The sequence below is a fragment of the Amycolatopsis jejuensis genome (assembly GCF_000717335.1).
Lineage (GTDB): Bacteria > Actinomycetota > Actinomycetes > Mycobacteriales > Pseudonocardiaceae > Amycolatopsis > Amycolatopsis jejuensis.
In genome coordinates this window covers 57,672-115,342 of record NZ_JNYZ01000002.1, presented here as the reverse complement: position 1 = coordinate 115,342, position 57,671 = coordinate 57,672, and the positions used below count along the sequence as shown (strand labels likewise).

General features: G+C 70.1%; 43 protein-coding genes and 1 riboswitch (2 of these 44 cut by a window edge). Of the genes, 15 read left to right on the top strand and 28 right to left on the bottom strand.

Translation table 11 applies throughout. The features are described from left to right. On the bottom strand, window positions 1-405 hold the 5' portion of the coding sequence (locus OO71_RS02020; RefSeq protein WP_033287858.1) for a nitroreductase family protein. It extends 285 nt beyond the left edge of the window; only the first 405 of its 690 coding nucleotides appear in the window; it begins with the start codon at window positions 403-405; its stop codon lies beyond the left edge, outside the window. Window positions 406-475: 70 nt separating this feature from the next. On the opposite strand from OO71_RS02020, the gene OO71_RS02015 reads away from it, so the two are divergent. Together OO71_RS02015 and OO71_RS02010 are read left to right on the top strand one after the other, a co-directional pair. After that, on the top strand, window positions 476-1,390 hold the full coding sequence (locus OO71_RS02015; RefSeq protein ID WP_033288030.1) for a LysR family transcriptional regulator: 915 nt from the start codon (window positions 476-478) through the stop codon (window positions 1,388-1,390). 65 nt (window positions 1,391-1,455) lie between these two features. Continuing rightward, window positions 1,456-1,827 (top strand): nuclear transport factor 2 family protein, encoded by a 372-nt coding sequence (locus OO71_RS02010; RefSeq protein WP_033287857.1) that lies wholly within the window; start codon window positions 1,456-1,458, stop codon window positions 1,825-1,827. A gap of 191 nt (window positions 1,828-2,018) precedes the next feature. After that, a riboswitch (glycine riboswitch) is annotated at window positions 2,019-2,118 on the bottom strand. Window positions 2,119-2,151: 33 nt separating this feature from the next. Here OO71_RS02010 and OO71_RS02005 read toward each other — a convergent pair. Next, complete coding sequence (locus OO71_RS02005; RefSeq protein ID WP_156096121.1) at window positions 2,152-2,709, bottom strand: MerR family transcriptional regulator; 558 nt, start codon at window positions 2,707-2,709, stop codon at window positions 2,152-2,154. 290 nt (window positions 2,710-2,999) lie between these two features. Between OO71_RS02005 and OO71_RS02000 the strand changes: the two genes are divergently transcribed. Beyond that, the gene (locus tag OO71_RS02000) at window positions 3,000-3,632 is read left to right on the top strand and encodes a TetR/AcrR family transcriptional regulator (protein ID WP_033287855.1); all 633 of its coding nucleotides are present in this window, start codon (window positions 3,000-3,002) and stop codon (window positions 3,630-3,632) included. 5 nt (window positions 3,633-3,637) lie between these two features. Here the strand turns inward: OO71_RS02000 and OO71_RS01995 are convergent, their stop codons facing one another. The 5 genes from OO71_RS01995 to clsA form a co-directional block, all read right to left on the bottom strand. Further along, window positions 3,638-4,111, bottom strand: a complete 474-nt coding sequence (locus OO71_RS01995; protein WP_009078856.1) for a bifunctional nuclease family protein — start codon at window positions 4,109-4,111, stop codon at window positions 3,638-3,640. Window positions 4,112-4,330: 219 nt separating this feature from the next. Beyond that, window positions 4,331-5,101, bottom strand: coding sequence for a transcriptional regulator FtsR (gene ftsR / locus OO71_RS01990; protein ID WP_033287854.1), 771 nt, complete (start codon window positions 5,099-5,101; stop codon window positions 4,331-4,333). Further along, complete coding sequence (gene garA, locus OO71_RS01985; RefSeq protein WP_033287853.1) at window positions 5,098-5,565, bottom strand: glycogen accumulation regulator GarA; 468 nt, start codon at window positions 5,563-5,565, stop codon at window positions 5,098-5,100. The genes ftsR and garA overlap by 4 nt, the downstream gene beginning before the upstream one ends. 125 nt (window positions 5,566-5,690) lie before the next feature. Beyond that, complete coding sequence (gene gcvH / locus OO71_RS01980; RefSeq protein WP_033287852.1) at window positions 5,691-6,074, bottom strand: glycine cleavage system protein GcvH; 384 nt, start codon at window positions 6,072-6,074, stop codon at window positions 5,691-5,693. Between the two features lie 45 nt (window positions 6,075-6,119). Next, entirely contained in the window at window positions 6,120-6,659 is a 540-nt protein-coding gene (gene clsA, locus OO71_RS01975) for a cardiolipin synthase ClsA (protein ID WP_245633549.1), read from the bottom strand. 171 nt (window positions 6,660-6,830) lie between these two features. Between clsA and OO71_RS01970 the strand changes: the two genes are divergently transcribed. Next, window positions 6,831-7,052 carry a hypothetical protein gene (locus OO71_RS01970; RefSeq protein ID WP_033287850.1) on the top strand — a complete coding sequence of 74 codons (222 nt, stop codon included), beginning with the start codon at window positions 6,831-6,833 and terminating at the stop codon, window positions 7,050-7,052. Window positions 7,053-7,310: 258 nt separating this feature from the next. Here OO71_RS01970 and OO71_RS01965 read toward each other — a convergent pair whose 3' ends face one another. Next, the gene (locus OO71_RS01965) at window positions 7,311-7,538 is read right to left on the bottom strand and encodes a hypothetical protein (protein ID WP_033287849.1); all 228 of its coding nucleotides are present in this window, start codon (window positions 7,536-7,538) and stop codon (window positions 7,311-7,313) included. A 280-nt stretch (window positions 7,539-7,818) separates the two neighbouring features. Here OO71_RS01965 and OO71_RS51460 point away from each other — a divergent pair, with 280 nt between their 5' ends. Next, window positions 7,819-8,340 carry a hypothetical protein gene (locus tag OO71_RS51460; protein WP_211260421.1) on the top strand — a complete coding sequence of 174 codons (522 nt, stop codon included), beginning with the start codon at window positions 7,819-7,821 and terminating at the stop codon, window positions 8,338-8,340. A 1-nt stretch (window position 8,341) separates the two neighbouring features. Here the strand turns inward: OO71_RS51460 and OO71_RS01955 are convergent, their stop codons facing one another. Further along, window positions 8,342-10,015, bottom strand: a complete 1,674-nt coding sequence (locus OO71_RS01955; RefSeq protein ID WP_033287848.1) for an AMP-binding protein — start codon at window positions 10,013-10,015, stop codon at window positions 8,342-8,344. A gap of 34 nt (window positions 10,016-10,049) precedes the next feature. Further along, window positions 10,050-10,901 carry a crotonase/enoyl-CoA hydratase family protein gene (locus tag OO71_RS01950; protein WP_211260420.1) on the bottom strand — a complete coding sequence of 284 codons (852 nt, stop codon included), beginning with the start codon at window positions 10,899-10,901 and terminating at the stop codon, window positions 10,050-10,052. Window positions 10,902-10,984: 83 nt separating this feature from the next. Between OO71_RS01950 and OO71_RS01945 the strand changes: the two genes are divergently transcribed. Continuing rightward, window positions 10,985-11,860, top strand: coding sequence for an alpha/beta fold hydrolase (locus OO71_RS01945; RefSeq protein WP_033287847.1), 876 nt, complete (start codon window positions 10,985-10,987; stop codon window positions 11,858-11,860). Here the strand turns inward: OO71_RS01945 and cobA are convergent. The 5 genes from cobA to rpmB form a co-directional block, all read right to left on the bottom strand. Beyond that, on the bottom strand, window positions 11,848-13,065 hold the full coding sequence (cobA, locus tag OO71_RS01940; RefSeq protein WP_033287846.1) for a uroporphyrinogen-III C-methyltransferase: 1,218 nt from the start codon (window positions 13,063-13,065) through the stop codon (window positions 11,848-11,850). The genes OO71_RS01945 and cobA overlap by 13 nt on opposite strands. Before the next feature lie 175 nt (window positions 13,066-13,240). Beyond that, window positions 13,241-13,477, bottom strand: a complete 237-nt coding sequence (gene rpsR, locus OO71_RS01935; protein ID WP_033288027.1) for a 30S ribosomal protein S18 — start codon at window positions 13,475-13,477, stop codon at window positions 13,241-13,243. 5 nt (window positions 13,478-13,482) lie between these two features. Then, window positions 13,483-13,788, bottom strand: coding sequence for a 30S ribosomal protein S14 (gene rpsN / locus OO71_RS01930; RefSeq protein ID WP_033287845.1), 306 nt, complete (start codon window positions 13,786-13,788; stop codon window positions 13,483-13,485). After that, on the bottom strand, window positions 13,788-13,955 hold the full coding sequence (rpmG, locus tag OO71_RS01925) for a 50S ribosomal protein L33 (RefSeq protein WP_005149953.1): 168 nt from the start codon (window positions 13,953-13,955) through the stop codon (window positions 13,788-13,790). Before rpmG ends, rpsN begins: the two co-directional genes overlap by 1 nt. Next, a complete protein-coding gene (gene rpmB / locus OO71_RS01920) occupies window positions 13,956-14,192 on the bottom strand; it encodes a 50S ribosomal protein L28 (RefSeq protein ID WP_033287844.1) in 237 nt (78 codons plus the stop codon). Between the two features lie 77 nt (window positions 14,193-14,269). On the opposite strand from rpmB, the gene mrf reads away from it, so the two are divergent. The 3 genes from mrf to OO71_RS01905 all read left to right on the top strand — a co-directional run bounded on the left by mrf (window position 14,270) and on the right by OO71_RS01905 (window position 17,364). Beyond that, window positions 14,270-15,517, top strand: coding sequence for a ribosome hibernation factor-recruiting GTPase MRF (gene mrf / locus OO71_RS01915; RefSeq protein ID WP_033287843.1), 1,248 nt, complete (start codon window positions 14,270-14,272; stop codon window positions 15,515-15,517). A 64-nt stretch (window positions 15,518-15,581) separates the two neighbouring features. Further along, entirely contained in the window at window positions 15,582-15,737 is a 156-nt protein-coding gene (rpmF, locus tag OO71_RS01910) for a 50S ribosomal protein L32 (protein ID WP_033287842.1), read from the top strand. Window positions 15,738-15,792: 55 nt separating this feature from the next. Next, window positions 15,793-17,364 (top strand): hypothetical protein, encoded by a 1,572-nt coding sequence (locus tag OO71_RS01905; protein ID WP_033287841.1) that lies wholly within the window; start codon window positions 15,793-15,795, stop codon window positions 17,362-17,364. Here the strand turns inward: OO71_RS01905 and OO71_RS01900 are convergent, their stop codons facing one another. From OO71_RS01900 to OO71_RS01885, 4 genes are all read right to left on the bottom strand, one after another. Next, window positions 17,365-18,768 carry a pyridoxal phosphate-dependent decarboxylase family protein gene (locus OO71_RS01900; RefSeq protein WP_033287840.1) on the bottom strand — a complete coding sequence of 468 codons (1,404 nt, stop codon included), beginning with the start codon at window positions 18,766-18,768 and terminating at the stop codon, window positions 17,365-17,367. After that, a complete protein-coding gene (locus OO71_RS01895) occupies window positions 18,765-20,072 on the bottom strand; it encodes an MFS transporter (protein WP_033287839.1) in 1,308 nt (435 codons plus the stop codon). Before OO71_RS01895 ends, OO71_RS01900 begins: the two co-directional genes overlap by 4 nt. 116 nt (window positions 20,073-20,188) lie before the next feature. Then, the gene (locus OO71_RS01890) at window positions 20,189-21,217 is read right to left on the bottom strand and encodes an LLM class F420-dependent oxidoreductase (RefSeq protein ID WP_033287838.1); all 1,029 of its coding nucleotides are present in this window, start codon (window positions 21,215-21,217) and stop codon (window positions 20,189-20,191) included. Between the two features lie 106 nt (window positions 21,218-21,323). Beyond that, entirely contained in the window at window positions 21,324-22,253 is a 930-nt protein-coding gene (locus OO71_RS01885; protein ID WP_033287837.1) for an oxygenase MpaB family protein, read from the bottom strand. Between the two features lie 82 nt (window positions 22,254-22,335). Here OO71_RS01885 and OO71_RS01880 point away from each other — a divergent pair, with 82 nt between their 5' ends. Further along, a complete protein-coding gene (locus tag OO71_RS01880; RefSeq protein ID WP_033287836.1) occupies window positions 22,336-22,935 on the top strand; it encodes a TetR/AcrR family transcriptional regulator in 600 nt (199 codons plus the stop codon). A 3-nt stretch (window positions 22,936-22,938) separates the two neighbouring features. Here OO71_RS01880 and dmpG read toward each other — a convergent pair whose 3' ends face one another. Then, window positions 22,939-23,961 (bottom strand): 4-hydroxy-2-oxovalerate aldolase, encoded by a 1,023-nt coding sequence (dmpG, locus tag OO71_RS01875; RefSeq protein WP_033287835.1) that lies wholly within the window; start codon window positions 23,959-23,961, stop codon window positions 22,939-22,941. Beyond that, window positions 23,958-24,860 (bottom strand): acetaldehyde dehydrogenase (acetylating), encoded by a 903-nt coding sequence (locus tag OO71_RS01870; protein ID WP_033288026.1) that lies wholly within the window; start codon window positions 24,858-24,860, stop codon window positions 23,958-23,960. Before OO71_RS01870 ends, dmpG begins: the two co-directional genes overlap by 4 nt. A 39-nt stretch (window positions 24,861-24,899) precedes the next feature. Between OO71_RS01870 and OO71_RS01865 the strand changes: the two genes are divergently transcribed. After that, entirely contained in the window at window positions 24,900-25,655 is a 756-nt protein-coding gene (locus OO71_RS01865) for an IclR family transcriptional regulator (RefSeq protein ID WP_033287834.1), read from the top strand. Here the strand turns inward: OO71_RS01865 and OO71_RS01860 are convergent. The 3 genes from OO71_RS01860 to OO71_RS01850 are packed head-to-tail and all read right to left on the bottom strand — an operon-like array spanning window position 25,640 to window position 28,023. Continuing rightward, on the bottom strand, window positions 25,640-26,740 hold the full coding sequence (locus tag OO71_RS01860) for an LLM class flavin-dependent oxidoreductase (RefSeq protein WP_033287833.1): 1,101 nt from the start codon (window positions 26,738-26,740) through the stop codon (window positions 25,640-25,642). The genes OO71_RS01865 and OO71_RS01860 overlap by 16 nt on opposite strands. Window positions 26,741-26,796: 56 nt before the next feature. Next, window positions 26,797-27,507 (bottom strand): MBL fold metallo-hydrolase, encoded by a 711-nt coding sequence (locus OO71_RS01855; protein ID WP_033287832.1) that lies wholly within the window; start codon window positions 27,505-27,507, stop codon window positions 26,797-26,799. A 15-nt stretch (window positions 27,508-27,522) separates the two neighbouring features. Continuing rightward, window positions 27,523-28,023, bottom strand: coding sequence for a DinB family protein (locus tag OO71_RS01850; RefSeq protein WP_033287831.1), 501 nt, complete (start codon window positions 28,021-28,023; stop codon window positions 27,523-27,525). A 44-nt stretch (window positions 28,024-28,067) separates the two neighbouring features. On the opposite strand from OO71_RS01850, the gene OO71_RS01845 reads away from it, so the two are divergent. After that, entirely contained in the window at window positions 28,068-28,970 is a 903-nt protein-coding gene (locus tag OO71_RS01845; RefSeq protein ID WP_033287830.1) for a DMT family protein, read from the top strand. Here OO71_RS01845 and OO71_RS01840 read toward each other — a convergent pair. Together OO71_RS01840 and OO71_RS01835 are read right to left on the bottom strand one after the other, a co-directional pair. Continuing rightward, window positions 28,884-29,909 carry a FecCD family ABC transporter permease gene (locus OO71_RS01840; RefSeq protein ID WP_033288025.1) on the bottom strand — a complete coding sequence of 342 codons (1,026 nt, stop codon included), beginning with the start codon at window positions 29,907-29,909 and terminating at the stop codon, window positions 28,884-28,886. The two genes, OO71_RS01845 and OO71_RS01840, sit on opposite strands and share 87 nt — an antisense overlap. Then, window positions 29,906-30,955, bottom strand: coding sequence for a FecCD family ABC transporter permease (locus OO71_RS01835; protein WP_425388644.1), 1,050 nt, complete (start codon window positions 30,953-30,955; stop codon window positions 29,906-29,908). The genes OO71_RS01840 and OO71_RS01835 overlap by 4 nt, the downstream gene beginning before the upstream one ends. A 77-nt stretch (window positions 30,956-31,032) precedes the next feature. Between OO71_RS01835 and OO71_RS01830 the strand changes: the two genes are divergently transcribed. From OO71_RS01830 to OO71_RS01820, 3 genes are all read left to right on the top strand, one after another. Further along, window positions 31,033-32,724: an ABC transporter ATP-binding protein gene (locus tag OO71_RS01830; protein ID WP_033287828.1), complete on the top strand. Its 1,692-nt coding sequence runs from the start codon at window positions 31,033-31,035 to the stop codon at window positions 32,722-32,724. Between the two features lie 320 nt (window positions 32,725-33,044). Continuing rightward, entirely contained in the window at window positions 33,045-34,754 is a 1,710-nt protein-coding gene (locus OO71_RS01825; RefSeq protein ID WP_425388642.1) for an ABC transporter ATP-binding protein, read from the top strand. Between the two features lie 204 nt (window positions 34,755-34,958). Continuing rightward, window positions 34,959-36,035, top strand: a complete 1,077-nt coding sequence (locus tag OO71_RS01820) for an iron-siderophore ABC transporter substrate-binding protein (protein WP_051790920.1) — start codon at window positions 34,959-34,961, stop codon at window positions 36,033-36,035. A gap of 265 nt (window positions 36,036-36,300) precedes the next feature. Here the strand turns inward: OO71_RS01820 and OO71_RS01815 are convergent, their stop codons facing one another. Both OO71_RS01815 and OO71_RS01810 read right to left on the bottom strand, forming a co-directional pair. After that, window positions 36,301-36,510 carry an MbtH family protein gene (locus OO71_RS01815; protein ID WP_033287827.1) on the bottom strand — a complete coding sequence of 70 codons (210 nt, stop codon included), beginning with the start codon at window positions 36,508-36,510 and terminating at the stop codon, window positions 36,301-36,303. A 16-nt stretch (window positions 36,511-36,526) separates the two neighbouring features. Then, window positions 36,527-57,671, bottom strand: partial view of a non-ribosomal peptide synthase/polyketide synthase gene (locus tag OO71_RS01810; RefSeq protein WP_033287826.1) — the 3' portion only. Its footprint extends 881 nt past the window's final position; 21,145 of the gene's 22,026 nt are visible here — the last part of the coding sequence; the start codon falls outside the window, past its right edge — the gene reads right to left on this strand; the stop codon is at window positions 36,527-36,529.

Genomic DNA, 57,671 nt, shown 5'->3' with positions numbered 1-57,671 from the left:
CGTGCTCTTCTGCGCGAACGCGACGACCAGCCACGGCGCGACCTCGAGGAACTCCTTGTGCTCGTCGGTTTCGAGCCGGGCCAGCGCCGCGTGCCAGTCCGGGGCATGCCGGTCGCGGTAGAACTTCCGTTCCTCGATCTCGGCCGCCTCCCGCACCGCGCGTTTGACGCCGGGATCGGCCGTCGCGACGAACGTCCACGGCTGGTGGTGCGCCCCGCTCGGCGCGGTGTTGGCGATCCGCACCGCCGTTTCGATGGCTTCGAGCGGGACCGGGTCCGGGGAGAACCAGCGGACCGAGCGCCGTGCGTCGAGGAGCCGGTAGAGGTCCTGTCCGCGGGCGAGGCTTTCTTCCGCGGACAGGCGCGGCGGCGCGTAGGGGACGAACGGGTGCTGGTGCCGGGTCATGCCCCGACCTTGCCGCGCAACCTGTCATCGGTCCAGTTCGCATTTCTCGTGAAGGACATAAGCTGTGCTGATGTCCCTCTCCCTACGCCAGCTGGAGTACCTGGTCGCCATCGCCGACACCGGTGGCCTCACCTCGGCGGCGCAGAGCTGTCATGTGTCGCAATCGGCGGTGTCGCTGGCGGTTGCGGAGCTGGAGCGGGCGGTCGGCGTGCAGCTGGTCCTGCGCGGCCCGGGCCGGATGACGGCCCTTACCGACGCCGGACGACAGGTCGTCGGCGAGGCTCGTGCGGTGCTCACCGCGGTGTCCGAGCTGGGTACGACTGCGCGCGAATCAGGGCAGGATTTGGCGGGGCGCTTGTGTTTCGGCTGTTACACCCCCCTCGCGCCGTTGCACGTTCCGGCCGCGCTGGCGACCTTCCGTACCCGGCATCCGGAGGTCGAAGTCGGCTTCGTGGAAGGGACTCTGCCCGATCTGCAGCACCTCCTGCGGGAAGGCCGCTGCGACCTCGCCGTGCTGTACCGGCAGGATCTGATGCCGGGGATCGCCGTGGACACGCTGTACGACCAGCCGCCGAGCGTGCTCCTCCCGCCGGAGCACCGGCTGGCCCGCCGGAAGACGGTTTCGTTGCGCGCCTTGGCGGACGAGCCGTTCGTCCTTCTGGACGTGCCGCCGTCGGATCGCTATTTCCGCGACGTATTCGCCGCCGTGGGCCTGCCGATGACGGTGGCGCACCGCACGTCGAGCTTCGAGCTCGCGCGGGCGTTGGTGGCGCGGGGGCTGGGTTATTCGCTGTCGGTGCAGCGGCCGGCCCTGGAGCGGTCGGTGGAGGGGAAGCCGTTCGCGGTCCGGCCGGTGCGCGAACCGGTGCCGACGACTCCGGTCGTGCTGGCCCGCGCGGAAGGTGCCCGGCTGACCCGCCGGGCGGAGACCTTTCGGGCATTCTGCCGGGAGTTCTTCGGGGCGGCGCGGTTACCTGCCGGGTAATCGACCGGCCGCGCGTCTTCGGACAGGCTGGCCGCATCGCACTCACATCCAGAGGGAGAATCCCGATGACCAGCACCGAAACCGCCACCGACGTCGCCCGCCGCTACCTCGCCGTGTGGAACGAAACCGACCCGGTGCGGCGGCGCGAACTCGTGGCCGGGGTGTTCACGCCCGAAGCGACGATGACCGATCCGCTCGGCTCGGTGACCGGGTACGACGCCATCGACGGCTTCATCGCGGGGGCGCAGGCCCAGTTCACCGGGCTGGTCTTCAGCCTGCCCGCGGAACCCGACGCGCACCACGATCTGGCGCGCTTCCAGTGGTACCTGTCGTCCCCGGCCGACCCGGAGCCGGTCGCGATCGGCTTCGACGTGATCGAGCTGGCGAACGGCCGGATCACCAAGGTGCACGGGTTCCTGGACAAGATCCCGGGATAGCCGCCGCCACGCGGAGAGGTTCAGACCGCCCGGGAGGTCTGGACCTCACCCGTTCCCCGCCGAGGCAGGGTCCTCCCCACTCTGTCCGTACCCCGCAGGGCGCCTGAGAGTTTCACCCGCGTGGATACCCGGGTTTGCACCGTCGGCGGCGCCGGCTGGTGGTCTCCTGCCGGCGCACTTTCCAGAGGCGTCTCGTCCGCGCGGTCCGGGGTGCCTGAGAGGTTCCGGGGAGGACTTGCTCCTTCGGCGCCGGGCCGGGGATGCCGGCTCGGTCTCTCCCGCGCGGGTTCGTCGACTGCGCAGCCAGACTAGCGCAGCCCAAGATCACCCGGTGCGGCGGGCGTTGCGGCGCTGGGTCAGCTCGTCCGGCACGACCGCCTCGACGACCCCGCCGTCGGCGCGTTCGGCCGGGAACTCGTGGATCGTGCCGCTGATCTCCTGCATCGCCCCGCTCACCGCGATGCCGAACACGCCCTGCCCGCCCTGCAGCAGGTCGACGATCTCCTCCGGCGACGTGCATTCGTACACCGTGGTGCCGTCGGAGAACAGCGTGACCTTCGCGAGGTCGCGCACCCCCCGCACCCGCAGGTGCTCGACCGCCACGCGGATGTTCTGCAGTGAAACCCCGGTGTCCAGCAGGCGTTTCACGACCTTGAGGACCAGGATGTCCTTGAACGAGTACAGCCGCTGCGACCCCGAACCGTGTGCCGTGCGGATGCTCGGCGCGACGAGCTTGGTGCGCGCCCAGTAGTCCAGCTGCCGGTAGGTGATCCCGGCGATCTGGCAGGCGGCCGGGCCGCGGTAGCCGACCAGTTCGTCCGGCAGCGAGGCGTCGGGGAACAGCTCACCCTGCTCGCCGTCGGCGCCACGTCCGGCAGGCATCTCCGGACTACCAGCCTCGACCACCGCAAGCCTCCCCTCGCCTGACCTCGCGGCAGGCGTTCGACAGGCCGGTCGAGCCCAGGGACGGGATCGGCCGGGGAGAACCGCCGCGACGGCGCCGGCCGTTCGGGCCGGCGAATCACATCGTGGCGATTTACCGCCTTTGACGGTAAGGCTGCGCCGCGAGCCGGTCAACGCGACGCGCGGCGGACCTCAAGCTCGTGTCGAGGCTTTGGCCCGTTCGCCGTACGGATTTGACCGGATTTACTCAGCCGTGTTACTTTTTACTCATGCAAGTAAGAATGGACACGCAAGCGGAACTGGGTCTCACTGTCACCGAGGCCACCACGAGGGCGCAGATCATCTCGGCGACCATCGCGACGATTGCCGACCACGGGTACGCGCGTACGACCTTCGCGCGGATCAAGGAGCGGGCCGGGCTCAGCAGCACCAGGCTGATCTCGTACCACTTCACGAACAAGGCCGGCCTGATGCAGGCGGTGCTGAGCACGGTGTCGGAAACGAAGACGCTGTACCTGCAGCAGCGCAGCGAGGGCATCGACCCGGCCGACCGCCAGGGCAACCTGCGGGCGTACATCGAGACGTCGGTGGCGTTCCTGCGCGACTATCCGCAGTGCGAGCGGGTGCTGCAGGAAATGGCGGCCCATGCCGATGACCGGGACGGCTGGGCGATGGCCGGGGTCATGGTGGGCCAGCTGCGCACGGGTTTCCTGCAGCGGCAGCTGAAGCAGGGCCGTGACGAGGGCGCGTTCGGGGACATTTCACCGGACGTGGTGGCGCTGTCGATCGCGCAGGCCGTGGACGGGGTCGCGGCCGCGTATGCCGCCGATCCGGCCGTGGATCTCGACCGCTACGGCCGGGAACTGGCGGACCTGTTCGCCAGGGCGACCGCACCCGGGTGAGCGGATCAGGTGTCGGCGCCGCGGAAATCCTCGGGGGAGACGGAGTCGAGGAACTCGCGGAACTTCTCGACCTCGTCCTCCTGCTCGTCCGGGATGATGAGACCGGCTTCCTCGAGGACCGCGTCGACCGCGTGGATCGGGACGCCGATCCGCAATGCCAGCGCCACCGAGTCACTGGGGCGCGCGGACACGCGGATGTCGCCGTCGAAGACCAGTTCCGCGAAGAACGTGCCTTCCTTGAGATCGGTGATCACGACCTGCTCGAGCTCGCGGCCGAGTGCGCCGATGACCTCTTTCAGCAGGTCGTGCGTGAGCGGCCGGGCGGGCCGGACTCCTTGCTGTTCCAGGGCGATCGCGGTGGCCTCGACCGAGCCGATCCAGATCGGCAGGTACCGCTCGCCCTCGGTCTCCCGCAGCAACAAGATCGGCTGATTCGCGGGCAGTTCGACCCGCACTCCGACGACGCGCATCTCGCTCATCGGGCTTCGCCTCCCTCTCGTGCACACGGGCCGCAGCGCTGGTGACGGCTCACGACCGTTGTCTCCGACGCTACCCGTCATCCGGGCGCTGTGCTCGCTCGCAGCGGACATTCTCGGCTCGCGCCGCCGCGAACCGTCTCTCACGGTACGGCATCGCGGCGCCGACGTTCAGTCATTGACAAGTGACGGAAAACGCGTCTCACGCCACGGGCTGCCGGTTCAGCCTCCGCCCACGCCGCGGATCCCGGCCTTCACGAGCAGCGTGTGCAACGTGACCGACAGCGCGGCCAGTTCCCGCACGACCTCGTCGGCGCGCCCTTTCGCCTCGGCGTCACGATGCCGGTACACCGGGGTCACGATCTGCTCGAGCAGGCCGACCTCGCGGTCGGCCGCGGCGCGGAAAGCCCGCAGATGCCGCGGTTCGATCCCGAATTCGGTCATCGCCTTGACAGTACGGGCGATCAGCACCGCTTCCGGGCCGAAGAACCCCGCGGCACCGGGCCGCAGCAGGCCGTACTGACGCAGCTCGGCGAGCGCCGTTTCGTCGATTCCGGCTTGTGCCAGCAGGTCTTCCTGGGTGAGCCGGAGGTCCGGCCCGGTCTCGAAATCCGCGGGCGCGGGCAGGTCGCCGCCGCCGTCCCGCTCACCGAGCGGGACGAGCCGCCGCGGCAGCCGCGGGTTGTCCGGAACCGGCGCGGGCGCCGTGGTGCCCGCGTCCGCCGCGTCCAGCTGCTCCTTGATGACCTTGAGCGGGAGATAGTGGTCGCGTTGCGCGGACAGCACGTATCGCAGGCGTTCCACGTCCGCGGGCGCGAACTGCCGGTACCCCGACGGCGTGCGGCCCGGCCGGACCAGGCCTTCCGCTTCGAGGAACCGGATCTTGGAGATCGTGACATCGGGGAAGTCCGCGCGCAGCTGCGCGAGCACCGCCCCGATGCTCAACCCGTCCCGCCGGGCCTCCTGACGACCGGGCTGCCCGGCCGCCGTCACTGCGCCCCCTGGCCCCCGTGCCCCGGGCCGGTCAGGAAGACCAGGCGGAACTTGCCGATCTGCACCTCGTCGCCCCCGGCGAGGACCGCCTGGTCGACCGGTTCGCGGTTGACGTAGGTGCCGTTGAGGCTGCCGACGTCGATCACGACGAACTCCCCGCCCTCGCGCCGGAATTCCGCGTGGCGGCGGGAGACCGTGACGTCGTCGAGGAAGATGTCGCTGTCGGGGTGCCGTCCCGCGCTCGTGGTGTCGCGGTCGAGCAGGAAGCGCGACCCGGCGTTGGGCCCGCGCTTCACGACCAGGAGGGCGGAACCCGGCGGCAGGGCGTCGACGCCCTGCACCGGTGCCTCGGCGGCCGGTGCGGACTCCTGGCCTTCGACGTCGGCCAGGAAGTCGGCCCGGAAGACAGAGGTCCGCTCCGGAGACTGCTCCGGGGGAACGCCGGGCCCGTCGTTCGTGCTCACCTGAGCTCTCCTCTACGCATGGGTGTTGTCATCGACCAAGAACGTGTAGCTGTCAACGTACCGTGCCCGGACGGCTCCGGACCCCCGGGTTCCCCTTGGGCCGCGAGGCCGGTTCCGGGACCGGTTCAGCCCTGGATGAGGGCTTGGTACGCCTCGGCCTCGAGCAGTGCTTCGAGGCCCGCCGAGTCGTCGAGCCGGATCTCGACGAGCCAGCCTTCGCCGTAGGGATCGGAGTTGATGAGCTCGGGCGAGTCCGCCACCGCGGAGTTGACCGCGACGACCTCGCCGTCCACCGGGGCGAACAGCTCCGAGACGCTCTTCGTGGACTCGACCTCGCCGAAGACGTCGCCCGCCCCGACCTGCTTGCCCACCTCGGGCAGGTCGACGAACACGACGTCGCCGAGCTGGTCCTGCGCGTACTCGGTGATGCCCACCCGCACGAGCGAGCCTTCGCGGGTGGCGACCCACTCGTGCTCCTCGGTGTAGCGCAGTTCTTCCGGAGTGGTCAACGCCCCTCCCCTTCCTGGTACCGGTTCTGTTGCGGCAATCTTCCCTCACCGGCGGCGCAGGGCGCGCACCGCCTGCACGACGTAGAGCGCACCGGACCAGACATACAGGACGCCGCCCCAGACCATGAAGGCGTAGGCGATGGGCCGCGCGACCGCGGCGACGGTGGAGCCGCCCTGCGTGAGCAGCAGGAACGGGAAGGCGTACATCAGGACGAAGGTGGCGCCCTTGCCGATGTAGGTGACCTCGGGGGGCGCGAACCCGCCCCGCCGCAACGCGACCACGCAGACGGCGAGCACCAGCTCCCGCAGCACGAGCGGAACGACGACCCACCACGGGATGATCCCGCGGATCAGGAAGGCGACGAGCGTGGCGAGGATGTAAAGCCGGTCCGCGGCGGGGTCGAGCAGCTGCCCGAGCCGCGACATCTGGTCGAGCCAGCGGGCGAGCTTGCCGTCGAGCCAGTCGGTGAGCGCGGAGAAGACGAGCACGGCGAGCGCCCAGCCGTCCTCCTTCGGGCCGAGCAGCAGCCAGAGGAACACCGGCACGCCCGCCAGCCGAAGCAGCGAGAGCAGGTTGGGAATCATCAGAGCCTGCCGGAGGAGCGACGGCTCGGTCTTGGGCTCGGGGACCGTGGTCACGGGCTCAGCCTAGAGCGGAGGTCCGCGGGAGGTGTGCGCTGGCGGGCGTTTCGCCCGGAGTGGGTGGTGCGTGGCCGAAGTGGCGGGCCGGCGGTTGCGTGGGCTCTGGCAGTCACGGTGAGCTTTGGCAGTGACGGTGAGCTTCGGCAGTGCCGCGAGCTCGGGCGGCAGCGGGACGAGCAGCGGCAGCGGTGGTGGGACGGGCAGCGGCGTGGCGATGGGACGGGGCAGCGGGACGAGCAGCGGCTCGTCCGTCGCGTGTGCTCCGGCAGCGGCACGGGCCCGGAACCCGGGGCGACGGAATGCGACGCGGCCACCGTGGTCTCGGCGCGGAAGTGACCGAAGTCCGTGAAGGGAACCATGAGGGAATCAGATTCCGTGATGGTTCCCTTCACGGACTTCCGACCAGTCGGACCCTCCCCAGCAGCGGCCAGCCTCGGCCCAGGACGGCCAAACCCCACCGGGGCCAGGACCCTCACTCCACCCGGCGGCCCGCTCCGGCCAAAGCCGCAAAAGCCCCACCGGCATCAAGAACTCACCCGGCCCGGCAGCGATCACATCGGCACAGGACTCAACGCCCCACCGGCGTCGACACTCTCATCCGGCGCGGCGGCGGCTTCCCACCCGGCGGTGGCTCCAGCCACGGCGTTGCAGCTGGGTGGTGCTCAGGGTTTCCGGGCGGCCGCGGTCGTCGGTGCCGACCCAGCGGGAGCGGACGCGGCCTGCTTCCAGGACGTAGGGGCGGCCGCAGCACCACACCACGCTGCTCGGGGCCGTCGGGGGGATGGTCGGGTCTTCGGTTTCGGGGGCGGTTTCGGTGCTCATGCTCTCGGTGACTCGTGCTCTCGCGTCGGGTGCGGGGATCGGGGACACTCGCATGTCCTACCCGGTACTTCGGCGCCCGGGCCTCCCGCGTTAACGACCGCGGACCGGATTCCTCCGATCGATGATCGCGGAACCGGGACCACACAAGCGGATTTACCGGTCCGGAACGGGGAATCGATCGTCCACAATAGACACTCCGGGCGGCTCGGCGGAGTGTCGGTGCCGCTCAGCGGGGGCGGCCGGGGCCAGAATGACGGGCGACCCCGGCGAAAGGACCCCGGTGCCCTCCTCGAAGTCCGTGTGCGGGCCGCTCTGCGCGGCCGTGTTGCTCCTGCCTGCGCTTGCCGCCTGTTCGGGGGATCCGGTTCCCCCGTCGGCGGCATCCCCGGCACCCTCCGCGACCGCCGGGCCGTCGCCGACTACCCACGCTCCCCCGCCGCTGCCGCAGACCGAGACGTCCAAGACCACCGCAGCCGCGCAACCTGCCCCGCCCGGCGGAAGCAAGAGCGCGCCGCCACCCGCTGCACCGGCCACGCCGGGTACCTGCGGCACGGTCAGCGCGGCGAGCGGCCTCACGCTGTACGTCTACGACAACAAGACCGTCCCGTGTGCAGACGCCCTGTCGCTGGTCAAGAAGTTCCACGAGGCAATCGCCGGACGGCAGGCCGCGGGGTCGAACAATCCGGCCAACGCGACGGTCGACGGCTGGCTGTGCGTCTCCGGTCCGCCCGCCGCGCAGGGCGGCACCACCTGCAGCAAGGGCGAGCAGACCGTGCTGGCGGCGGTGGTGCCTGCCGAGTGACTCAGAAGTCGTCCTCGCGGAATTCACCGGCGGGACGGTCCCCCTCGCGCTCGCGGCCACGCAGCTCGACCCGGCGGATCTTGCCCGAGATGGTCTTCGGCAGGTCCCCGAACTGCAGCCGCCGGATCCGCTTGTACGGCGCGAGATGTTCCCGCGCGTACGCGAGAATCGCCCGCGCGGTGTCGGCGTCCGGCTCGTACCCGGCGGCCAGCACCACGTACGCCTTCGGCACGGCCAGCCGGATCGGGTCCGGCGCGGGCACCACAGCCGCCTCGGCGACGGCTTCGTGTTCCAGCAGCACGCTTTCCAGCTCGAACGGCGAGATCCGGTAGTCCGACGCCTTGAACACGTCGTCCGTACGCCCGACGTACGTGAGGTACCCACGCTCGTCGACCGACCCGACATCGCCGGTGTGGTAGTACCCGCCGGCGAACGCGGCCGACGTGCGCTCGTCGTCGTCCGCGTAGCCCGCCATCAGGCCGACCGGCCGGTGCGCCAGGTCGAGGCAGATCTCGCCCTCGGTCGCGCGTTCGCCGGTGACCGGGTCGACCAGCGCGACGGCGAACCCGGGCAGCGGCCGTCCCATCGAACCTGCGACCACGTCCTGCCCCGGCGTGTTCGCGACCTGCACGCTGGTCTCGGTCTGCCCGAAACCGTCGCGAATCGTGACGCCCCAAGCCTTCTCGACCTGCTCGATCACCTCGGGATTGAGCGGTTCGCCCGCACCGACGACCTTCTTCGGCGGTGTCCGCAACGCGCTCAGGTCGGCCTGGATCAGCATCCGCCACACGGTCGGCGGCGCGCAGAAACTCGTGACCCCGCACCGATCCATCTGCGCCATCAGAGCGAGCGGGTCGAACCGCGAGTAGTTGTACAGGAACACCGTCGCCTCGCCGTTCCACGGCGCGAAGAAGTTGCTCCACGCATGCTTGGCCCAGCCCGGCGACGAGATGTTCAGGTGGACATCCCCCGGCTCGAGCCCGATCCAGTACATTGTGGACAGATGACCGACCGGGTACGACACGTGCGTGTGCTGCACCAGTTTCGGCTTCGCGGTGGTACCCGAGGTGAAGTACAGCAGCAGCGGGTCCTCGGCGCGGGTGACGCCGTCGGGGGTGAACTCGCCCGGCTCGGTGTACGCCGTTTCGAAGGCGTGCCAACCGGAAACCGGCTCCCCCACGGCAATCCGCGTGTAGCCGCCCGCGACGTCCGCGAACTTCTCCGTGTCGACGTCACGGACCACGACGTGCTTGGCGTTGCCGCGCTCCACGCGGTCGACGAGGTCGGCCGGACCGAGCAGGGTCGACGCCGGGATCACGACGGCGCCGAGCTTCATCGCCGCGAGGATCGTCTCCCACAGCTCACCCTGGTTGCCGAGCATGACGATCACCCGGTCGCCGCGCGCGACGCCGAGCCCGCGCAGCCAGTTCGCGACCTGGTTCGAGCGCGCCGCCATCTCCGGGAACGTCCAGCGGTTCTCGGTGCCGTCCTCCTCGACGATCCACAGCGCGTACCGCTGCGCGTTCGCCGGGTCGCGCGCGATGGCGTCGAACCAGTCCAGCGCCCAGTTGAACTCCGCGAGCTGCGGCCAGGCGAAGTCGCGGTACGCGGTGTCGTAGTCCTCGCGGTGGGTCAGCAGGTAGTCGCGCGCCGCGCGGAAGGCAGCAGTGCTCACGTCGTACTCCTCGTGCTCGCCGTACGTGCCCGTTCTACTCGCCCTTGAACTCCGGCGCTCGTCGCTCGAGGAAGGCCTGCACCGCCTCCTGCAGATCCTTGCTCGGCAGGAACGCGGAGTTCCACGCGGCGACGTACCGCAGCCCCTCCGCGACCTGGCGTTCGGAGTTGGTGGCGAGCACCTGCTTGGTGCCCTGCACGACCAGCGGCGGGTTCGCGGCGATCTCGGCGGCCAGCTCGCGGGCCTTGGCAAGCAGGGTCTCCTGGTCCGGGTACACGTCGTTGACCAGGCCGATCCGCTCCGCGCGGGCGGCGTCGACGTCCTTGCCGGTCAGCGCCAGCTCGCGGACGTGGCCCTCGCCGATGATCGGCGCGAGCCGCTGGAGGCTGCCGAGGTCGGCGACGATCGCGACCTTCACCTCGCGCACGCTGAACTTGGCGTCCGCGCTGGCCAGGCGGATGTCGGCGGCGGTGATCACGTCCACGCCCCCGCCGATGCACCAGCCGGACACCGCGGCGATGACCGGTTTGCGGCATTCCGCCACCGAGCTCACCGCCTCCTGCAGCCGCCGGATCTCGCCGTGGAACTCGGTGCGCGGCCCGGCCAGCGCGTCACCGGCGAGCAGCGGCGCCCAGCTGCCCATCATGGCGGGCAGGTCGAGGCCGTAGGAGAAATGCTTGCCGCTGCCGGTGAGGACGACGGCGCGGACCCGCGGGTCGGCATCCAGTGCGGCGAACACCAGCGGCAGCTCACGCCAGAAGTCCGGGCCCATCGCGTTGCCCTTGCTCGGGCCGAGCAGGGTGATCTCGGCGACCGGGCCGTCGAGGTCGACGCGCAGGGACACCAGGTCGGGCAGGGCGGCTACAGGTTCGGTCATGCCGGTCATCTTGACTCATCCGGTTGACGCCGTGCCAACGCGGCTGCGGGATGCTTTCCTGGAGATCCACCGGTGGAAGAGGGAGGTGCCCGATGGACCAGGCTGCCGCAGCCGTCGCCGACGCCCCGTCCGCGGAACCCGCCGCGCCGCGCAAAGCCCGGCCGATCGAGCTGTCCGGCTCGTTCCGGCACGACGGCCAGCGGCTGTGCTACACCGAGTTCGGCAGCGGCGACCGCGTCGTGGTGCTCATGCACGGCATCATGTTCACCCGCCGGATGCACGCGCCGCTGGCCCGCCGCCTCGCCCGCGCGGGCTTCCGCGTGGTGACCCTCGACCTGCTCGGCCACGGCGATTCCGACCGGCCCACCCAGTCCTGGCGGTATTCCATGCCCGCGTTCGGCGAGCAGGCCGTCGCGCTGCTGGACCACCTGGAGGTCCCGGACGCGGTGGTGGGCGGCACCTCGCTGGGCGCGAACGTGGCGCTGGAGGTTGCGGTCGCCGCGCCGTCGCGGGCACGCGGCCTGGTGGTGGAAATGCCGGTGCTGGACAACGCCATCGTGGCCGGGCTGCTCACGTTCGCCCCGCTGCTGTTCGCGGCGCGGTTCCTGCCGGTGACGGTGCGCGGGGTGGCGCTCGCGGCGCAGCTGGTGCCGCACGGGAACCAGTGGGTGGACGTCGTCACCGACACGCTGAGCCAGCAGCCAGCCCCGATGGCGGCGCTGCTGCACGGCGTCCTGTTCGGCCGGGTCGCGCCGCCGAAGTCGGCCCGCCGCGAGATCGCCACGCCCGCGCTGGTCATCGGCCACGAAGGCGACCCGATCCACCCCTTCGGCGACGCCGGAAGCCTCGCCGACGACATGCCCAACGCGGAGTTCGTGCACGCCCGCAGCCCGGTCGAGCTGCGCCTGGACCCGACCCGGCTGAGCGCGTCCATCCGGGATTTCGCGTTCCGCTGCTATCCGGCCTGATCCCGGCTCAGCCCCGCCACCGGGCCGAACACGATCACCGCCGGGGGCCGGACGTTCGCCGCCGCCGCGGCTTCCGCCACCGTTGCCAGAGTCGAGCGCAGAGTGCGTTGCGTGCGCATGGTGCCGTCCTCGATCACGGCCACCGGCGTGTCGCCCGGGCGGCCGCCCTCCAGCAGGGCCGCGGCGAACTTGGGGAGCCGTTCGACGCCCATCATCAGCACGATCGTCCCGCGCATCCGGGCCAGCAGCGACCAGTCGACCAGCGACCGCGCGTCGCCGGGGGCCACATGCCCCGATACGACGACCACCTCGTGTGCCACCCCGCGGTGGGTCACCGGGACGTCCGCCACCGCAGGTACGGCGAACGCGGACGTGATGCCGGGCACCATCGTCACCGGGACGCCCGCTTCCGCGCAGGCCTGGACTTCCTCGAAACCGCGGCCGAACAGGTACGGGTCGCCGCCCTTCAGCCGGACCACGAACTTGCCTTCGCGCGCCTTCTCGATCAGCGTGCGGTTGATCACGTCCTGGCTCGCCGCGCGGCCGTACGGGATCTTCGCCGCGTCGATGACCTCGACCTCCGGCGCCAGCTCGTCCAGCAGCTCGCGCGGGCCGAGCCGGTCGACCACCACGACGTCCGCCCGCGAAAGCAGCCGCCGGGCACGGACGGTGATCAGGTCCGGGTCGCCGGGGCCCCCGCCGACCAGCGCAACGCCGGGCAGCTCGGTCTCGACGCGGCCGTCGACCACGGTGCCCGAGTGCAGGCCGTCGAGGATGCTGTCGCGGACCGCCGCCGACCGCAGCGGCTCGCCGCCGGACAGGACGCCGACCAGGAGCCCGCCGTGCCGTCCGGTCGCCGGAGTCACGGCGGACCCGGACTCGCCCTCGTCGGCGCGTACGCAGAACACCCGCTCCCGCTCGCCTTCCGCACAGACGGCGGCGTTCACCTCGGGATCGTTGGTGCAGGCGAGCGCGTACCAGGCGCCGGCGAGGTCACCGCCGGTGTACCGGCGCTCGTGCCAGACCAGCTCCCCCGCGTCGGCCATCCCCTGCACCGACGGCGTGGTGTGCGGCGAGACCACCTCCACCCGCGCGCCCGCGCGCAGCAGCCGCGGCAGCCGCCGTTGCGCGACCATGCCACCGCCGACCACCACCACGCGGCGGCCGGTGAGCTGGAGTCCGGAGAGGTAGTGCGGGTCGTCCATGCGCGGAGTTTAGGAGGTACACACCTCGGAGCGCGCGCAGCGTGGGTCATGCCACCCGGAAGACCGGCCCTTCGCCGCGAATGGCAGCCCGGCGCCGGGCGGTCAGGATGGCATGGTCCCGCCCGGGCCGGAGGTGGTCGCACTGGGATCGCTCACCCGCCCGGCGCACCCGGTTTCAGCCGCGCGCCGCCGACGGGTACGGCAGCAGCGCCATCTCGCGGGCGTTCTTGATGGCCGTCGCGACCTGTTTCTGCTGCTGTGGCGTCAATCCCGTGACGCGGCGGGCCCGGATCTTGCCGCGGTCGGAGATGAACTTCCGCAGCAGGTCGGCGTCTTTCCAGTCGACAGCGGTGATCCCCGCCGCGTGCAGCGGGTTCGCCCGGCGGCGCGGCGTCCGGTCCGGTTTCGGCATCCCGATCACCAGCTCGACTTCGACACGCCTGGCAGCTCCCCGTTGTGCGCCATCTGCCGCATGCGTACCCGGGACAGCCCGAACTTCCGCAGGTATCCCCGTGGACGCCCGTCGGCAGCGTCACGGTTGCGGATGCGCGTCGCGCTCGCGTCGCGCGGCATCCGTTGCAGCGCAACGACAGCGTCCGCTTTCTCGTCCCTCGAAGACGACGGCGACGCGATCACCGCCTTCAGCGCACGCCGCCGCTCGACGTACCGCGCCGCGATCACCTTGCGCTGCTCGTTCTTCGCGATCTTCGACTTCTTCGCCATCAGCGCTCTTCCTTGAACTCGACGTGCTTGCGCGCCACCGGGTCGTACTTGCGCAACACCATCCGGTCGGGATCGTTGCGGCGGTTCTTCTTCGTCACGTACGTGTAGCCGGTCCCCGCGGTCGACCGCAGTTTGATGATCGGCCGGATGTCGGTGCTCTTCGCCATCTAGAACTTCACCCCTTTCGCCGCGAGATCTGCGACCACCGCGTCGATCCCGCGCTTGTCGATCGTCTTCATGCCCTTCGCCGACACCTTCAGCCGCACCGTCCGGCCGAGGCTCGGCACGAAGTAGCGGCGCGACTGCAGGTTCGGCTCCCAGCGGCGCGACGTGCGGCGGTGTGAATGCGAGACCTGCTTGCCGTAGCCCGGCTTGCGGCCGGTGACCTGGCACACGGCTGACACGGACCCTCCCGAGTTGATAGTGACATTCGTTTTCAACTACGCTGTCCACCGTACCCGCCCCGTCTTCTGGAGATCCAGTGCCCCCACGTCCGCGCGTACCGCTCGTGCTCGTCAGCGGTCTCGCCCCGGCCCCGAACGACGCCCTCGCCGCGCTCCTGCTCCACGCGAGCCCCGGCACCGCCGTCGTCCACCACGACCTGCGCGACATCGGTGCCGGGGTCGTCCGCCGCCGCGTCCGCCTCCGGCAGCGTGACGAGCTGACCCCGCTCGAACTCACCCACGGCTGCGTCAACTGCACCCTGCGCCAGGACCTGCTGCCGCTGCTGCGCCGGCTCGCGCGGATGCCGCAGGTCGACCGCATCGTCGTGCGGCTCGACGAGGCGATGGAACCTGAGCCGGTGAGCTGGGCGATCCGCAACGTCCTCGTCGGCGACCGGCCGGTGATCGACGACGTCGAGCCGGAAGCCGTGTTCACCGTGGTCGACTGCGCGACCTGGCTGGCCGACGCCACCGGCGACGAGCTGCTCGCCGAACGCGGCCTGCAGGGCAGCCCGGAGGACGAGCGCACCGTCGCGCAAGTCGCACTGTCGCAAGTGGAATCGGCCGATGTGCTGGTGCTCGCCGGGTCCGCGCCGGATGCTTGGCGGGCGGCGAAATCCTCGGCCGTGCTGGACCGGGTCGCGCCGTCGGTACCCCGCGTGGAGCTGGCGCGCACCTCGGTCACCGAGCTGTTCGCGGCAGTTCCGGCCGACGCCCGCCGCGGCGAGGTCACCGACCTGCACGGCGCGCTCCTGCGTGGCGCCCCGCCCTTGCATCCGGACTGCGGCATCGAACTGCTGCGGTTCACGTCGCAGCGCCCGTTTCACCCGCAGCGGCTGCACGAGGCGATCGACACGCTGCTCGAAGGCGTGGTCCGCACGCGCGGCCGTGCGTGGGTCGCCAGCCAGCCGGACGTCGCGTTCTGGATCGAGTCGGCCGGTGGCGGTCTCGGCATCGGGCACGCCGGGCAGTGGCTCGCCGCACCGGACGGTCCCGGCTGGGCCGACGTCTCCCCCGAACGCCGCACGCTCGCGTCGCTGCGCTGGGACCCGGTGTACGGCGATCGCGCGCAGGAGCTGGTGGTCGTCACCGATCGGGCCGCACCGGAGGAGATCGAAGCCGCGCTGCACGGAGCGCTGCTGACCGACGCCGAACTCGCCGCAGGCGAAGCCGCGTGGCTCACCTACCCCGACCCGTTCGGGGAATGGCACGAGGACCCGTGCGAAGACCCCGACGAACCCGACCGGCACGTGAACGCCGTCAACCGGAAGGACGAAACCGCATGAAACCCGGCATCCACCAGGTCGAGAAGTCCCACCGCCGCTACGGCAAGCACGGGGGTACGCGCTGATGGCCGTGCCGAAGCGGAAGACCTCGCGCAGCAACACCCGGTCGAGGCGGGCGCAGTGGAAGGCGGCAGTGCCGGACCTGGTCCCGATCGTCGTCGATGGGGAGCGGAAGCTGGTGCCCCGCAGGCTGATCAAGCATTTCCAGCGGCTTCGATGAGGGTCGCAGCCCGCCGGTGACGGTCCGGTGATGCCGGTCCGGCACCGTCTCCCGCGTGAGGGAACCCCGCGCTCCGAAACCGGCCGCCCCGGAGGTACCGCGTCCGGTCCGGCAGCCGGTCCCGGTCCATCCGACCGCGCAGGGACCGGACTTCAGCCAGGTCCGCGCGAAACCGGCGGCGACCCTCGCCGACGTCCAGGGCCTCCCGATGGCCGATCTCCTGGCTGCGCTGGAAAAGCTCCCGTTCGAGCTGCGGTCCGACGAACGGTCCGGCCTCGCGGTGGGCGGGCCGCGCCTGGTGCTGGCCATGCGGGTGGTCGCCGCGAGAGGAGGCGCCTGGCAGCCGTTCACCGAGCGGCATCGGGACGAGCTGGCCGCGCTGCCGTCCGACCAGGTCGCCACCATCGGCGGATACCTGCAAGCACACGACATCGGTGACCTGCGAGCCACCATCGGCGCGGTCCCGCCGCGGGACATCGGGCCGTCGTGGAGCGGACGTAAGCAGGAGTTTCTCGTGGCTGCCGCCGATCCCACGAACACACTCAGCTCCGCGCAGCTGTACCAGATCTGGTTGCGGTACTGGAAAGACGAGCAGGCCGCCGCCCGTGCCGCGTTCAAGCCGATCGAGGATGCGGAGGCGAAGCGGGACGTCGTCGGGTACGTCGACAAGCTCCACATGTTCAAGGCGGGCCGCCGCGGAATCCTTTCGCCCGCGTATGAAGCGGCGTCGGACCGGGTGACGGCCGCGGACTACTACACCTCCGACCTCGCCGACGTCCTCGGCTGGCTCGAAGCGCAAGTGGACATCTCGCACCGGCCGGTGACGCTGGAACAGGTCAACCGGCAGGTCGTGGAGCTGATCAAGCAACGCGCGGCGCAGGAGGCGCTGTGGTCGGTCGTACTCGCGTACGCCGGGCGGCCGCCGACCCAAGCCGCGGCCGCCGGGGTCAGCCAGAGCAAGATCGCCGAGGAAGGCGAAGTCCGCACCCCCGAGCCGCCGAAGCCGAGGCCGGGTCCCCGGTTGCAAGGCCTCGAACGGGACACGAGCCAGAGCACGTACGTGATGCCCAAGCCCGGGGAAACCCCGGCGGACTACGCGGAACACACCACCCGCGACTGGAAGACATTGCCGACGCCGATGCAGGAATCCGCGATCCGGCAGGCCCCCGGGGAGATGGAAATCGCCCGGCTGCACCAGGCTCTGCGCGATCCGGACGGCCTCTTCGCGCATTTCCTGACCCACGGCGGGTACGAGGAAATCATGCTGCACCAGCAACTCCGCGCGGGTAAGGGCAACGACAAGCTGGGACAGGGGGAAGGTGTCCGGGTGCAGCGCGGCCCGTTCAACCCGCAGGCGCCTGCCGCTGCGAAGACCGTGTACCTGGATTTCACCGTCCCCGACCCACCGGTCCCGGGCACGGTGACGAGATTCCTCGTAGGTGACGGGGTGATGTGGCACCTGCCCGACGGAGACATGCTGCAGATCCAGGTCCGGCGGGTCGGGTACCCGAACGGGGCGTCGGCCGAACCCGGCGGAACGCGCGGCTGGCTGCTGCACACCACCGAAGGCGCGACGCGGGAGGTGACCCTGGAGGAGCTGGTCAAGCTGGGCGAAAAGCCACGCTGATCACCGGGAGGGGGTGTACAACGCACCCAGGAACTCCACCAGCAACCGCTCCCGCAACGGCTCCGCTGCCACCGCGAGGAGTGCGTTGATCGGCGCCATCCGGTCCGGCAGGCCGTCGCCGCCGGTGAGGCCCGCCGCAGCCAGCAGACTGCCGAACTGCTCCGCGGTCAGCGTCGCTGGGTCGAGCGCGGACACGAACGCCGCCACGTCCGGGTCGACCTGCACCGGACCGGCCGTGCGAGCCGCCACCACCGACGCCGCCAAATCCGCCAGGAACTCCGGTTCACTGCCGTGGTTCGCGGCCGTCACGGTGAGATGCAGGTTGAGCGGCGAGCTCCCGTGCGCGAACTGCGGCTGCACGTACCAGCCGCGCGCCTTCATCTCGTCGGCGACGGTGAACAGGTCGAAATCATCCGAACCGGTGAACGCGATCAGCGTCGATGACGGGTCGCCCAGCACCCGCAAGCCCGGAATCTCCGTGACGCCACGGCGAATCCGGGCCACCGCCTCGCGGGTGACCTCGGCCAGCCGCAGGTAGCCATCCTCGCCGAGGTGCTGTACGACGGCCCAGGCGGCGGCGAGCGGACCGCCGGATCGGGTGCTCTGCAGGGTCGGGTTGAGCATCGTGTACCCGGGCCAGGCGGCGCTGGCGAAGTAGTGCGTGCGCCGCAGTTCCGGGGAAGCGTGCAGCAGCACCGAAACGCCCTTGGCGCAGTACGCGTATTTGTGCAGGTCCACCGAAATGCTCGTGACGCCGGGAACGCGGAAATCGAACGGCGGCACGTCCGCGCCGAGCTTCGCGAAGTACGGCAACACCCAGCCGCCGATACACGCGTCGACGTGCACCCGTACACCACCCGCGGCGGCGGCGATCTCCTCGATCGGGTCGATCACGCCGTGCGCATACGAAGGCGCGCTCGCCACCACGAGCACAGTGGACTCATCGATCGCCGCGGCCATCGCGGCCGGGTCGGCGCGGAAGGTGCCCGGATCCACCGGGACGATCACCTTCCGCACGCCGAACAGGTGCGCGGCCTTGTGGAACGCGGCGTGCGCGGTCTCCGGCAGCACCATCGACGGCGCCGCAACACCACTCGCGTCCCGTGCGGCCAGTACCGCCAGCAGACACGATTCGGTACCACCCGACGTCACCGTGCCGACCGTGTCCGCCGTCCCCCCGAGCAGCCCGGCCGTGCGGGCGACCAGGTCGTTCTCCATCCGCAGCAGGCTCGGGAACGCCGTCGGGTCGAGGCCGTTGGCCGAACTCGCCAGCGCGTGTGCGGCGGCGGCGATCTCGTCCACTTCGGACAGCCCGCTGTCGTACACGTACGCGAGCGTGCGCCCGCCGTGCGTGGGCAGGTCACCGGTGCGCAGCTCGCGCAGCCGGGCCAGTACGTCCGTCATGGCCGCGTCTCCAGCACCGACCGGCGCAGCAGCGGGATACCCAGCACGATCAGCACCGCGGGCACCACCGACACCCCGATCAGGATCGCGGTGATCGCCGAACCCGGCTGCGCCACGACGGTCGTCCCGGTACTCGACACGTAGTCCCCGGCCTGCAGGACCAGCCCGAACAGGCCCGGCCCGAGCGCGAGGCCGAGCGTCTCGGACGCCGTCCACACCCCGGCGGTGATGCCCGCGCGGGTCTCGCCGGTCCGTTCCTCCTCGGCGCTGATCAGGTCCGGCAGGATCGCCAGCGGGAACACCGAAATGCCCGCGTACCCGGCCCCGGCGAGCGCCACGAACACGAGCGTCACGGCGAACGGCAGCTGCTTCGCGAAGATCAGCGCCACCAGCCCGACGAAGAACGACGCGGTGGCGATCCGGAACCCGGCCAGCTTGCCCCACCGCTCACCCAGCCGCGGCCACAGCGGCATGGTGATCAGCGCGGGCCCGACGAACCCGACGAACAGGATCGTGCGGTAGCTCGGGTCGCCCAGTACGTGCTGGGCGAAGTACGGGATCGACGCCAGCACCGTGCCGATGCCGAGCGCCTGGATGAAGTACACGCCGAGCAGCCAGCGGAACGGCCGCCACTGCGCGATGGTGCGCACGAGCTCCTTGAGCGCCACGGTGTTCGGCCGCAGCGAGCCGACCGGCGCGTCCTTGAGTCCGAAGTAGACCCCGAGCGTGGCGGCCAGGATGATCACCGCCATCACGAGACCCATCACGCGGTACCCGGCGACACCTTCGAGCACGTCGGTGATCGCCGGCGCGCCGCCGCCGGACACCAGCACCGCGACCGCCAGCACGGCAATCCGGACGCTCGTGAGTTTCGTGCGTTCCTCGGCGGAATCGGTCAGCTCGGCCGGGAGCGCGTTGAACGGCACCTGGAAGAACGCGTACGCGGTGGCGCACAGGAAGAACACGACGACCACGTACGCCGCGTCGAAGAACGGCTTGCCGAACCCGGGGTGCGCAAACAGGGCGGCGAAGAGGATCGCGACCCCGATCCCGCCGCGCAGCAGGAACCGGCGGCGGCTGCCGGTGCGCGCGAGGTCGGCGTCCGACAGCCGCCCGGCGATCGGGTTGAACACGACGTCCCAGGCTTTGGGCACGAACACGATGACGCCTGCCGCCGCGGCGGGCACGGCCATCGTGTCGGTGAGGTAGGGAAGCAGCAGCAGCCCCGGCACGGTGCCGAACCCGCCGGTGACGAAGGAGCCGAGCGAATAGCGGAATCTCGTGCGGCGGGACAGCGACGCCAAAGGTCCTCCTCGGGAGGCGGAACGACGAACGCATGCCTAATGGATCTTCGCCGGTCCCCGGTAGTGGTCGGGAGGAATCGTGCCATCGTCGTTGTGCACCGGGCGTACCGGGCCGACTACGACACGAGCGCCTCCGCCGCCTTCGCCAGCGAACCCGCGTCCCCGCGCAACAGCAGGGTCGTGACCACGGTGGCCTCCCAGGCAGGCAGCTCGGCCCGGATCTTTTCCGGCGGCCCGATCAGCGACGTGTCTTCGACGAGCGACGTGGGGATCGCCGCGACCGCATCCTCCTTGCGCCCCTGCAGGTACAGCTCCTGCACCTGGTCGGCGACGTCGGCGTAACCGAGCCGGGCGAAGACGTCGTGGTGGAAGTTCACGCTCTTCGCGCCCATCCCGCCGATGTACAACGCCAGCGCGGGCTTGATCCAGCTCGCCGCTTCCTCTACGTCGTCGTGCACGATCACCGGAACCGACGCGGCGACCTCGAAATCGGCCAGGCTGCGCCGGGCACCCGGCCGGGCGAAACCCTCCTCCAGCGCGCCGCGGTAGAACGCGTCGGACTTGGGCGAGAAGAAGAGCGGGAGCCAGCCGTCACAGATCTCGGCGGCCAGCGCGACGTTCTTCGGGCCTTCGGCGGCGAGGTAGATCGGCAGGTCGGCGCGCAGCGGGTGGACGGTCGGCTTGAGCGGTTTGCCCAGCCCGGTCCCGCCCTGCAGCGGCAGCTGGAAGAACTGGCCGTCATGGGTCACCGGCTCCTCGCGCGCCAGTACCTTGCGCACGACCTCGACGTACTCCCGCGTCCGCGCCAGCGGTTTCGGGTACGGCTGCCCGTACCAGCCCTCCACGACCTGCGGCCCGGACGCGCCGAGCCCGAGCACGAACCGGCCGCCGGAGAGGTGGTCCATCGTCATCGCGGTCATCGCCGTGGCGGTCGGGGTGCGCGCGGACATCTGCACGATGTTGGTGCCGAGCTTGATCCGGCTCGTCGCGGCACCGGCCCAGGCGAGCGGCGTGAACGCGTCCGACCCGTACGCCTCGGCCGACCACACCGAGTCGAACCCGAGCCGTTCCGCCTCGAGCACCGCCTCCTGCGCGCCGGGGATCGGCCCGCTCCCCCAGTACCCGAGGTGAAAGCCCAGCTTCATCCAGTTCCTCCCGAGATCAGTCAGCCGAAGTCCGTGAAGGGAACCATCACGGAATCAGATTCCCTCATGGTTCCCTTCACGGACTCAGAGTCCGTGAAGGTGGCCTTCACGGCATGTCCGGCGAGTAGTGCTCCGGTTTCCCGCGCTCGGCGAGCGGGGGAAGGTTGCGGCGCGGGGTTTCGGCCGACGGTGCGTCCGGGGGAAGCTGCCCCCGTGCGCGACGCCAGCCTGCCCGTGCCCGCGGATGGTAGCGGCGATCACGGGGTACGAGGGTGAAGACCGCGTTGATCAGCCGTCCCACCCGATGGTGCCGGCGGGCGTCGCGCGCGGTCCACCGGAAGCCCAGCAGCTCCCGCACCTCCGGGTCGTACAGGCCGACGGTCAGCCAGACGAAGCTGCGCGCGATCACCGCCCCGGCCGGTTTCCACAGTGGACCCGGCAGCCACGGCAGGAACGGCGGTTTCGCGATCCCGTGCAGGTTCAAGACGTCACGGGTGGCCTTGTTGTCCTCCAGCACGTCGGCGCACATGTGCTTCCAGTACCGCTGGAAGTCCTCCCACGACTCCGGGACCGGCCGCATCGTCATGCCGTACATCCGCCACCACTGCACGTGCTCGTCGAACAGCCTGCGCTTCTCCTCCTCGCCGATGCCGCCCATGAAATGGTCGGCGATCAGGATGGTGCTGACGAAAAACGTGGAATGCGCCCAGTAGAACGTGTCCGGGTCGAGTGCGTGGTAGCGGCGGCCCTTCGCGTCGACGCCCTTGATCCGGTCGTGGTACCCGCGCACTTGCCGCGCCGTCCGATGCGCGAGCGGGCCGTCGTACACCACGCCGCCGATCGGGTACAGCGAACGGAACAGCCGCTGCCAGCGCTCCTGGAAGAACCGCGAATGCTGTTCGACGCCCGCGCCCAGCCCCGGGTGCATGTTCTGCATCGACCCGGCCCACAGCGCGATCAGCAGCCCGCGCCAGTCGCCGAAGTACTTCCAGGTCAGGGAGTCCGGGCCGAGCGGTTCCGGCGCATTTTCGGGCATCCCGCCTCCTCCCCGAAGTGACTACGGCTGTTGTCAGGTTAGGATGTGACAACAGCCGTAGTCAACCAGGACGGGAGCGGATATGCCGGGCCGCACGTGGGCGGGCACGACGCTGGACGACCGCAAGGCGCAGCGGCGCGGCCAGCTCCTCGCCGCCGGGCTCGACCTGCTCGGCACCGACGGCTCCGCGGCGGTGAGCGTGCGCGCGGTGTGCCGGCACGCGAAGCTCACCGAGCGGTACTTCTACGAAAGCTTCACCGATCGGGAGGACCTGGTCGCGGCGGTGTACGAAGACGTCGGCGAGCAGGCCCGGCAAGCACTCGTCGAAGCGGTGTGCGACGAGGAAGACCCGCGCCGCCGCGCGGAAAACGCCGTGACGGCGTTCGTGGAGCTGATGGTCGACGACCCGCGCAAGGGCCGGGTGCTGCTGCTCGCGCCGCTCACCGACCCGGCGCTCACCCAGCGCGGCCTGCATCTGCTGCCCGCGTTCGCCGCGATGATCGGGGAACAGCTGTCGCACGGCGACGAGACCGGCCGCCAGCTCGTGGCGATCGGTCTCGTCGGCGCGCTCAGCAACGTGTTCATCGCGTACCTCGACGGCACGCTGCGGGTGAGCCGGAAGCGCCTGGTCGAGCACTGCGTGAAGCTGGTGCTCGGCGCCGACGCTTTCGACACTCACTGAGCTTTATTGAGCGGCGGCTCGCTCGTCCCGCAGCCGCAGCGCGATGTCGATGATCATGTCCTCCTGACCGCCGACGTAGCCTTCTTCGCCGACCTTGTACAGGATTTCGTGCGCGGGCACGCCATACCGCTCTGCCGCCTGTTCAGCGTGCAGCAGGAAGCTGGAGTACACCCCGGCGAAGCCCTGCACGATCGACGACCGGTCCATCACCGGCAGCCGGGTCAGGTACTTCTTGACGACGTTCTCCGCGGCGTCCAGCAGAATGTCCTTGTCCACGCCGGTTTTCACGCCGAGCCGTTCGAACGTCGCCGCGAGAACCTCCGTCGGCGAGTTGCCCGCACCGGCGCCGAGCGCGGTGAGGGAACCGTCGATCTGCCGGGCCCCGGCGCGGTACGCGAGCACCGAGTTCGCGACGCCGAAGCTCAGGTTCTGGTGCCCGTGGTAGCCGACCTGCGCCTCGTCGCCGAACTCCGCGACGAGAGCCGCGACGCGCTCGGACGCGTCATCGAGGATCAGCGCGCCCGCGGAGTCCACGACGTACACGCACTGACACCCGGCGTCCACCATGATCCGGCCCTGCTTCGCCAGATCCTCCGGCGACGACTTGTGCGACAGCATCAGGAAACCGACGGTCTCCAGGCCGAGGTCGCGAGCCGCACCGAAGTGCTGGATGGACACGTCGGCCTCGGTGCAGTGGGTCGCGATCCGGACCGCGCCCGCGCCGAGATCGGCTGCCACGCGGAGGTCGGTGACCGTGCCGAGGCCGGGCAGCAGGAGCACGGAGATCTTCGCCTGCTTCGCCTCGTCGACCGCGGCGGCGATGAGCTTTCGCTCGTCCACCAAGGAAAAGCCGTAGTTGAAGGTGGACCCGCCGAGGCCGTCGCCATGAGTCACCTCGATCAGCGAGATACCCGCGTCGTCGAGCGCGCGCACGGTGTCGCGGACCTGCCGCTCGGTGAACTGGTGGGCCATGGCGTGACTGCCGTCGCGCAGGGTCGTGTCGACGAGCCGGAGATCGGTGCTCATGCGGCCACCTCCTGAGCGGCGAAGAGGTCGCCGACGCGCGCGGCGGCGGCGGTCATGATGTCGAGGTTGCCCGCGTATTTGGGCAGGTAGTCGCCATTACCGGCGACCTCGAGAAACACGCCGACGCGCGCCTTGCCGCTCCAGCCCGGGCGCGGCAGGTCGAACTGCGGATCGGCCTTGAGCGTGTACCCGGGCACGTAGTGCTGCACGTCTTTGACCATCCGGTGGATGGATTCGCTGATGGCGTCGAAGTCGGCATCCGGGTCGACCGCGCAGAACACCGTGTCCCGCATGATCATCGGCGGGTCCATCGGGTTGATGATGATGATCGCCCGGCCCTTGCCCGCGCCGCCGACCTGCTCGATCGCGTGCGCGGTGGTCTCGGTGAACTCGTCGATGTTGGCGCGCGTACCCGGCCCGGCCGAGCGCGAGGACACCGAAGCGACGATTTCCGCGTACGACACCGGCGTGACCCGCGACACGGCGTGCACGATCGGGATCGTGGCCTGGCCGCCGCAGGTGATCATGTTGACGTTGCGGTCGGTCAGCCGGTCCGGCGGGTTCACCGCGGGACAGGTGAACGGGCCGATCGCCGCGGGCGTCAGGTCGATCGCCCGGATGCCCGCCTCGGCGTAGCGCGGGGCGTTGGCGAGATGCGCTTTCGCCGACGTCGACTCGAAGACCAGCTGCGGCAGCTCGGCGCGCGAGAGCAGCCAGTCCACGCCACCCGCGGACGTTTCGAGCCCGAGCGCGGCGGCGCGGGCGAGCCCGTCCGACGCCGGGTCGACGCCCACCATGTACCGCACTTCCACGTGCTCGCTGCGCTGGAGTTTCGCGAGCAGATCCGTACCGATGTTGCCCGGGCCGACGATCGCGGCCGTCACCTTGCGTTCCGCCATGTCCTGCACGGTGCTCGCCGGATGAGGCACACTCAACACATGCGTACCACTGGACGGAACGGCGACGGCCTCGTGACCGCACGGGTCGCCGCCGTGCTCGAAGCCTTCCGCCCGGGCGACGACGCGCTGGGCGTGTCCGAGCTGGCGCGGCGGACCGGCCTCGCGAAGACGACTGTGCACCGCCTGGCCGGGCACCTTGCCGACACCGGCCTGCTGGAGCGCGACGGCACGTCAGTCCGGCTCGGGCTGCGGTTGTTCGAGATCGGACAGCTCGCCGTGCGCCGCCGCGGTCTCGTCGACGCGGCGCGGCCGTACCTGGCGGATCTCCGGGAAGCGACCCGGAACTCGGTCCATCTCGCGGTACTGGAGGGGACCGAGGTGGTGTACCTGGACATCCTGCGCGGGCCGGATGCGCCGGACCTCCCGTCCCGCATCGGCGGCCGGTTCCAGGCACACGCAACCGGCGTGGGGAAGGCGATCCTGTCGCGCTCCCCGGAGGACGTGGTGACGCGCGTGATCGAGGCGGGGCTGCCTCGCGTGAGCAGCCGCACGATCACCGCGCCGGGGTTGCTCCGCCGTCAGCTCGCCCGGATCCGGGAGGAAGGCATTGCCTTCGAACGCGAAGAATCCGGCATCGGGGTGGTGTGCGCGGCGAGCCCGCTCGTGGACGCCAACGGGATGGCGCTGGCCGCGGTGTCGATCTCCGGCTGGGCGACGCGGATGCGTACCGAGCGGGTGGCGCCCGCCGTTCGTACGGTGGCCCTTGCGTTGTCCCGCACCTACGCGGACAGCTGACCCCGCCGCACCAGCTCCGGCCGCACCCCTTCGCCGACCCAGTACGCCTCCTCCAGATGCGGATATCCGGACAGCACGAACTCCGACACCCCCACCGCGTGGTACTCCTCGATCAGGTCCGCGATCTCCGCATGGCTGCCCACCATCACCGTCCCCGCGCCGCCGCGTACGAGGCCGACCCCCGCCCACAGGTGCGGGTGGATTTCCAAGTCCCGCGCGGTCGTTCCGGCCCGGCCGCCGTGCAACGCGACCATCCGTTGCTGGCCAACGGATTCACTGGCCGCCAGCTGAGCCTGGGCAGCAGCGATCTGCGCCGGGCTCAACGCGTCCAGCATCTTCTGCGCCTCGGCCCACGCCTCCGCCGACGTGTCCCGCGCGATCGTGTGCAGCCGGACCCCGAAGCGCAGCGGGCGACCACCGGCCAGCGCCCGTACCTTCTCGATCTTCTCCGCGACCTGCGCGGGTGGCTCGCCCCAGGTCAGGTACACATCGGCGTGCCGGGCCGCGACTCGCAGCGCGGCGTCCGACGACCCGCCGAAGTACACCGGCGGCTCGGGATCCGGTGCGGCGAGCGTGGTCGCACCTTCGACGCGCAGGTGGTCGCCGGTGAAGTCGAACGGCTTGCCCGACCACACTCCCCGGACGATGGACAGGAACTCGTCGGTACGGGCGTAGCGCGCGTCGTGGTCGTTCCAGTCGCCGAAGCGGCGTTGTTCCACCTCGTCGCCGCCGGTCACGATGTTGAGCAGGACCCGGCCGCCGGACAGCCGCTGGAACGTCCCGGCCATCTGCGCGGCGAGCGTCGGCGAGATCACCCCGGGCCGGAACGCGACGAGGAACTTCAGGCGGCTGGTCTCGCGGATGAGCGCCGCCGTGGTGAGCCAGGCGTCCTCGCACCACGTTCCGGTGGGGGTGAGCACGCCTTCGAAGCCCAGGTGCTCAGCCGCGCGGGCGACCTGCGCGAGGTAGCCGAGGTCCGCGGGTCGCTGGGCAGCCGGACCTTGGGATTTGTTGGCGTGGAAGCGTTCCACGATCGTGCGGCTGTCCCCGCTGGTCGGCAGGAACCAGTGCAGTGTCACGCTCATGCCCCCACTTCAGCCCCGCGGCCGCGACGGCGTCAACGCCGCCCGAGGGCTGGAACTCAGCCCCCGAACATCCGGCGCCACTCCTCCGGCGACCCCGGCCGGAAGACGAAGTTCGTGTCCTTCACGTGCGACAACGCCGCCGAGGGTTCCGCCGAATACTGGTGCCCCGGGTACACCACCGGGTCACCCTGGAGCGTCGCCAGCCACTGCAGGCTGCGGTAGATCGCGTCCGCGTCACCGCCGGGGAAGTCCGTGCGGCCACAGCCTTCGAGGAACAGCGTGTCCCCGGAGACGAGCCGGTCACCCACCAGAAAACACTGGCTGCCCGGGGTGTGGCCGGGAGTGTGCAGGAGCCGGATGTCGATCGAGCCGACGGTGACGACGTCGTCGTGGTCGTGGGTGCGCAGGTCGGTGTCCGACACTCCGGTGACCCGGCGGACCCACTCGCTCTCCTCGGCGTGCACGTGGATCGGCACCGGCCGCAGGGCGAGCAGCTCGGCGATGCCCGGCAGCGAGAAGCCCATCATGTCGCCGCCGACGTGGTCCGGGTGGTGGTGCGTCGCGAGCACGCCGGTGAGCCGCATACCGTCCGCCTCGAGCGTGCCGACCAGGTCGCCGACCGCATATGCCGGGTCGACCAGCACCGCCTCGCCGGACTCGCGGTCGCCGATCAGGTAGGCGAAGTTCACCATCTGGGTCGCGACGGGGTCGCCGACGGCGAAATCGCGGCCGGCGAGCAACTGGCGGAAGTAGAGCTGATCAGCCATGCCCGCAGCGTAACTTCACTCCCCGACAGAACCGTCGGCGAGTTCGCGCAGCGCGTCCAGATGCCCGACGTGCCGGGCGGTTTCCTGCACCACGTGCGCCAGCACCCAGCGGACCGTGAACTCCCCCGACCGCCGCGTCCGGTCTTCCGGCGTCAGCCCGGCCAGCGCGTCGGTCACCCGCTTCCACTCTGCGCGGTACCCGGCGAGCACGCTCTCGACGTCGTCCCCGGAAGCCAGGTCCCAGCTCGGATCCGGCGACCCCGCCCACAGCGACGGGACGTCCGCGCCGCCCGCCTCGATCACCAGCCACCATCGCTCGACCGCGGTCAGATGCTTCAGCACCCCGAGCGCAGTGGTGCGCGGCGAACTCGGCAGCGGCGCCGCAGCCGCCTGCTCGCGGCTCAGCCCGGACACCTTCTGTGCAGCAGTTTCCCGAAGGAAGCCGAGGAACCGCGTCTGGACGGTCATCTCGTCCCCATCGAGTGGATCCGGCCAGACTCGCTGCCCCTCTGCCATGGCCGCGACCCTATCTCTGTCCGGACGGGAATACGCTCGGCGCCATGGTGTGGGGATTCCTGTGCGCGCTGCTGTCCGCGGTGGCCTACGGCGTTGCTTCGGTCATGCAGGCGGTGGCCGCGAAAGCCACGCCCGACAGCGGTGCCGGGGTCGATCCGCGGCTGCTCCTGCGCGTCTTGCGGCAGTGGAAGTTCGTCGTCGGGCTGGCGCTCGACGTCGTCGGGTTCGTCGCGCAGATCGCCGCCCTGCACACCCTGCCGTTGTTCCTCGTGCAGGCCACGCAAGCCGCGAGCCTCGCGGTCACCGCGATCGCGGTACGGGTGCTCGGCGTCCGGCTCGGGGCGCGCGAATGGACTGCGGTCGGGGTGGTGTGCGTCGGGCTCGCGTTGCTGGGGTCGGCGGCCGAAAGCGAGGGATCCGACCAGGTGGGGCTGGGTTTCCGGCTCGCGCTCGCGGCCGCCGCAGTGGTACTCGGGATCGCCGGGTTCGCCGCCGGACGCGCCGGGGACCGGGTCCGCACTGCCGCGCTCGGCCTGGTCGCCGGGCTCTGCTTCGGGCTCGTCGCGGTGTCCGGCCGGGTGATCCCGAGCCTCGCGCCGCTCGACCTGCTGCGCGACCCGGCGCTGTACGTCGTCGCGGCCGCGGGCGGGATGGCGATGCTGTTCCTCGCAACGGCGCTCCAGCGCGGCAGCGTCACCACTGCCACCGCGATGCTGGTGCTCGGCGAAACGGTATTGCCGTCGCTGATCGGCGTGCTGCTGCTGGGCGACCGGACGCGACCCGGGTTCGCCGTGGTCGCGCTCGCCGGGTTCGTCCTCGCTGTCGCGGCAGCGCTGGCGCTGGCCCGCTTCGGCGAGCCGTCAGCCCCGGTTGCGCCGCCACTGGCTGGACAGGAGCCACATGAGGTAGAGCCCGCCGATCGCCCCGGTCGCGATGCCCACCGGTAGCCCCTTTTCCCCGAACACCACCCGGATCACGAGGTCGCTCGCGACCAGCAGCAGCGCGCCCATCAGCGCCGAGCACACCAGCACCGGTTTCGCCGACCGCGCAAGGCGTTTCGCCAGCTGAGGCGCGGCAAGCGCGACGAACGAGATCGGCCCGGCGGCCGCCGTCGCGACCGCGCACAGCACCACCGCGACCGCGATCAGCACGCCGCGGCTGCGCTCCACCGGTACGCCGAGGCCCTTGGCCGCGTCGTCGCCCATCTCCAGCAACGACAACCGCCGCCCGTAGCCGAAAGCAAGCGGCAGCAACAGCACCACGACCACCGCGACTGGCCCCACCTGCTCCCAGCCCCGGCCGTTGAGTCCACCGACCAGCCAGGCCTGCGCCGAGTACGCGTCCTGCATCGACGCGCGCGTGATCAGGTACGAGTTCAGCGCGCTGAGCATGGCCGCGACGCCGATTCCGACGAGGATCAGCCGGTATCCCTGCACCCCGCGGCGGAACGCGAGGAGCCCCACCACCAGCGCCGTCACGACGCCACCGGCCAGCGCACCGAGCGCGACGTCGGTGGATCCGCCGTGCGCCAGCACGATCACCAGCAGCGCACCGGTCGCCGACCCCTGGGTGAAGCCGATGACGTCCGGGCTGCCGAGCGGGTTGCCGGACAGGCTCTGCAGCACCCCGCCGCTAACCGCCAGCGCGGCGCCGACGAGCACCGCGAGCAGCAGCCGCGGCAGCCGCAGCGTGGTGACGATGAATTCGGTGCCGGTGTCCCCGAAGCCGAAGAGCGTCTTCACGACATCCAGCACCGACAGCGGGTAGTCGCCGGTCGTCATGCTCACCGCGCTGAGCGCGAACAACACCACGAAGAGGACGATCCCGACCACGAGTGCCCGCGGCGCGACCCGGATGACGGCGGGTCGTTCCCGGAGCGCGGTCACAGCCGCGCCAGCTTCCGGCGGCGGCACAGCGCCACGAACACCGGCGCGCCGAGGAACGCCGTGACGATGCCGACCTGCAGTTCCTCCGGCGGGTTCAGGATGCGGCCGACCACGTCGGAGCCGATCAGCAGCACCGGCGAAAGGATCATCGAGTACGGCAGCACCCACCGTTGGTCCGGTCCGACGAGGATGCGCACCATCTGCGGCACGGCCAGCCCGATGAACGCGATCGGCCCGATCGCTGCCGTCGAAGCCCCGCACAGCAGCGTGACCGCGATGGCGCCGAGCACCCGTGTGCGGCCGAGGTGCGCGCCGAGTGCCTTGCCGGTCTGCTCGCCGAGCGCCAGCACGTTCAGCGGGCGGGCCAGCAGCAACGCCAGCACCAGCCCGATCGCGATGAACGGCGACACCTGCAGCAGCACGTCCGCGCGCCGTCCGCTGAGCGAGCCGACGTTCCAGAACCGGAACTGGTTGAAGGTGGCCGGGTCGATCAGCAGCACTGCGCCGATGTACGCCTGCAGCACGGCGGTGAGCGCTGCGCCGGACATCACCAGCCGGTCCGGGGCCGCGCCGCCGCGCCCGGACGTGCCGAGCACGTACACGACCACCGACGCAACGGCCGCACCCAGGAACGCGAACCATACGTAGCCGAGCACTCCGGTGATCCCGAAGAACGCGATCGCGGACACCACCGCGGCTGCCGCGCCGTTGTTGACCCCGAGCAGGCCCGGGTCGGCGAGCGGGTTGCGGGTGAGCGCCTGCATCACCGCGCCGGCCAGGCCGAGCGCTGCCCCGACGAGCGCGCCGAGCAGCGTGCGCGGGATGCGCTGGTCGTGGATGATCACCGCGTCCGCGCTGCCGTCGTCGTGCCAGAGCACCGACCAGATCGAGCCGAACGGGATGCTCTTCGAGCCGATCCAGACGCTCACGAGCATCACCAGCACGAGCACTGCAAGAGCAGCGAGCAGACCGGCGGCACGCAGGGTCGCGGTCCGGGCGCGGCGTACCGGTGGTCCCGCCGCTTCCGGCGGACTCACGCTGACGATCACGACACCTCCTGGGGACAAGGCAGCGCTTCTTAGACTAGCCTTACCTATCAACACGGGACGAAACGGAGGTACCGGTGAGCACGGCTGCCGCGACGACCGGACGAGGCGTGCTGCGCAGCGCGATCACCGGGCAACGGAAACCGGTCCTGCTCGGGGCCGTGCTCGCGGCATGCCATCAAGGCGGCGAAGCCCTGGTCCCGGTCGTCATCGGCGTGGTGCTCGACCGCGCGGTGGCCAACAGTTCGGCGTGGACGCTCGTGGGCTGGCTGGCCGTGCTCGCCGTGGTGTTCGTGGTGCTGTCGTTCAGCTACCGGTTCGGCTCGCGGGCGGCGGAACGCGCGGCCGAGCGGGCCGCGCACGAAATCCGGCTTGCGGTGAGCCGCCGGGTGCTGCACCCGCGGGGCGGCGCGGAGCAGGGCGCGCTGGCCGGTGAGCTGGTCAGTGTGGGTACGTCGGATGCGCGCCGGGTCGGGATGATCAACGCGGTGCTGCCGTTCGGGATCGCGGGGCTCGCCGGGCTGGTCGTGAGTGCGGTGGTGCTGCTGCGGATGTCCGTGCCGCTCGGGTTGCTGGTGCTGCTGGGTACGCCGCCGTTGCTGTTCCTCGCCCATCTGATCGGGAAGCCGCTGGAGAAGCGCAGCGAGCACGAACAGGAACGGGCCGCGCATGCTTCGGGCGTCGCGGCCGACCTGGTGAGCGGGCTGCGGGTGCTGAAGGGCATCGGCGCCGAACCGGCCGCGGTGACCCGGTACCGGCGGACGAGCCGGGATTCGCTGCGCGCGACCATCCGCGCGGCCCGAGCACAGGCGTGGCACAACGGTGCCCTGCTTGCGCTCACCGGAATCTTCATCGCCGTGGTCGCGCTGGTCGGCGGCTCACTCGCGGCGGACGGCGACATTTCCATCGGCGACCTGGTCGCCACCGTCGGGCTGGCACAGTTCCTGCAGACACCGTTCGCCATCTTCGCCTGGGTCAACAGTCAACTCGCGCAGGCTCGCGGCTCGGCGGGCCGGGTCGCCGCTGTGCTCAACGCGCCGCCCGCGGTCCTGGGTGGTGCCGGGGAATTGCCGGTGCCTGCCCGCGGGCAGGTCACGCTTTCCGCCGTGTCGCACGGGAAACTCCGGGACCTCGACCTCGCCGTCCCGCCCGGCCAGCTGCTCGGCGTGGTCACCACGGACCCGGCCGCAGCCACCGATCTCCTCGACTGCCTCGGCCGCTTCGCCGATCCACCGGCGGGCACCGTCGAGGTCGACGCGCTCGATCTGTCCACAGTGGACCCTGATCGGGTGCGCTCGGTGGTACTGGTGGCTGCGCACGACGCGGATCTCTTCGAGGGGACGGTGGAGGACAACGTCCGCGGCGGGATGCCCGCGGTGCCCTCGGGCGTCCTGGCCGCGTCGGCCGCCGACGAGGTAGCCGCGACTTTGCCCTCCGGCACCGCGACCGCCGTCACCGAACGAGGCCGGTCGCTGTCGGGCGGGCAGCGGCAACGGGTCGCCCTCGCGCGCGCCTTGACGACGGATGCTCCGGTGCTGGTGCTCCACGACCCGACCACGGCGGTCGACACGGTCACCGAAGCCCGGATCGCCGAGGGAGTCGCCGCAGTGCGCCGCGACCGTACGACGATCGTGGTGACGACGAGCCCGGCCCTGCTCGCCGCGACGGATCGAGTGGTGTTGATCGAGGACGGCCGGGTTGTTGCGGAGGGCAGTCATGCCGAGTTGGTCCGCGAACAGGCGGGTTACCGGGCGGCGGTGCTGTCATGAGGGATGAGGACACGGGTGCCGCTGGGCATGGGTCTGCTGGCGGGGGTCGCGGAGTGAGCGAGAATGCCGCGCTGGGCGAAGGAGCTCGTGTGGGGGACACGGCTGCGCCGAGCGAAGGGGCTGGCTTGCGAGACAACGCCGCGCCGGTTGGCGAAGGGGCTCGGGTGCAAGCGAGCGGCGCTCCGAGCGAAGGGGCCCGTGCGCAAGGAAATGCCGCCCCAGCGAGCGAAACGGCTCTCCCGCTGGACACCACCGCCCTCCTGAGCGAACCTCCCGGCAGGGAGCTCCTCCCCGTAGCCACCGGACCCCGGATTCGTGCCGTGCTCGGCGAACTCCTGCGCCGGGCGAAGGGGCGCGCAATCGCGTCCTTCGTGTTCGTCTCCGGGGCGACCGCCATCGGGCTGCTCACCGCTCCCCTGCTCGGCCGGGTCGTCGACCTCGTCGCCACCCACCAGCCCGCCTCGGCGCTCGCCTATCCGATCGCCGGGCTGGTCGTCGTGGCCGTCACCTCCGCGATCGCGACTGCCGTCGGGGTCTCGATGCTCGCCCGGCTCGGCGAGACCATGCTCGCCGACCTGCGGGAGCGGTTCGTCGACCGGGCGCTCGGGCTGCCGCTCGAACAGGTCGAACGCGCCGGATCCGGTGACCTGACCACCCGCGTCACCAACGACGTCTCGGTGGTCGCCGAGGCGGTCCGCGAAGCTTTGCCGGAGCTGGGCCGGTCGGTGCTCACGATCGTGTTCACCCTCGGCGCGATGGCGGTGCTCGACTGGCGTTTCCTGATCGCCGCGCTGCTGTCGGTGCCGATCCAGCTGCACACTGTCCGGTGGTACGTCCGCCGTGCGACCCCGTTGTACGCCGCACAGCGGGCTGCCGTCGGCGCGCAGCAGCAACAACTTCTCGACACCATCGGCGGTGCGAAGACCGTCCGTGCGTTCCGGCTCGCGGACGCGCACGTGGAGCGGGTGCGCGCGCGGTCCGACGGCGCAGTCGAACTCGCTTTGCGCGGCGTCCGCCTCGTCACGCGGTTCTTCGGACGGCTGAACCTCGCCGAGTTCGTCGGGCTGTCGGCCGTCCTGGCCGCCGGTTTCCTTTTGGTGGGCGCAAATCTCGCGACTGTCGGCGTCGCGACCGCAGCCGCGCTGTACTTCCACAGTCTCTTCGGCCCGATCAACACCGCACTCGCACTGGTCGACGACGCACAGGCGGCGGCCGCGAGCCTGGCCCGGCTGATCGGCGTCGCCGACCTCCCCACGCCGGCCGAACCGGCGCGCCCGAGCCGCCCGGTCGACGCTTCGGTGAAGGCAGCGAGCGTCGGACACTCCTATGTGGACGGTCATCCGGTACTCCGCGACGTCGACCTCGAAGTGGCGCCCGGCGAACGCGTCGCGCTGGTCGGCGCGAGCGGGGCCGGGAAGACCACGCTGGCGAAGCTGATCGCGGGAATCCACCAGGCGAGCGCCGGAACGGTGTCGATCGGCGGCGTCCCGCTCGACGAGCTCGGCCCGGCCGCAACCCGGCGCGCGGTGGCGTTGATCAGCCAGGAAGTGCACGTGTTCAGCGGCCCGCTGGCCGACGACCTCCGCCTCGCCGCCCCCGAAGCCACCGACGCGGACCTACGGGCCGCGCTTGCCAAGGTCGGCGCGCTCGATTGGGCGGAGGCGCTTCCCGACGGGCTCGCAACGGTCGTCGGCGAGGGTGGGCACCAGCTCACCGTCACGCAGGCGCAGCAGCTCGCGCTCGTCCGGCTGGTCCTTGCCGACCCGCCAGTCGCCATCCTCGACGAGGCGACCGCCGAAGCAGGCAGCGCGGGCGCGAAGACCTTGGAGGCCGCGGCCGCCGCCGCGCTCGAAGGCCGCACCGGCTTGGTCGTCGCGCACCGGCTCACGCAGGCGGCTGCGTCGGATCGGATCGTGGTCCTCGACGCGGGGGTGGTCGTCGAATCGGGCACGCACGACGAACTGGTCGCCGCCGGTGGCCGGTACGCCACCCTCTGGCGGGCCTGGTCGGGCCTGCGGAGCACTGAGTGACCGCCGGTAGACCCCGCTCTCGCCCGATTGGCCAAGGCCGCTGGTCCGCCCGGCCGGAGCGGCTGAATGCCCGGCCGGAGCGGCTGAATGCCCGGTCGGAGCGGCGGAGTGACCTGCACCGCATCAATCGGTTGTTGCCTGAGTTCACCCCGGTGGCTTAGGTTAGGCAAACCTGATTAATCGCGAGCGACGTAAGGACCGCCGATGTCCCGCTTCTCTCTCCTGTCCGCCGTGCGCGGGCGGGCCCGTACCGCCGGGGTGCTCGCCTCGACGCTCGTGCTCGCCGGCGCGCTGACCGCGTGCGGCTCCGGTACCGACAGCCCGGCCCCGGCCGGTGCCTCCGGCGGAGCGACGGACCCGGGTGCGTTCCCGGTCAGCATCGAGCACAAGTACGGCTCGACGAAGGTCGAGAAGGCGCCGCAGCGGGTGGTGACGGTCGGGCTCACCGAACAGGACGCGCTGCTCGCGCTCGGGGTCGTGCCGGTCGGGGTGACCGAGTGGCTCGGCCTGTACCCCGGCGCGATCGGGCCGTGGGCGAAGGACAAGCTGGGTTCCGCGCCGCTGCCGACCGTCCTCAAGGACACTGACGGCCCGCAGTTCGAGAAGATCGCCGCGCTGAAGCCGGATCTGATCATCGGCCTGTACTCGGCGCTGACGCAGGAGCAGTACAACACCCTGTCGAAGATCGCGCCGACGATCGCGCCGCCCAAGAGGTACAACGACTACGGCATCCCGTGGCAGGAAGCGACGAAGACGGTCGGCAAGGCGGTCGGCAAGGCCAAGGAGGCCGACCAGATCGTGAAGGGCGTCGAGGATCAGTTTGCCAAGGCCAGGGCGGAGCATCCGGAATTCGCCGGGAAGACGGCGTTGATGGCGACGCAGTACGAGGGGTATTTCGTGTACGGGTCCGAGGATCCGCGTTCCCGGGTGCTGACTTCGCTCGGGTTCAAGCTGCCGGAGAATCTCGACCAGATCATCGGGGACAAATTCGGCAAGAACATCAGCGCGGAGCGGACTGATTTGCTGAATGTCGATGCTCTGGTGTGGATTGTGGACAAGGTGGCCAACGGGCAGGGTGTGCTGGCGAAGGATGCGTTGTATTCGGGGTTGAAGGTGGCCAAGGAGAAGCGGGAGGTCTTCGTGGAGACGAATAGTACTTACGGGAGTACTACGTCGTTCGTTACCGCTTTGAGTTTGCCGTATGAGCTGGAGAGGATTGTTCCGCAGTTGACCGCTGCGGTCGATGGGAATCCGGCTACTGAGGTGAAGCCTGCTTCCTGATTTTCTTGAGTTGGGGACCTGTTGCGTGGGGGCACCCCGAAGCCGGAATTGTGACTACGTGCGGAGGGGGCTTGTCAAGGCGGGAAAGATGCCTTGATAAGCCCCCTCCGCACGTGTTTCGGCTTCGTATCGGGGCGCAGGGCCGGGTCTGGGCTGCCGGGTCTCGTGGGGTGCGCGGGTGCGGCTGGGGTGGTGGGTCAAAGGCTGTGAAGGGAACCATGAGGGAATCTGATTCCGTGATGGTTCCCTTCACGGACTTCCGGCGTCAGGGGTTCATGGCGTTGATCAGGGACTTGGGGCGTAGGTCGGTCCAGGTTTGTTCTACGTGGTCCAGGCAGGATTGGCGGGTGTCGGGGCCGAAGGTGGGGTGCCAGCCGTCCGGGATGGCTACGAATTCCGGCCACAGGCTGTGCTGGCCCTCGTCGTTGACGAGGACCAGGTAGGTGCCGTCGGGGTTTTCGAATGGGTTCGTCATGGGTTTCCTTTCCTTGTCAGAGTTTTTCTGCGCGGCGCACTAGCGCGCCCAGTGCTCGGAACCAGGTGTCTGCCAGGTCGCGTGCTCGTTCGGGCGGCAATACTGCCGACGGCCAGGACCAATATGCGGCCAGCGTCGGGCCGTCTTCGGTGAGTGCGTTCACGGTCAGGGCGTGTGACACCCGTTTGCCTGGGTCCGCGCCCAGGTCGGCCGCATCGCCTTCGGGTGCGTATGCCCAGTCGCCGCCGTTTGCGTGGCCGAATCGGCCCATGTAATTGAATTCGATCTCCGGCGCCGGTTCAGTGGCCAGTTCCGGGCCAGTCACCGGGTTCAGGTGCCGCAGCAAACCGAATCCGAGGCCGCCGTCCGGTGCTGCGTCCAGGGCATCCCGTACCCGGGCCAGTGCGACCTCCGCCGCCGGGCCACCGTCCAGGGCGTCCGTTACGTCGAGGTCACCGAGGTCCAGGCAGACCGGCACCACGCTGGTGAACCATCCGACCGTCCGGGACAGGTCCGCTCCCCCGGCCAGCTGGTCCTCACGGCCGTGGCCTTCCAGGTCTACCAGGGTCGCGGTGCCCTCGCCTGCGCCGTGCCGCCGTCGCCAATCCGCGGCCGCCAGTGCCAGCCCGGTGAGGAGGACGTCGTTCACCGTCGCCCGGAATGCCGCGGGTACTCGGCCGAGCAGCGGTTCGGTGATCTCGGCTGGCAACTTGACCGCGTAACTGTCCAGAGTGGACTCTACGTCTCGCTCCGGGACCCGGTCTCGCTCAAGCGGCAACGGGTCACCACCGGCCAGCAAACCGCGCCAGCGGTCCACTTCGGACTCTCGTTTCGGCAAGAGTGCCTGCGCAGCAAGACCTTCCGACCATCGGCGGAACGAAATCTCCACTTGTGGCAACCCTGGCGGACGTCCAGCCTTCACGGCCTCCCAAGCGGAAGCCAGGTCGGGCAACAGAACTCGCCAAGAAACGCCGTCGATGACCAAATGGTGTACCAGAATCAGCAGCCGCCCCCGTTCGGAACCAGCGTCGAACCAGGTGGCGCGCAGCATGGCGCCGTCGTCCGGGGCCAGCCGGGCGCGCGTCGCCACGGCTTCCTCGGCGATCACGCGCTCCAGGGCTGCGCCGGTGAGGCCGCGAATGTCCACTTGCGACGCCCAGCCGGTCACGTCGACCGGCGCCGGTACCTGCAGTGCCCAGCGAGCGGAGGTCCGGTCGAGGCGGGCCCGCAGCATCGGATGCCGGTCGACGACCGCGCGCAGCACCGCGGTCACCTGGGCACTCGTGATCCCCGCCGGGATGAGGAGCAGTGCGGCCTGGTGGTATCCGTCGATCGGGCCGCCCAGCTCGCGCATGGCGTGCATGATCGGCGTGAGCCCGACGGTGCCGATGCCGTCGTCGCTGACCTGCGAAGTCACCTCGAGTTCGGTCGCGACCGGGGCCAGCCCGGCTACGGTCCGGTGCCGGAACACGTCGCGCGGCGAGATCCGGAGGCCACCGGCCCTGGCGCGGCTGACCAGCTGCATGGCGACGATGCTGTCGCCGCCGAGGGCGAAGAAATCGTCGTCGGCGCCGAGGCCGGGGACGTCCAGTACCTCGGAGAACATCGCGCACAGCACGCGTTCCCGCTCGGTTTCGGGGACCCGTCCGCCGACCATCCCGGAGAAGTCCGGCGCGGGCAGCGCGGCCCGGTCGAGCTTGCCGTTGGCCAGCACCGGCAGCCGGTCGAGCACCACGAACGCCGCCGGGACGAGGTGGTCCGGCAGGGTGTCGACCGCGTACCGCCGCAGCTCCGGCGCCGCGATTTCCCCTGCCGCGACGACATAAGCGACCAGCTGCGGCCCGCGCGGCACCACCACCGACTGCGCCACCGCCGGATGCCGGTCGAGCGCGGCCTCGATTTCCGCCGGTTCCACGCGGAAACCCCGGATCTTGACCTGGTCGTCGGCGCGGCCGCCGAAATCGAGCCTGCCGTCGGCGGTCCAGCGGGCCAGGTCGCCGGTGCGGTACATCCGCTCCCCCGGTGTCCCGAATGGACACGCGACGAACCGTTCCGCGGTCAGGGCGGACCGGCCGAGGTAGCCGCGAGCGAGCCCCTCTCCGGCGAGGTACAGCTCGCCGGTCACCCCAGGCGCGACCGGACGTAGCGCACCGTCGAGCACGTACGCGCGGGTGTTCGCGACCGGACGGCCGACCAGCGGTCGCTCGCTGTCGCCGATCCGCGCCACCAACGCATCCACAGTGGACTCCGTCGGTCCATAAAGGTTGAACGCTTCGGTTCCGGGCAATTTCGCCAGCCGCTGCCACAACGCGTCCGGCACCGCCTCGCCGCCGACTCCGACGACGGCCAGCGGGCACTGGTCGCCGTCGAGCAGCCCGGCGTCCGCCATTTGCCCGAACATCGACGGCGTGACCTCGATGAAGTCAATCCCGTCCCGCCGGATCATTTCGACCAGCAACTGCGGGTCACGACGGGTTTCGTCCGGCACGACATGCACGGCGTGACCGTCCAAAAGCCACAGTTGCGGCTGCCACGACGCATCGAACGAGAACGACCACGCGTGCCCGACCCGCAGGTGTTCCCGGCCGGTGCGGGCGACCGCCGGACGGTGCAAAGTGTTGCGGTGGCTGTGGAACAGGTTCACGAGTCCCGCGTGCGGAACCACGACTCCCTTCGGGATGCCGGTCGAACCGGACGTGTAAATCACATACGCCGGGTGCTCCGGGCGCAGCGGTGCAGTCCGTTCGCCGTCGGTCAGATCACGCACGTCGTGAGACTCGGCCAGGAGTTCCGGGAGCAGCGCGGCATCCGGGAAATTGTCGGCCAGCTCGGTGACGGTCAGCACCAGCGCGGGCCGAGCGTCGGCGAGCATCGCGGCGAGGCGTTCGGCCGGGTAATCCGGGTCGAGTGGCAGGTAGCCCGCCCCCGCCTTGTGCACGGCGAGGATGGCCAGCAGCTGGTCCGCCGACCGCGGCAGAGCCAGCGCGACCAGGGTTTCCGGACCGGCTTTGCGCGCGACCAGCGCGCGGGCCAGCTGGTTCGCCCGCGCATTGAGCTCGGCGAACGTCCAGGTAATGCCGCCGACCACCGCGATCGCGTCCGGTGACCGCCGGACCTGGGCCTCGAACAGCCCCGCGACGGTCGTGCGCGGAACATCGAGCGCGGTTTCGTTCCAGTCGCGCAGGACCCGCTGCCGCATGTCCGGCCCGAGGAGATCGACCGTTCCGGCGGCCCGGTCCGGCTCGGTCACCATCGCGGTGAGCAGCAGGTGCATGCTGTCGATCAGCTGCTCGACGGCCTCGCTGCCGAACAGGTCGGCCCGGTACTCGGCGGTCAGCCGCAGCCGCTCCCCCGGCTCGACGGCCCAGGTCAGCGGGTAGTGCGTGGAGTCGCGGTGGTCCACGATCTCCGCCCCGCCGGTGTCCGCGCCCGGGTAGCTTTCGAACACCACGAGCGTGTCGAACAGCTCTCCGAGCCCCGCTTCACGCTGGATGTCGGCCAGCCCGGCGTACTGGTGCGGCAGCAGCGCGGCCTGCTCCTCCTGCACCCGCTCCAGCAGCGCCGACAGCGGTTCCGCCGGGTCATGGCGCACACGGACCGGCACGGTGTTGATGAACAGACCGAGCGTACGGTCGACGTCCGGCAGCTCCGGCGGGCGGCCGGCGACGGTCGCCCCGAACACCACGTCGGTGCGTCCGGTCAGCGCTCCGAGCAGCAGCCCCCAGGCGGTCTGGACCAGGGTGTTCACCGTCAGGCCGCGGTCCCGGGCGAAAGCGGTGAGCTCCGCGGCGGGCAGCTCGCGGGTGCAGCGTTCGGGCAATGCCGGTGCGCGGTCCGGGTCGACCGCAGCGAGGTGGGTTGGCTCGGCCAGCCCGGACAACGCTTCCCGCCACGCCTCGGTGGACGCCGCGGTGTCCTGGTCACGGAGCCAGCCGAGATAGTCGCGATAGGACAGTGCCGGAGCCGGGCGGGTTCCGTCGTAGCGCGCAGTCAGCTCCGCCAGCAGTTGCGGAACGGACCAGCCATCGAGCAGAAGGTGCTGGTGCGAAACGACAAGCCGGTACCTCTCCGGTCCGAAGTGGACGAACAGGAACCGCAGCAGCGGCCCGTCCGTTACGTCGAAGCGGCGCCGTTCGTGCGCCAGTTCGCGTTCGAGATCGGCGCCCTCGGCCTCCCGCCATTCCGGCTCGGCGTCCCGGGCGACGAGCGCCACCGGCCGTCCGGATGCGAGGTAGCGGTAGCTGGTGCGCAGGTTCGGATGGTCGGCCAGCAGAGCCCGGACGGCGTCGCGCATTCGGGTGGCGTCGAGTGGGCCGGTGAACTCGAATCCGAATTGGACGGTGTAGACGTCCGGGCCGTCAGTGTCCACAGTGGCCAGGAAGAGCAGGCCGGACTGCAGGGGGCTGAGCGGCCACACCTCGGCGGCTGGCACATCCCGCAGCTCGGCACGTTCGGCGTCGGTCAGGTCGAGCAAGGGGCGGCCGTCGGTGGACCTCGGCGTGATCACCAGGTCCGTCGCCGCCTCCGCCAAGGCTGCGACATTCCGCAGCCGGAACACCTCACGCGGCCCGAACCCGAGCCCGGCCGCGCGGGCGCGGGCGACGAACTGCATGGCGACGATGCTGTCGCCGCCGAGGCGGAAGAAGTCGTCGCGGACACCGACCCGCGGTAAGCCGAGGACACCGGCCATCAGGGCGGCGAGCTTCTCCTCGCGCTCCGTGGTCGGCGCGTCTTCTCCGGCCTCGAATTCCGGCGCGGGCAACGCACGCCGATCGAGTTTCCCGCTCGGAGTGAGCGGCAGTACGTCGAGGGGGACCACGGCCGCAGGCACCATGTGCTCCGGCAATGTCTTTGCGACGTGGTCGAGGAGGTCGTCCGCTGGCTCGCGGAGGACGACGTAGGCGACGAGGTGCCGTCCATCGTGGACGATCACCCGCGCCTGCGCGACCGCCGGATGCGTGCCGAGAGCCGCGTCGATTTCGCCCAGCTCCACCCGGAAACCGCGGATCTTGACCTGGTCGTCCGCGCGGCCGAGGAACTCCAGTACCCCGTCGCGGGTCCAGCGGGCGAGGTCGCCGGTGCGGTACATCCGCTGTCCGGGGTCGAAGGGGTTGGCGACGAACCGTTCCGCCGTCAGCCCCGGCCGGGCGAGGTAACCCCGGGCCAGCTGGGCACCGGACAGGTACAGCTCACCGGCGACCCCCGGCGGAACCGGCTGGAGCCGGGCGTCGAGGACGTGAGCGCCGGTATTCCACAGTGGACGTCCAATGGGGACTCGACCCGAGACGATCTCCGCCGGAGTCGCGGTGACATCTACGGACGCCTCGGTCGGGCCGTATAGGTTGTGCAGTTCAGCATCCAGCACCGTGCGGAAAGTAATGACCACGTCGGCTGGAAGTGCCTCGCCACTACAGAGGACCCGGCGCAGGTTTTGACAATCCCGCGCGGAAGGTTCAGTGAGGAAAACCTCCAACATGGACGGTACGAAGTGGACAGTCGTCACCCCTGCCGCCTGAATCAGCGAAGCAAGGTACGCCGGATCCTTGTGCCCCTCCGGCCGCGCAACCACGAGCGCCGCACCGGCCAGGAGCGGCCAGAAGAACTCCCACACCGACACGTCGAAACTGGACGGAGTCTTTTGCAGGACCCGATCATCCGCCGTCAACTGGTATTCGTCCTGCATCCACAACAGACGGTTCACAATCCCCTGCTGCGGCACCACCACACCCTTGGGACGGCCCGTCGAACCCGACGTGTAAATCACGTACGCGGCCGACTCCGGTGTCGCATGAGTGTCCACATTGGTGTCGTCGTAGCCGGAAACATCCACCGGACCGTCCAGGACGACCGCCGGAGCCGCATCCGCGAGCATGAATTCCCGCCGCTCCGCCGGGTAGTCCGGATCGAGCGGCAGATACGCGGCCCCCGCTTTGTGCACTGCATACAACGCCACCACCAGGTCGACCGACCGCGGCAATGACACAGCCACAATGGACTCTCGGCCGACCCCATGGTCCCGCAGCCAGCGCACAAGGCGGTTCGCCCGCGCGTTGACCTCGGCATACGTCAGCTCGACACCCTCGAACACCAAGGCCACGGCATCCGGGGTCCGCTGAACCTGCGCCTCGAACAACTCCGGCAACGTCGTCCGCTCGACCGCGTGCGCCGTCGCGTTCCACGACTCCAGCACGGCGGTTTCGTCGGCCGACAGCAGGTCGAACGAGCCGATTGCCGCGGCCGGTTCGTCCGCGATCCGGTTGAGCAGATGCGTGAGGCGACGGGCGAACGTCTCGGCGGTCGTCCGGTCGAACAGGTCGGCGCTGTACTCGACGGCACCGGCGATCGTGCCGTCGGGTTGTTCCAGGAACCCGAATTCCAGGTCGAACTTCGCGCTGTCCGGCGCGACGTCCTCGCGGGTCACGGTCAGTCCCGGCAGGTCCGGCGCGTCCGCGCCCGGCGGCAGGTACACGACCATGGTCTGGAACAGCGGATGCCGCGACAGCGACCGCTCCGGCGCGACAGCATCCACCACTCGGTCGAACGGCAGGTCCTGATGCGAAAACGCCGCGAGATCGGTTTCCCGCACTCGGCGCAGCAGATCGCCGAATGCCGGGTCGCCGGACAGATCCGTGCGCAGGACCAGCGAGTTCACGAAGAACCCGACCAGGCCCGCGAGCCGCTCGTCGGTCCGGCCGGACACCGGCGCGCCGAGCGGGATGTCGTCGCCCGCGCCCATCCGGTGCAGCAGCACCGCGACCGCGGCCTGGGCCAGCATGAACATGCTGACGTCGTGGTCCAGGGCCAGCTTGCGCAACCGCCGGACCAGCACTGCGGGCACCTCGAACGGAACCATCCCGCCGCGATGACTCGCCTCCGCCGGGCGCGGACGGTCGACCGGCAGGTTCAGCTCCTCGGGCAGCCCGGCGAGACTGTCCCGCCAGTACCCGGTATGCCGGTCGTCCTCGAGCAACCGTTGCTGCCACAGCGCGTAATCCGCGTATTGGACCGGCAACGGAGTCCACTCCGGACTGATGCCTGCCAGCCGCGCCCGGTAGGCCGTCGCGAGGTCGGCGAGCAGCGGTCCTTCCGACCATTCGTCGGTGACCACGTGGTGCAGCAAAACCAGCAGGACATGTTCGGTGTCGTCGATCGAATAGACGCGCACGCGCACCGGCGGCGCCTCGTCCATCCGGAATGGAGTGTCCAATTCGGACCGGAGGCCTTCGCCGGATTGCTCCACCGCGAAGTCGAGCACCACCTCGTCCAGCACCTGCTGAGCCGCGATCCCGTCGTGCTCGACGAAGACCGTCCGCAGCACCTCGTGCCGCCGCACCAGGTCCTCGAAGGCCCCGCGCAGGGCGTCGATGTCGAGGCTGTCGTGCAGTCGCCACGCGTACGGCAGGGAATATGTGGTCGTCGGGCCGTCCAGCTGGTAGAGGAACCACAACTGTTGCTGGGCAGGTGAAAGTGGCAGCACCGCCGGGCGTTCGCCGACCTCCAGTGGCGGCCCGGCGGGTTCGGTCAGCCGCTGCGCGAGCCGGGCGATCGTCGGCGCCTCGAAGACATCGCGGACACTCACCTCGGCATTCAGCACACTCCGGACCCGCGACACCAGCCTCATCACCAGCAACGAGTGCCCGCCGAGCGCGAAGAAGTCGTCGTCGATCGATGGTGCGGGCACCGCGAGCACATCGGCGAACAGGTCCCGCAACGCACGTTCCCGCTCGTCGCGTGGCTCGCGTCCATCGTCGGTCGTGAACGCGCGATCCGGCAGTGCAGCCCGGTCGAGCTTGCCGCTCGGGCTCAGCGGGAACGCGTCGAGCACCACGAACGCCGACGGCACCATGTGTTCGGGCAGTTTGTCGAGGAGTAGCGACCGGAGTTCGGCGGGCTCCCCCGTCACATACGCGACGAGCCGATCGTCGCGAGCAACGACGGCGGCGCCGGTCACCCCGTCCACTGCGGACAACGCGGCCTCGATCTCCCCCAGTTCGACGCGGAATCCCCGCACCTTCACCTGGTCATCGACCCGGCCGAGGAACTCCAGTACCCCGTCGGCAGTCCAGCGCGCCAGGTCGCCGGTCCGGTACATCCGCTCCCCCGGCGTCCCGAATGGACACGCGACGAAGCGCTCCGCGGTGAGCCCCGGCCGCGCGTGATAGCCCTGCGCCAGCTGAATTCCGGACAGGTACAGCTCACCCGGCACCCCAGGCGGAACGGGCCTCAGCTGTCCATCCAGGACATACGTGCCGGTGTTCCAGATCGGACGTCCAATGGGGACACTCAGTCCGTCGCCTGCTACTGGGAAAGCGGTGACATCCACGGATGCCTCGGTTGGTCCGTACAGGTTGTGCAGCTCGGCGTCGAACACCGCACGAAACCGCACCGCGAGATCGGACGGCAACGCCTCACCACTGCACAACACCCGGCGCAATCCCGGGCAAACAGGGCTGTCTTCCAGGAAGAGTCGCAGCATCGACGGTACGAAATGGACAGTCGTCACGCCCGCCGACTGGATCACCGAAGCAAGGTAGGCCGGATCCTTGTGCCCCTCCGGCCGCGCAACCACCAGTGCCGCACCGGTCAGGAGCGGCCAGAAGAACTCCCACACCGAAACGTCGAAACTCGATGGCGTCTTCTGCAAAACCCGATCATCCGCGGTGAGCTGGTACTCATCCAGCATCCACAACAGGCGGTTCACAATCCCCCGGTGCGGGACCACCACACCCTTCGGACGGCCCGTCGAACCCGACGTGTAGATCACGTACGCCGGGGATTCCGGCGGAACCCGTACGCCGAGGTCGGCCGAATCGTAGCCGGACGCATCCACCGGACCGTCCACCACCACTGCCGGAGCCGCATCCGCGAGCATGAACTCCCGCCGCTCAACCGGATAATCCGGATCGACCGGCAGGTACGCGGCACCTGCCTTGTGCACCGCGTACAACGCCACCACCAGCTCGACGGACCGCGGCAACGACACCGCCACCACCGTCCCCGGCCCGGCGCCCTGCTCCTGCAGCCACCGCGCCAGCCGGTTCGCCCGCGCGTTGACCTGCGCATACGTCAGCTCGGCGTCCTCGAACACCACCGCCACCGCATCCGGCGTCCGGCGAACCTGCGCCTCGAACAACTCCGGCAACGTCGTCCGCTCGACGGCATGCGCCGTCGCGTTCCATGATTCGAGCACCGCTGCCTCACCGGGGACGAGTACGTCCAGCGCGCGCACCGGCAGCGACGGATCACCCGCGACCTGGTCCAGCACCGCCCCGAGCCGGGTCAGCAGCTGCGCCGCGGTCGCCTCGTCCCAGCGGTCCTCGGCGTATTCGAGCATCAACGTGAGCGGCCCGGTCTCGTCGACCAGGGTGAAATGCAGGTCGAATTTCGCCGTCGCCTGCCCGGGGTCGAGCCATTCGGTGGGCAGGCCGAGGACGTCAGGGTCTCCGTCCGGCCGGTAGTGGTAGCCGACCATCACCTGGAACAGCGGGTTCCGGCCGGGCACGCGCGGCGGGTTCAGCTCCTCGACCACCCGGTCGAACGGCAGGTCCTGCTGGGAGAACGCAGCGAGATCCGCGGTCTTGACCCGCTCCAGCAGCTCGCGGTAGGTCGGGGCGCCGGACACGTCCGTGCGCAGGACCAGCGTGTTCACGAAGAAGCCGACGAGGTCGTCGAGGGCGGCGTCGGTGCGCCCGGCGATCGGAGCGCCGAGTGGCACGTCCTCGCCCGCGCCCATCCGGTGCAGCAGCGCCGCGACAGCGGACTGAAGCACCATGAACAGGCTCGCGCCCGAATCCGCGGACAGTTTACGTACTGCCGTAGCCACCTCGGGCGGCACTGCGAGCCGGACCTTGCCGCCGCGTCCGGTGGGCTCTGCCGGACGCGGCCGGTCCGCCGGGAGCGCGATCTCGTCCGGCAGCCCGTCCAGCGTCTCCGTCCAGAACTGCAGCTGCTCCGGTCCGGCTTCAGCAAGAAAATCCCGTTGCCACAGGCTGAAATCGGCATATTGCACCGGCAACGGCGCCCAGTCCGGCGCCTTCCCGGCACGGCGAGCGTCGTACGCGGTGGCAAGGTCGGTGAGGAACGGCCGGTCGGACCATTCGTCGGTTACCCCGTGATGCAGCAGGATCTTCACGACATGGTCCACTTCGGACCGCCGGTGCACATCGATCCGGACCGGCAGTTCGCGGGCCAGGTCGAACCGGTGGAGCGCCGGTTGGTCCACTTCGGTCACCGAGAACGGGATCTCCGGCCGATCCACAATGGACTGGCACGGCTCGCCTTCGTGCTCCCCGATGACCGACCGCAGCACCTCGTGCCGGTCCAGCAGATCGCCGAGGGCCGACCGCAGCGCGGCGAGGTCAAGCTCGCCGCGCACGCGTACGAACAGCGGATATCCGTACGCGTCCGCGGTCGTGCCCATCCGGTCCAGCAGCCACATTCGCCGGTGTGCAGCGGAAAGAGGAATCCGTTCCGGCCGCTCCCGCGGTACCACCGCCGGACGCGCCGGGACACCGGAACCGGCCCGCTCGGCCAGTTCCGCGGGGGTCGGCGCTTCGAACAAGTCCTTGATGGCCAGTTCCGCGTCCAGTTCGGTGCGCGCCCGGCTGATCAGGCGGGTGGCCAGCAGCGAATGCCCGCCGAGGTCGAAGAAGCTGTCCTCGACCCCTACCCCCTCCAGTCCGAGCACCTCCGCGAACAGTCCACAAAGGACCTCCTCCGCACGCGATTGTGCGGGGCGACTCTCCGCCAGCGTGACCGCGGGTTCCGCATCCGGCAACGCGCGGACGTTCAGCTTTCCGTTGTCAGTCAACGGAAGACTGCCAAGCGTTACGAATGCGGCCGGGACCATGTAGTCCGGCAGCTCACGTTTGAGTGCCTCCCGCAAGGTCTGGACCAGCTCACTGCCGCCACGCGCAGCCGTCGGACTGTTGGCGAAGCGGGCGAGATTCGTCCCCGTCGAGGCGGGCACATAGAGCACCGGCGCCGAATCCTTCGCGAAGACCGCGTCGAACACTCCCTCGGCACCCGTCGACCACGTCGTGTGCACCGCGTAACCAAGCCGGTCACCCAACGCATGCACGGCTTCCGCCTCGACGCCTTCGCCCGCCGCGTGGAACCGTTCCAGGACGTCCGGCAGCGGAGCACCCGCGTCGAGCGCCCGCATCGCGGCGAATTCGGCGGCCAGCCGGGCGTCCGGGATCTGGCTGACCCGCTGCGGCCCGCCCGCCGCGATCAGCCGCTCCAGCTCTGCGAGCGAACCGACCTCGTCCCACCGGACCCGAGGAGGTGTGGCCGTGCTACCAGCAGTTTTGCTCAACACGACGTCGTACCGGTACCGGCTCAGCTCGTTGTGCAGGGCGGCCCGCTTGATCCGGATTTGCGCGGACACTCCGGGCAGGCTCTGCGCGAGCGCGGCGAAGTAGTCCGGGTCGAGCAGCAGTTCCTTCTCCAGTGCCGCGCCCCGTTCGATGGCCCGGCGCAGCTGCGCGGGATCGGACGTGACGTCGGCGCGGGTCAGCTGGATTGCCGTGTGGAACGACCGCGCCAGCCGCAGGTTGCGGATGTCCCCGACGAACAGCGAACCACCCGGCGCAAGCAGGTCTAGGGCCTGCCGCAGCACGCCGGTCAGGTAGTCGACGCTCGGGAAATACTGGACCACCGAGTTGATCACCACGGTGTCGAAATGCCCGCTCGGCAGCCCGGCGAACTCGTGCGCAGGTTGCGCGCGCAGGGTCACTTTCGCGGCCAGCTCGGGATCTTGCGCCAATTCCCGGGTGAGTTTCCCGATGACCGGCGGGGCGAGGTCGGTACCCCAGTATTCCTCGGCACCCGGCGCCAGCTGTCCCATGAGAAGCCCGGTGCCGACCCCGATTTCCAGGATCCGCCGCGGCTTGAGTTCGCGAATTCGTGCGACCGTCGCCGCCCGCCATTCCTGCATGTGCGGCAATGGAATCGGCAGACCGTCGTAACTGGAATCCCACCCGGCGAAATCCTCGGTGAACAACGCAGTCGGGATTTCGGTGTATTCGTCGGAATAGATCTGCTGCCATTCCCCGACCTGGTCGGCTTCGGCCGCATCTCGCGCATCGCCGCTCAATTCGGCCGGGACGACGTAGCCGACCAGCCGCTGCAATCCCGGCGCCGACGGGTCCGGCCGCGCGATCACCGCCGCCTGCGCGACCTGCGGATGCCGGGTCAGCGCGGTCTCGATCTCGCCCAGTTCCACGCGGTAACCACGGATCTTGACCTGGTCGTCGGTGCGGCCGAGGAAGTCGAGATTCCCGTCCGGACGACGGCGCACGAGGTCGCCGGTGCGGTACATCCGGCCGCCCGGCTCCCCGAACGGGTCGGCGACGAACCGTTCCGCAGTCAGGCCCGGGCGGCCGAGGTACCCGCGAGCCAGCCCGGTACCGGCGATGTACAACTCACCCGGAACGCCGTCGGGAACCGGCCGCAACCAGGAGTCCACAATGTACGCGCGGGTGTTGTGAATCGGCGTCCCGACGGTCGGGGTCGCGCTTTCCGTAGTGCCGCCGCCGAGGGTGTTGATGGTGTATTCGGTCGGCCCGTAAAGGTTGTAGCCGTACGTTCCCTCGGTATCCCGCAAACGGTTCCACACCGATTCGGAAACTGCTTCCCCGCCAAGCAGGACAAGCGCAGGCCGGTGCCCGTCGAGCAGGCCTTCTTCGATCAGCAAATGCGCGTACGTCGGCGTGACGTTCACGACGTCCACCTGGTGCACATCGCAATAAGCCACCAAAGCGCTGGCGTCGCGGCGAAGCTGCTCGTCGCACACGTGCACCTCATGACCTTCGACCAGCCACAGCAGTTCTTCCCACGACATGTCGAAGGCGAACGACACCGTGTGCGCAATCCGCAGCCGCCGCCCGCCTGCCGACGCGATGGCCGGGGCGAAGATTGCTTCCTGGTGGTTGAGCTGCATGTTCGTCAGCCCGCGGTACGGCGTGACGACGCCCTTCGGCCGCCCGGTCGAGCCCGACGTGTAGATCACGTACGCCGGGTGCTCCATCCGATCAGGACGGTCGCGCGAGAACAGCGGACGCTCGGTGTCGCTGATATCCGCGGCCGACATCGCCGCCAGCTCGGCACGGATTTCGTCGCTGTCGACCAGTACGCGGGGCAGGTCGTCCGGCAGCGATTCCGCCACGGCGCCAGTAGTGACGAGACACAATGGACGCGCGTCGGCGAGCATCGTGGCGAGCCGCTCGGCCGGGTAGTCCAGTTCCAGCGGCAGATAAGCGGCTCCGGTCCGCAGCACCGCGAACAGCGCCACCACCATGTCGATCGACCTCGGCAGCCCGAGCGCGACGATCTGCTCCGGTTCCGCCCCGCGCGACAACAGGACGCGCGCCATCCGGTTCACCGCGCCATCGAGCTCCGCGTACGTGAGCCGCTGCGGCCCGAAGACCAGCGCGATTGCGTCCGGCGTGCGCTCGGCTTGCGCCGCGAGCAGGTCGGCGATCGTGTCCTCGACCATGGGCTTTTCGGTGGCCGCCCACAGTGCGGCCAGCTCGGCCCGCCGGTCGGCAGACACCGTCTCAAGGGCTCCGACCGGCGCGGTGAAGTCACCGATCAGCTGCTCGACGAGCGTGGTGAACCGGCCGAGCAGGTCCGCCGCCTCGGCCGCGTCGACCACATCGTCCCGATAGGACAGTGTGACCCGCATCGAGGTACCCGGCGTGACGACCAAGGTCAGCGGGTAATGCGTGGCGTCGATGTTGATCAGATTCGTGATGCCGTGCCGGTGCTGCAGCCCGGCGTACCGCTCGTCGCCGTCCGCGCCGCGCAGCACGAAGAGGGTGTCGAAGAGGACGCGGTGACCGGATTCCCGTTGCAGCACGCCGAGACTCATGAACTCGTACGGCGTCAAGTCCATCCGCTCGGCCTGGACACGGCGCAGCAGATCGAGCACGGACTCGTCCGGCTGCAGCCGGACCCGCGTGGGTACCGTGTTGAGAAACAGACCGATCGTGGTCTCGATGTCCGCGACCTCAGCCGGGCGACCGGCTACTGCCGCACCGAACACGACGTCCGGCCGTCCGACCACTGTGGACAGCACGAGCGCCCAAGCAGCGTTCAGCACGGAGTTCACCGTGAGACCGTGCCGCCGGGCTTCGTCGCGAAGCTGCGCGGTCGTCTCCGGAGACAGGTACGTGTCGAGATTGACCGGCGTGACCGGCTCCCGGCCCTGCGTATCCGGCCCGATCAGCGTCGGCTCGGACAGACCGGACAACGCCGTCCGCCACGCACCGGTTGCCACTTCGGTGTCCTGTTGGGACAGCCACTGTAGATAGTCCACATAGGACCCGTAGGACGGCAGGGTGCGATCGTCGCCACCCAGCTCGTAGAGCGCGAAGAGCTGTTCGAGGAACAGCCAGGCCGACCAGCCGTCCCACAGCAGCAGATGCCGGTTCAGCACGATGCGGTCGCGTTCGGTACCCAGCCGCACGAGGGTGATCCGGAACAGCGGCGGCGCGGCGAGATCGAACCGGGTGGCGCGGTCGCGGTCCATCAGCTCGGTGAGCTGCGCCGTCTGATCCTCTTCGGACAGTCCGCGAAGGTCCACTTCGGTCACCGGCGGCGCGAACCCGGCGGTGACGAACTGGACCGGTCCGCGCAGGCCTTCGCTGGTGAACCCGGCCCGCAGGCTCGGGGTGCGGGCCAGCAACGTGGTGCACGCCGCGCGCAGCCGGTCGGCGTCGAGGTGCCGGTCGAGGTCGATGGCCTCCTGAATGGTGTAGATGTCCACTCGGGACTGGTCGTAGCTGGAGTGGAAGAACAACCCTTCCTGCAACGGCGACAGCGGCCAGATGTCCGCGAGCGGCTGCCCGGCCACCCCCTGGACGTGCTCGATCTCGTCCTGACCCAGCTCGATCAGGTGCAGGTCCGAAGTGGTCAGTCCGGCTGACGACGGTTCCACCGCGGCCAGCTCGGCGCAGGCTGCTGCGAAAGCATCGGCCAACACGGCGCCCGCGAACGTGAGGACCAGCCGCGGACCGTCCACGGTGTCAACGCAGGTCGCGCCGATCCGCAGTGCGTGGCCGCCGACGGGTGCGCCGGGGCCGGTTTCGAACGCCCAGTCCCCCGTGGACGGCACCTCGCCCGCGTATCGGAGCAGCACGTCCGGGCGGGTGAGCTGGGCGAACAACGGCGCCGTCTGCGGGTTGAGGTACCGCAGCAGGCCATAGTCGCCGGGCGCCTGCCGACGGCGGTCGCGGACCTGTTTCACCAGGTCAAGCGGCGAACCGGACGCCGTCAGCCGCAGCGGCGTGACGGTATGCAAGGCCCCGACCGCGTCCGGGGCGTCGCTCGGCCGCTCCAGGACGTCGACCAGCAGCTCGCCCCCGGCCATCCGGAGCGCGGCCAGCAGAACGTCGAGGACATCGCCGCGGACCGCCGCCGGGAGCCGGTGCACGAGCGCATCGGTCTCCGCCACGGACAGCGTGACCACCTGTTCGAGGTCACCGGCCGGAAGGACTTCCCCGGGCGCCAGGATCTCCGTCCACTGTGGAAGGTCGGCCAGCGGATGCGACCGGCTCGTCACCTCGTGCGCATAGCTCCGGAGGGACCGCTCCACCGGCTCGAACACCGGCGTGCGACCGGCTCGCTGCGCGGCCCAGGCCACGGCGAGATCGGCGGCGATCCTCCGCCACGACGGCGCGTCGACGGCGAGCGGATGCGCAACGAGTCGCAGCTGACGATCTGCTTCGGACCAGACCGCCTGCAAGACCTGTCCATTGTCGACGTCCACTGTGGCCTGCACGACGTCCACAGCGGACACTGTCCCGGGCGCGCGGGTTTCCAGCGTCCACAACACCGACGCCACCCGGGTCCGCTTGAGCCGCAGCCCGTCGTGGTGGTCGATGACCGCCTGCAGCGCGGCGGCAAGGCTTTCCAGGTCGGCATCCGCCGGAGTCCGGAGTACCACCGATTCGGTCCCGCCGTCGCCCAGTTCACGCAGCCGGTGCGCCTCGGGCAAGAGAGGGAGGTCGCCGACGCCGTCGTCGTCCACGATCTCGACGGCACCGAGCGCGGCCAGACCGGCAGGTGTTCGATGGGTGAAGACGTCCTTCGGGCTCAGGTCGAACCCCTCGCGGCGCGCCCGGCTCGACACGCTGATCGACGTGATGCTGTCGCCGCCAAGCAGGAAGAAGTCGCCGTCCGGGCCGACCTCGGGCAGGCCGAGCACCTCGGCGAAGATCCCGGCCAGCGCGCGTTCCCGCGGGTTCGCCGGAGCGGCTGCGGACACCTGCGCAGCCGGCGCCGGGAGGGCGCGGACGTCGAGCTTGCCGCTCGGCGTGAGCGGCAAGGAATCCAGCACCACGAGCGCGTTCGGGACCATCGGCGCGGGCAATGCGCTGGTCAGCGCCGCCCGGAGCGCCTCAGCGGCAATGACCCCCACGACGTAGCCGATCAGCGCCCCGTCACGCACCAGCACCGCCGCCGCGGTGACCCCGGGCTGCGCGGCGAGGACGGCCTCGATCTCCCCCAGCTCGATCCGGTTGCCGCGGATCTTCACCTGCCGGTCGGTGCGGCCGAGGTATTCCAGCTCCCCGTCCGCGCGGCGCAGCACCAGGTCGCCGGTGCGGTACATCCGCGTGCCCGGCTCGCCGAACGGATCGGCCACGAACCGCTCCGCGGTCAGCGCGGACCGGCCGAGGTAGCCGCGCGCCAGCTGCACCCCGGCGAGGTAGAGCTCCCCGGGTACGCCATCCGGGACCGGACGCAGACAGCTGTCGAGCACGTGCAGGCGGGTATTCCACACTGGACGTCCAATGGGGACTGTCGCTTCCGGACCGTCGCGGAACGGGAAGTACGACACGTCCACCGCGGCTTCGGTGGGCCCATACAGGTTGTGCAGGCGAACCCCGGTCAGCCGGTGCCATCGCGCGGCGACCTCGCCCGGCAACGCCTCGCCGCTGGTGAACACCCGCCGCAGCGACCCGGACCATTCGCCGGAAACCTCGCCGAGGAACGCGTTCAGCATCGACGGCACGAAATGCAGCGTCGTCACGCGCTGCTCCCGGATCACGTCCGCCAGGTAGGCCGGGTCCCGGTGCCCGTCCGGCCGCGCGAACACCACCGTGGCGCCCTCGGTGAGCGCCCAGAAGAACTCCCACACCGAAACGTCGAAACCCGACGGCGTCTTCTGCAGTACCCGGTCGTCCACGGTCAGCCGGTATTCGTGCTGCATCCACGCCAGCCGGTTCACGATCGCACGGTGTGTGACGACGACACCCTTCGGCCGTCCGGTCGAGCCGGACGTATAGATCACGTATGCCGCGTCATCCGGACCCGCCGCGCGCCCGACCGCGTCCGGCACGTCCGGACCGTCCACAGTGATCCGATCGGGGAACGTATCCACAGTGGACACGACAAGCGTGGCACCCGACGAGGTGCGCATGTACTCCAGCCGCTCGGCCGGATAGTCGAGGTCCAGCGGCAAGTACACAGCACCGGATTTGAGCACGCCGAGCAAGGCAACCATCAGGTCGACCGAGCGCGGTATCGCAACACCGACGACAGTCCCCGGCCCGGCTCCGCGATCCTGCAACCGGCGCGCCAGCACCGCGGCGCGTGCGTCAAGGTCCGCATAGGACAGTCGTTCGTTCCCGAATACCACCGCGGTTGCGTCCGGCATGCGGGCGACCTGCGAGGCAATCGCCTGTGGCAGCGTCCGTTCCGGGACGACCACAGCGGTCGCGTTCAGTTCCCCGATTCGTTCCAGCTCCGCCGGGGATACGAGGTCCACTTGGGACACTCGCACGCCAGGGTCCGCGGCAAACGCACTGAGCACCCGAACGAACCGTTCCGCAAGCCGCTCCGCCGCCCGGCCGTCCAGGCGCGCCGCGTCGAACTTGAGCTGGAACTCCAGGGTTTCCCCGGGGGTGGCGATCAGTGCGACCGGGTAGTGGACGGCGTCGGTCACCTCGACCCCGGACACCCGCAGCTCGCCCTCCGGTGCCCCATCCCGCGGATAGTTCTCGACGACCACCAGGTTGTCGAACAACTCTTCCTGCCCGGCACCGGCAATCCGCTGCAGCTCGGCGAGCCCCAGCTGCTGGTGATCGAGCAGCGCAGCCTGTTCGTCCTGGAGCCGACGCAGCAACCCGGCCACGGTTTCGCCGCCGTGCCAACGCATCCGAACCGGAACGGTGTTGATGTACAACCCGACCGCGTCCTCGATACCGGGCACCCCGACATCCCGGCCGGAGACCGTACTGCCGAACACCACATCGCCGCTACCCGTCAGGCGCCCGAGCAGCAACCCCCATGCCCCGTGCAGGAAGGTCCCGACGGTCAGCCCGAGCTCTCGCGCAGCCGCACGAACCTCCGCACTGTCCACAGTGAAGTGCACCCGCGCCGGACGTCGTTCATCCCCGGCAGGTTTGTCCACCAGCCGCGTCGGCTCGTCGAGACCGGCCAGCGCGGTCTCCCAAGCCGACCGCGCGGGCTCGTGATCCCGTCCGGCGAGCTGACGGAGGTACGCGGCCCGAGTCCGCGGTTCCGAAGTGGACGGTGCGGAATTCCGATAGCGACCCAGCAATTCCCTCATCAGGACCACGACCGACCAGCCGTCGACGACGATGTGATGGAACGTCAACGCCAGCCGTCGGCCACCGATCAGCGTTGCCCGCAGCAAAGGCGGGCGGTCCAGCGTGAAGCGACGAGCACGGTCGGCTTCGAGCGCCGCAGCCCCCTCCTCCGCCGGAACCTCACGCCATGGCAGCTCCGCATGCGCTGCGACGACCTGCACGACGCGACCGTCGGCCAGCTGCCGGAAGCCGGACCGCAATGTGGCGTACCGGTCGAGCAAGTCCTGTACCGCCCGGCGCAAGGCAGCCGGATCGACCGGCCCGTCGAGGTCGAAGACCTCCTGCACCAGATAGACGTCGTCGTCCTCGTAAGCGGAGTGGAAGAAGAATCCTTGCTGCAGCGGAGTAACCGGCAGTACCTCGGCGCAGGGACCGATCGCCGCCCGGTCCACATCGGACAACTCCAGCAGCGGCTCGTCGTCCACTTCGGACACGACGACGTCCCCCGCGCAGGAGGCCAGCGCTTCCGCGGTCCGGTGCTGGAACACTTGACGTGGCGTGATCGCCAGCCCCTGCGCGGCCGCGCCGAGGACCAGTCGGATCGACGAAATGCTGTCGCCGCCGAGCGCGAAGAAATCGTCGTCCGCACCGACCGTCGGAACGCCGAGCACGTCCGACATCACCGAGCACAGTGCACGTTCCCCAGCCGTCCGAGGCGCACGACCTTGTGCCAGCGCACCGAAATCAGGTAACGGCAGCGCACTGCGGTCGAGTTTCCCGTTCGTCATCAACGGAAGCTCGCCGAGCGGAACGAAAGCCGACGGAACCATGTAGTGCGGCAAGGTTTCCTCGACGTGTGCGCGCAGCTGCGGCAGCACTGAAGCCTCGGCCACCACGTACGCGACCAGCCGCCGGTCCCCCGGCTTGACCTCGCGCGGCACGACGGCCGCCCGCGCCACCCCGGGATGCGCCACCAGCACCGATTCGATTTCCCCCGGTTCGATCCGGAAACCCCGGATCTTGACCTGGTGGTCGGCGCGGCCGAGGAAGTCGAGATTCCCGTCGGCACGCCAGCGGACCCGGTCGCCGGTGCGGTACATCCGTTCGCCCGGCCCGGCGAACGGATCGGCCACGAACCGCTCCGCCGTGAGCCCGGACCGCCCCACATAGCCCCGGGCCAGGCCGCGACCGCCGACGTACAGCTCGCCTTCGACCCCGACCGGCACCGGGTTGAGCGCGGTGTCCAGCACGTAGGCGTGGGTGTTCGGGTCAGGGCGGCCGATCGGGATCGGCCCGGTCCAACCCGGCTCCGCAGCCCACAGCGTGGAGTTCACCGTCGCCTCGGTGAGCCCGTACGCCGCCACGACTCGCAGGTCTTTCGCCCACCGCGCGATCAATTCCGGCGGCACGGTCTCGGTGCCCACGATCAGCACCGCGCCCTGCGGCAGGTCACATTCCGGCGGCAATGCGGCGACCAGCGACGGCGGCAGGATCATGTGCGTCGCGCCGTGTTCTTCGACGTACCCGGTGAGCTCGGCCCCGGCGACCCGGCGGTGCGCGGGGACCACGATCACGCGCCCGCCCACGCACAGCGACATCACCAGGTCCCACACGGTCACGTCGAATCCGACGGACGCGAACTGCGCGACCCGGCTGTCGCGCGTGATACCGATCCGCTCGGTGGCGGTCGCGATCAGGCTGCCGATTCCGTCGTGCGAGACCACGACGCCCTTCGGTTTCCCGGTGGAACCGGACGTGTAGATGACGTAAGCGGCGTTACCCAGACGCAGGCTGGGCAGCGCCACCGGCTCGGCGGGCTCGTCCACCAGCACCGACGGCACGCCGGCCGGAAGCTGGGCGAGCATCTCGCGGCTCGACAGCACCACGGCGGCCTGGGCGTCTTCGAGCATGAAGGCCAGCCGGTCCTCGGGATGGTCGAGGTCGAGCGGCAGGTACGCCGCGCCCGCCTTGAGCACGCCCAACAGCGCCACGACCAGGTCCGCGGACCGCGGCAAGGCCACCGCGACGACGTCCTCGACACCGACCCCGCGCCCGATCAGCAGCGCGGCAACCCGGTCGGCCGCCGCGTCCAGTTCGGCATAGGTGAGCCGGACGTCCTCGCACACGACGGCGATGGCGTCCGGCTGACGGACGACCACCTCGGCGAACGCGGCGGGCCACGAGGCTTCCGGGGCTTCCGCGGGTGAGGTGCCGAACTCGATCAGCACCTGCTCCCGTTCCGCTTCGGTGAGCAGGTCGATCGCAGCCACCGGACGATCCGGGTGCGCCACCATCGCGTCGAGGACCGCGGTGAACCGGCGAGCGTGCTCCGCCACCGAAGCGGCACCGGCGAACTCCAGCCGCAGCTCGGTCCCTTCGTGTGCGGTGACCACGAGATCGGTGACCGGGCCGAGTGAGACACTGTGGACAGTCGCGGTCGCCGGTCCAAACGCGACAGTCACCTCGGGCAGGTAATTGAGGGTCAGGCCGGTCAATTCCGGCATCCCGCCGGACAATCCGCAGTCCCGCGCCAGATCCTCGCCGCGGTAACGGGCATGGGCAAGCAGCTCGGCAACCTCGCCGGTGACCGAGTCGATCAGCTCG

Bases quoted from the DNA above. Each gene is read 5' to 3' on its own strand.
- OO71_RS02015 (WP_033288030.1), top strand. From the start codon at position 476: ATGTCCCTCTCCCTACGCCAGCTGGAGTACCTGGTCGCCATCGCCGAC.
- OO71_RS02010 (WP_033287857.1), top strand. From the start codon at position 1,456: ATGACCAGCACCGAAACCGCCACCGACGTCGCCCGCCGCTACCTCGCC.
- OO71_RS02005 (WP_156096121.1), bottom strand. From the start codon at position 2,709: ATGCCTGCCGGACGTGGCGCCGACGGCGAGCAGGGTGAGCTGTTCCCC.
- OO71_RS02000 (WP_033287855.1), top strand. From the start codon at position 3,000: ATGCAAGTAAGAATGGACACGCAAGCGGAACTGGGTCTCACTGTCACC.
- OO71_RS01995 (WP_009078856.1), bottom strand. From the start codon at position 4,111: ATGAGCGAGATGCGCGTCGTCGGAGTGCGGGTCGAACTGCCCGCGAAT.
- clsA (WP_245633549.1), bottom strand. From the start codon at position 6,659: ATGATTCCCAACCTGCTCTCGCTGCTTCGGCTGGCGGGCGTGCCGGTG.
- OO71_RS01965 (WP_033287849.1), bottom strand. From the start codon at position 7,538: ATGAGCACCGAAACCGCCCCCGAAACCGAAGACCCGACCATCCCCCCG.
- OO71_RS01950 (WP_211260420.1), bottom strand. From the start codon at position 10,901: ATGACCGGCATGACCGAACCTGTAGCCGCCCTGCCCGACCTGGTGTCC.
- OO71_RS01945 (WP_033287847.1), top strand. From the start codon at position 10,985: ATGGACCAGGCTGCCGCAGCCGTCGCCGACGCCCCGTCCGCGGAACCC.
- cobA (WP_033287846.1), bottom strand. From the start codon at position 13,065: ATGGACGACCCGCACTACCTCTCCGGACTCCAGCTCACCGGCCGCCGC.
- rpsR (WP_033288027.1), bottom strand. From the start codon at position 13,477: ATGCCGAAACCGGACCGGACGCCGCGCCGCCGGGCGAACCCGCTGCAC.
- rpsN (WP_033287845.1), bottom strand. From the start codon at position 13,788: ATGGCGAAGAAGTCGAAGATCGCGAAGAACGAGCAGCGCAAGGTGATC.
- rpmG (WP_005149953.1), bottom strand. From the start codon at position 13,955: ATGGCGAAGAGCACCGACATCCGGCCGATCATCAAACTGCGGTCGACC.
- rpmF (WP_033287842.1), top strand. From the start codon at position 15,582: ATGGCCGTGCCGAAGCGGAAGACCTCGCGCAGCAACACCCGGTCGAGG.
- OO71_RS01900 (WP_033287840.1), bottom strand. From the start codon at position 18,768: ATGACGGACGTACTGGCCCGGCTGCGCGAGCTGCGCACCGGTGACCTG.
- OO71_RS01890 (WP_033287838.1), bottom strand. From the start codon at position 21,217: ATGAAGCTGGGCTTTCACCTCGGGTACTGGGGGAGCGGGCCGATCCCC.
- OO71_RS01885 (WP_033287837.1), bottom strand. From the start codon at position 22,253: ATGCCCGAAAATGCGCCGGAACCGCTCGGCCCGGACTCCCTGACCTGG.
- OO71_RS01880 (WP_033287836.1), top strand. From the start codon at position 22,336: ATGCCGGGCCGCACGTGGGCGGGCACGACGCTGGACGACCGCAAGGCG.
- dmpG (WP_033287835.1), bottom strand. From the start codon at position 23,961: ATGAGCACCGATCTCCGGCTCGTCGACACGACCCTGCGCGACGGCAGT.
- OO71_RS01870 (WP_033288026.1), bottom strand. From the start codon at position 24,860: ATGGCGGAACGCAAGGTGACGGCCGCGATCGTCGGCCCGGGCAACATC.
- OO71_RS01865 (WP_033287834.1), top strand. From the start codon at position 24,900: ATGCGTACCACTGGACGGAACGGCGACGGCCTCGTGACCGCACGGGTC.
- OO71_RS01860 (WP_033287833.1), bottom strand. From the start codon at position 26,740: ATGAGCGTGACACTGCACTGGTTCCTGCCGACCAGCGGGGACAGCCGC.
- OO71_RS01855 (WP_033287832.1), bottom strand. From the start codon at position 27,507: ATGGCTGATCAGCTCTACTTCCGCCAGTTGCTCGCCGGCCGCGATTTC.
- OO71_RS01850 (WP_033287831.1), bottom strand. From the start codon at position 28,023: ATGGCAGAGGGGCAGCGAGTCTGGCCGGATCCACTCGATGGGGACGAG.
- OO71_RS01845 (WP_033287830.1), top strand. From the start codon at position 28,068: ATGGTGTGGGGATTCCTGTGCGCGCTGCTGTCCGCGGTGGCCTACGGC.
- OO71_RS01820 (WP_051790920.1), top strand. From the start codon at position 34,959: ATGTCCCGCTTCTCTCTCCTGTCCGCCGTGCGCGGGCGGGCCCGTACC.
- OO71_RS01815 (WP_033287827.1), bottom strand. From the start codon at position 36,510: ATGACGAACCCATTCGAAAACCCCGACGGCACCTACCTGGTCCTCGTC.